We start from the raw sequence: 57,671 nt of genomic DNA on the forward strand, positions 1-57,671 counted from the left end.
GGCCGTCGAAGACTACGACGTTGATAGGTTGGGTGTGTAAGCGCTGTGAGGCGTTGAGCTAACCAATACTAATTGCCCGTGAGGCTTGACCATATAACACCCAAGCAATTTGCGTCGAAGAGACCAGATTGCGGTGTGTGAAGACGAAACGAACCGAAAGTTCGCGCTGCTCACAAGACACCTGTATCACATACCCGATTTGCTGAAGCGAGGCCAGATGGTCACGAGTCAGTACCCGAATTTCTTGACGACCATAGAGCGTTGGAACCACCTGATCCCATCCCGAACTCAGAAGTGAAACGATGCATCGCCGATGGTAGTGTGGGGTTTCCCCATGTGAGAGTAGGTCATCGTCAAGATTAAATTCCGAAGCCCCAATTGCGAAAGCAGTTGGGGTTTTGTTTTGCCCGCAGGAAAGTTTCAGGTCAGATCCAGCCGTCGCAAGAGCTGCCATTGGGAAAAATCGTTCTGAAGTGACCGGGTAGTTTTTGGTATGGTGCAGCTCGTTTTTTAACGGACTGATGTCATGCCCACGGATCGGCACTCATTTATGTCAAAGAGTCGCTGTAGAAATGCCTGAAGCCATCCCGATCAAGGACCACGAAAAAGAGACGCGTCTGGTCAACAAGCGGTTGATCGCCTGCGCCTTGTTCGTCTTCGCCATTAGCTGCGCCCTGGTGGTACGCCTTTACATCCTGCAAGTGGTGGAGTTCGACTACCACTCCACCATCTCAGAAAACAATCGTGTCCACGTCTTGCCCATCCCGCCGACACGCGGCCTGATCTACGACCGCAATGGTGTGCTGCTGGCCGACAACCGCCCCAGCTACAACCTGACGATCACCCGTGAACGCGCCACTGACGTCAATCGGGAGCTGGACGAGGTCATCAATCTGCTGCACCTGCCTGCCGAAGATCGCACGGTGTTCGACAAGGCCATGAAGCAGTCCCGCCATCCCTTCACGCCAGTAACACTGTTCTATGAGCTGACGGAAGAGCAGATCGCTGTGCTGGCGGTCAACGAATTCCGCCTGCCAGGACTCGACGTTGAACCGCAGTTCGTCCGCCATTATCCGCTCGGCGCCCATTTCGCCCATTCGATCGGTTACGTCGGCCGGATCAACGAAAAAGAATCCAAGGCCCTCGATTCGGTTGAATACCGCGGCACCCAGTCCATCGGTAAAACCGGTATTGAACGCTTCTATGAAGCTCAGCTGCACGGTCACGTTGGCTACGAGGAAGTGGAAACCAACGCCCAGGGGCGTGTGCTGCGGGTGCTCAAACACACTGATCCTGTGCCCGGCAAAAACATCGTTCTGAGCCTCGACGTCAAACTGCAGGAAGCCGCCGAAGCTGCTCTGGGCAATCGTCGTGGCTCCGTCGTCGCGCTCGACCCGTCCACGGGCGAAGTGCTCGCCATGGTCAGCAACCCGAGTTTCGACCCTAATCTGTTTGTCACGGGCATCAGTTCCAAGGAGTACTCGGCGCTGCGTGATTCCATCGACCGGCCGCTGTTCAACCGCGTCTTGCGCGGCTTGTACGCGCCGGGCTCAACAATCAAGCCAGAGGTGGCAATCGCCGGTCTCGATGCGGGTGTGGTGACCCCACAGACCCGCGTCTTCGACCCGGGTTACTATCAGCTCCCGGATTTCGATCACAAGTACCGTAACTGGAACCACAGCGGCGATGGCTGGGTAGACATGGACGCCGCGATCATGCGCTCCAACGACACCTACTTCTACGATCTGGCGCACAAGCTCGGCATTGATCGCCTGCACGATTACATGGCCATGTTCGGCCTCGGTGAGAAAGTCTCGCTGGACATGTTCGAAGAGTCGCCAGGCCTGATGCCATCCCAAGCCTGGAAGCGCGCCACTCGACGCCAGGCCTGGTTCCCCGGTGAAACCGTGATCCTTGGCATCGGCCAGGGCTATATGCAGGTCACGCCGCTGCAACTGGCCCAGGCCACTGCGCTGATCGCCAACAAGGGCGTATGGAACCGGCCGCACCTGGCCAAGACCGTCGATGGTGTCGCACCGGTCGACGAGCATCCCATGCCGAACATCCTGCTCAAGGATCCACGCGACTGGGAACAGGTCAACCACGGTATGCAAATGGTGATGCACGACGCCCGCGGTATCGCCCGTGCGGCCGCTGCAGGGGCGCAATACCGCATTGCCGGCAAGAGTGGTACTGCGCAGGTGGTGGCGATCAAACAGGGCGAGCGCTACAACCGCGAGAAGACCCTCGAACGCCATCGCGACAACGCCTTGTTCGTCGGCTTCGCCCCGGCCGAGCATCCGAAGATCGCGATCTCTGTCATGATCGAAAACGGTGAGGCCGGTGGTCGGGTTGCCGGCCCTGTCGTGCGGCAGATCATGGACGCCTGGCTACTTGATCAGAACGGCCATCTCAAGCCGCAGTACGCGGCGCCAACCAAGGCGCCGGGTGATCCGCACGTTTGACCGACAACGGCTGCGCGGGGCAATCAGACTTTTTCGTCGATTCTTTTGGCATTGATAGCGGCCTCGCGTGCGGCGACGATGGCGGCATCCGACGCCGGTGTCCCCAGTTCGCCTTTACGCCACAACTGATGAGAGAACAGGCCGTCGATGGCTTCAGCGCTCGGCGCTTTGCCCTTGGGTATAAACAGGGCCGCCAGATCAATGGTGTTGGCGAAGTTTTCTTTGGTCAGGTTGTACTTGCCCAAGTGGCTGCCTCCCCACCCGGCATCGGCCGCGACCAGTTCGATGGAGGTGTCGCGGTAGCTGTTCGCCGCGGTTTTGAGTGCGCCAGAGGCATTGAGCAGGGCGTTCAATTGCTCCATGTCTGAGGCGCTCAGCTCGCTATTGGAATTCAACGCCTTGAGGCTGCCATCGGTTTCAACGGTAAAGCCGAATTTCTTGTTGGCCAGATCCGGAAAAGTGTCACTCAACGCCGACTTGAAGTCCTCGAACGCCAGCTTCAGCGATTCGTGGGCATTTCTATGCTGTTCGGCGATTTTCGGGAAGTCTGCAGCCTGGGGGCGGCCAAGCCAGACGTCGATCGCTTCGAGGGTCGGGCTGACAGTCTGGGCGTCATCACTGGGATGATAAACCGCCGCCGGATTGAGGTTGACCGCCGTCTTCTGGAGGTCTTCGCTGAGCGACTTTATGTTCAGCGGTTGTGCGGATTTGGTCAGTTCAGCGGCTGAAGGCTGAATAAATGCAGAGTTTAAAGAGATCGCCATGTCGTCATTCCCTGATCGTTGGTTGTAAGTCATTTATCGGCGATCTGAGGCTGTGCTTAAGTCATGCGCTGGCAGTAGGCGTTTCAGGATGTGTCAGGAATCTAAGCTTGTCGTTGTCATCGCTGCAACGTGGTGGTCTTCACTCAATACTGGATTGAAAACCGCCACCAGCGAATCCATTACAACCTCAGGCCCCTGGTACCGGGCAACTCATATCCCCTTCCTCACACTTCAAATACTGCTTCAGCGCCTCGACCCGGACCTTGGTCACCGCCGTCAGGCAATTGCTGTAAACCCAGGGATAAACACTTCCGCCCGTTACACCCGACGATGAAAACTTGCACTCGGCATCGCGAAATCCGATCCACGCCCGCTGCGCGCTGACCAACAACTTCTTGCCCTCCGGGTTGTCCTTCAAGCGCCCGGTGATCTGCTGATACAGCGCATTCAATTCTTTGTCCGCTGCCTTGAAGTCCTGTCCGGCACACTGATTCATCGTCGCCTGATCGCTGGCATTGGCGCAGTCGACGGCGGCGTGGGCGAGGGGGGTGAACACCAGGGGCGACAGGGCCAGGAAAAAACGTGGGGACATAGGGGGGGCTCACTGTAGATGACGGGAATAACCGGCATTGTAGCGATCAGACTCAACTCCCGCTGTAACCGCGCAGGCGCATGCAGTCATTGGTCAGGTCGATCTGTTTCTCCGCCACCACAATTCCGTCACCCACTCCGGCGCCGACCGCCGCTTCCATGCTCTTGTCCGACGGCGTGCTGTTGTAACTGGCAGTCGCCGACTTGGCCTGATACTGGCACTCGGCTTTGTCGTGCTCCACTGTCGCCTGGGACGCGCCAGGCTTGCTCCAGTGGTCTACGGAACTGACGCAGGCTGACAGCGTCAGCAGTGATGCCCAGAGGGCGGCATAGTGCGGAGACTGCATGGTCTGCTCCAATGTCTGCCGGAATAACCGCTGAGTTTAGACGCAACGGTCAAAGGTCGAGCCCGGGCCGTTGACCGTTTGATACAACTTCAGGTTGGACATGTGGTCATACGAGCCTAGTGTTCAGAACAGGAGGTGACGTATGAAACCAGTACCCAATAGTTTCGAACGCAAAATCACTCTCAAGGCGCCACGGTCCCATGTCTGGCGTGCCTTGGTCGATGCCGAGGCGTTTGGCCAGTGGTTTGGGGTGGCGCTGGAGGGCAGGCGGTTCATTGCCGGCGAATGGACGCAAGGGCAAGCCACGTATCCGGGTTATGAACATGTGTTGTGGAATGTGCTGATCGAGCGGGTCGAACCGCAGCAGTTGTTCTCGTTCCGCTGGCATCCGTATGCCGTGAATCCGAAGATCGACTATTCCCAGGAGCCGACCACACTGGTCAGGTTCGAACTGGAAGACTTCGAGAACGGCACGTTGCTCAAGGTGTCAGAGTCCGGCTTCGCGCACATTCCCGATGTCCGCCAGAAAGAGGCCTATTACATGGACAGCCGTGGCTGGGAGGAGCAGTTGAGCCGGCTCGAACAGTTTCTTGCCGAGAGCGCCCGGGCACGTGAGCGTGACGGCGGCTGAGGTTTTCCAGCCCTGGTTGAAACGCTGGGTACTGGCGGTTTTTCGAAAATGACCAGCAGGCGCAAACGTCGCGGCCGCTGAAAGTCGCGCAGATAACCGCTGCCATGCTCGACGGCTGACAGGGCTAAGGGTTTTCGGAAGGGGGTCTATAGCGAATGTCTTACACGCACTGGTAGCTTTTACGACTATTGCCGATTGGATCCAGAGCGTAATCTACACCCATCAACTGAGACACAGGGAGTGTTTCAGGATCATGGATGATCGACCATTTGCAAGGATCGCTGCCGACAGGGAGTCGATAATGGTCTTGGGAAAAACCCGCTTCGGCGGGTTTTTTTTCGTCCATGGAAAAGTAAACCCCCTGTAAGAGTTGCCGAAGGCTGCAATCTTTTGATCTTGATCTTAAAACCAAATCTAAAGATCGCAGCCTTCGGCCGTTTCTACAGGGCGCGCGCGTTATGAGGCGATCAGTTGGCGCAGGACGTAATGCAGGATCCCGCCCGATTTAAAGTATTCAACCTCGTTCAAGGTATCGATCCGGCACAACACCTCGATCTTCTCCTGACGCCCGTCTTCACGGGTGATCACCAGCGGCAAATTCATCCGCGGTGTCAGCTCGACGCCGGTCAGGCCCTGAATCTCGAAGGTTTCCTTGCCAGTGAGATTGAGGCTCTTGCGGTTCTGATCGAGCTTGAACTGCAGCGGTAACACGCCCATGCCCACCAGGTTGGAACGATGGATGCGCTCGAAGCTTTCGGCGATTACCGCTTTGACGCCCAGCAGATTAGTGCCTTTGGCCGCCCAGTCGCGGCTGGAGCCGGTGCCGTATTCCTGACCGGCAATCACTACCAGTGGAGTGCCGTCGGCTTGATAACGCATGGCGGCGTCATAGATCGCCATCTTCTCGCCACTCGGGATGTAGAGGGTGTTGCCACCTTCTTCGCCGCCGAGCATTTCGTTGCGGATGCGGATGTTGGCGAAGGTGCCGCGCATCATCACTTCATGGTTGCCACGGCGTGAACCGTAGGAGTTGAAGTCCCGTGGTTCCACACCTTTTTCGCGCAGATAGCGCCCCGCCGGACTGTCAGCCTTGATGTTGCCGGCAGGGGAGATGTGGTCGGTGGTCACTGAATCGCCGAGCAATGCCAGCACCTTCGCCGCTTTGACATCGCTGATCTCCGGCAACGGCCCGCCAATATCGTCGAAAAATGGCGGATGCTGGATGTACGTCGAATCGTCCTGCCAGACATAGGTCGCCGCTTGCGGCACTTCGATTGCTTGCCACTGTTCATCACCGGCAAACACTTCGGCGTATTCCTTGTGGAACATTGCGGTGTTGACCTGATTTACCGCAGCGGCGATTTCCTGGCTGCTCGGCCAGATGTCACGCAGGTACACCGGATTGCCTTGCTGATCGTTGCCCAGTGGCTCGCTGCTGATGTCGGTGCGCACGCTGCCGGCCAGGGCGTAAGCGACCACCAGCGGCGGCGACGCCAGCCAGTTGGTCTTGACCAGCGGATGCACCCGGCCTTCGAAGTTGCGGTTGCCGGACAGCACCGACGCCACGGTGAGATCGGCTTTCTGGATAGCTTTCTCGATCGGCTCCGGCAGCGGTCCGGAGTTGCCGATGCACGTGGTGCAGCCGTAGCCGACCAGCGAGAACCCGAGTTGATCGAGGTATTGCGTCAGCCCGGCGGCCTTGTAGTAGTCGGTGACCACTTTCGAGCCGGGCGCCAGCGAACTCTTCACCCACGGCTTGCGCGTCAGGCCCTTCTCTACGGCTTTTTTCGCCAGCAGACCGGCCGCCATCATCACGCTCGGGTTGGAGGTGTTGGTGCAGGAGGTGATCGCGGCGATCACCACCGCGCCGTTCTTCAGGCGATAGGTGTGGCCTTCGTATTCGTACTCGGTTTCGCCGACCAGATCGGCGTTGCCCACGGCCACGCCACCACCACCTTCGCTTTCCAGGCGACCCTCTTCCTTGCTGGTGGGTTTGAATTGCAGGTCCATGAAATCACTGAAGGCTTGTGCGACATTCGGCAACGAGACCCGGTCCTGCGGGCGTTTCGGCCCGGCCAGGCTGGCTTCGACGCTGCCCATTTCCAGCGCCAGGCTGTCGGTGAACACCGGTTCCTGACCGGGCAGGCGCCACAGGCCCTGGGCCTTGGTGTAGGCCTCGACCAGTTTCACCACTTCAGGCGGACGACCCGACAGGCGCAGGTATTCCAGGGTCACATCATCGACCGGGAAGAAGCCACAGGTGGCGCCGTATTCCGGGGCCATGTTAGCGATGGTCGCGCGGTCGGCCAGCGGCAGGTCGGCGAGGCCGTCACCGTAGAACTCGACGAATTTGCCGACCACGCCTTTTTTGCGCAGCATCTGCGTGACGGTCAGCACCAGGTCGGTGGCGGTGATGCCTTCCTTGAGCTTGCCGGTGAGTTTGAAGCCGATGACTTCCGGAATCAGCATCGACACCGGCTGCCCGAGCATCGCCGCTTCCGCCTCGATGCCGCCGACGCCCCAGCCGAGCACGCCGAGGCCATTGATCATGGTGGTGTGGGAGTCGGTGCCGACCAGGGTGTCGGGGAATGCGTAGGTGCGCCCGTCCTCATCCTTGGTCCACACCGTGCGCCCGAGGTATTCGAGGTTGACCTGATGACAGATCCCGGTACCCGGCGGCACCACGCTGAAGTTGTCGAAGGCGCTTTGACCCCAGCGCAGGAACGCATAACGTTCGCCGTTACGCTGCATTTCGATGTCGACGTTCTGTTCAAACGCGCTGGCGCTGCCGAATTTGTCGACCATCACCGAGTGGTCGATCACCAGGTCCACCGGCGACAGCGGGTTGATCCGCTGCGGATCGCCGCCGGCCTTGGCCATCGCCGCACGCATCGCGGCGAGGTCGACTACGGCGGGTACGCCGGTAAAGTCTTGCATCAATACGCGGGCCGGGCGGTACTGGATCTCGCGGTCGGAGCGGCGCTCCTTGAGCCAGGCGGCAATCGCCTTGAGGTCGGCGCCGGTGACGGTTTTTTCATCTTCCCAGCGCAGCAGGTTTTCCAGCAGGACTTTCAGCGACATCGGCAACTGGTCGATATTGCCCAGGCTTTTCGCGGCATCCGGCAGACTGAAATAGTGGTAGGTCTTTTGGTCGATCTGCAGGGTTTTGAGGGTCTTCAGACTATCGAGGGACGGCATTACGATCACTCCTTTGAGTCCGCACGGCTACGGACGGAGGGGACGGGCAGAGCTATCAACGTAGCCCTGTTTTCAGTAGCTGGCTAATAACTGGACTCTATCAATAAGTCCAAGGTTCCGAACTCGGCTATCATGCGCCGGTTTTCGTGACAGGCTTTGCTTCATCGCAAGGCTTGAGCAGCGCGCAGGGGCCGAATGTCCGCCCTCTGCCCAGGAGTAAGAATGAACACCCTATTCATGCATTGCCGGCCAGGCTTCGAAGGCGAAGTCTGTTCGGAAATTTCCGACCTCGCCGCCCAGCTCAACGTGGCCGGTTACGCCAAGGCCAAAGCGGCCACTGCGTACGCCGAGTTCGTCTGCACCGAAGAAGACGGCGCCGAGCGCCTGATGCGCGGTCAGCGTTTTGCCGAGTTGATTTTCCCACGCCAGTGGGCGCGCGGACTTTTCATTGATCTGCCGGAAAACGACCGCATCAGCGTGATCCTCGCGCACATGGCCGATTTTCCGGTATTCGGCAGCCTGTGGCTGGAAGTCGTCGACACCAACGATGGCAAGGAGCTGTCGAACTTCTGCAAGAAATTCGAAGGTCCGCTGCGCAAGGCATTGACTGCTGCCGGCAAACTGGTGGAGGACGCCAGCAAGCCGCGTCTGTTGCTGACCTTCAAGAGTGGCCGCGAAGTGTTCCTCGGCATGGCTGATGCGGGTAACTCGGCGATGTGGCCAATGGGGATTCCGCGCCTGAAGTTTCCCCGAGAAGCGCCCAGCCGTTCGACGTTGAAACTGGAAGAGGCCTGGCACCACTTCATTCCGCGGGATCAGTGGGAAGATCGCTTGCACAGTGACATGACCGGTGTGGATCTCGGCGCCGCGCCGGGCGGCTGGACCTGGCAACTGGTCAACCGCGGCATGCTGGTGACCGCCATTGATAACGGTCCGATGGCCGAAAGCCTGATGGACACTGGCCTGGTTCAGCACCTGATGGCCGATGGTTTCACCTTCAAGCCCAAGCAACCGGTGGACTGGATGGTCTGCGACATTGTCGAGAAGCCGGCACGTAACGCGGCGATGCTCGAAGAATGGATTGGCGAGGGCCATTGCCGCGAGGCGGTGGTCAACCTGAAGCTGCCGATGAAGCAGCGTTATGCCGAAGTGAAACGTTTGCTCGAGCGCATCGCCGATGGTTTCAAGGCCCGTGGGATCAAGGTCGATATCGGCTGCAAGCAGCTGTATCACGACCGCGAAGAAGTGACGTGCCACCTGCGCCGTCACGACATCAAGAAAGCCAAATCCCGCTGAAATATGTAACTGGCCGTTATGGCGAGGGACTTGCTCCCGCTGGGCTGCGAAGCGGCCCTGAGTTCGGCATCCATGTTAGTTCCGGCGCACCGGGCAAAAAGGTTTTAAGACGGCTACGCCGCCGAACGGGAGCAAGCTCCCTCGCCACACGCTCGGCAATGCGCGACAATGCCGGCCAGTTTCAGGAGTGAATCATGAGTGAAATGATCGATACCCCGGTCGACGGCACCCTCGACGCCACCGGCCTCAATTGCCCGGAGCCGGTGATGATGCTGCACCAGCACATTCGCGATCTGGTGCCCGGCGGCCTGCTCAAGGTGATCGCCACCGATCCCTCGACCAAGCGCGACATTCCCAAGTTCTGCGTGTTTCTCGACCACGAGCTGGTCGAGCAGTACGAAGAGTCCGGTACCTATCTGTACTGGATCCGCAAGAAACACGCCTGAAACCAAGGCAGCGCACAAACAACTGTGGGAGCCAGCAGGCTGGCCCCCACAGTTTTTGTTCCGGTGTTAAGAGAAGGCTCAGCCCAGCGAACGACTGATCCGGATACGCTTGCGCGCACTGCGGGTCAGACGGATCGACAACATCAGTGCCGCACAGCTCAAACCGACGATCAAACCCTGCCACAAACCACTCGGGCCCCGTGGCGCGCCGAGCCAGTCGGTCAGGCCGAGGGCGTAACCCACCGGCAAACCGATACCCCAGTAGGCGAACAAGGTCAGGATCATCGTCACCCGCGTGTCCTGATAACCGCGCAGGGCGCCGGCGGCAGTGACCTGAATCGCGTCGGAAAACTGGAACAGCGCCGAGTACACGATCAGCATCGCCGCGATATGAATCACGGTCGGATCCGCGGTGTAGATCGCCGCAATCGGCTCGCGCAACAACAGCATCATGCTCGCCGACAGACAGGCGTACGCCAGCGCGGTGCCCATGCCGACGCCGGCGGCGAAACGTGCTTCCCGGGGCTCTTCACGACCGAGTGCCTGGCCGACGCGGACGGTCACCGCCATGCCGAGGGAATACGGAATCATGAACACCAGCGAGCTGACGTTCAGCGCAATCTGATGCCCGGCCACCACAGTGGCGCCGAGGCTGCCGATCAACAGCGCGATCACGGCGAAGATGCTCGACTCGGCAAACACCGCGATGCCGATCGGCAGACCGACCGCCAGCAGACGCTTGATCACTGCCCATTGTGGCCAGTCGAAGCGGCTGAAGATCTCGCTCGAACGATAGGCCGGGGCCCAGCGCTCGTAACCGGCCAGACCCAGCGCCATGACCCACATCACGATTGCCGTGGCCCAACCGCAGCCGACGCCGCCCATGGCCGGCACGCCGAAGTGGCCATAGATGAAGATGTAGTTCAGCGGAATGTTCAGTGCCAGACCGCACAGGCCCAGCACCATCGCCGGACGGGTGCGGCCGATACCGTCACTGGTGCAGCGCAGCACGTGATAGATCGCAACCGCTGGCAGACCGCTGGCGATACCGTGCAGGTACTGCATGCACGGGCCGATCAATTCCGGATCGACTTTCATCAGGTGCAACACCGGCTCGGCGGCGACCAGCATCGACGTCGCGATCAGGCCGACCACCAGCGCCAGCCACAATGCCTGACGGACGATCGGGCCGATTTCGCTGTGGGTGCCGGCGCCGAACCGTTGGGCAACCTTGGGGGTGGTGGCCAGCAGGGTGCCAGTCATCAGCAGAAACACCGGGACCCAGATCGAGTTGCCCAGTGCCACTGCCGCCAGATCCCGTGGTCCGACGCGGCCGGCCATGACTGCATCGACGAAGCCCATGGCCGTGGTCGCCAGCTGCGCGATGATGATCGGCAGCGCCAGGGCGAGCAGGGTCTTGAACTCCAGGCGGATACGCGCGGGGCGGGTGAGGGAGACAGCGACAGGTTGGTCAGTTACGGAATTCACAGGCGAAGCGTCCAAAGGTGTTGATGCGCAAGGCGCCGCATTCTACGCCGCTGACACCTTGGTCAGGAAAAATCCTCTGTTGCGGATTTGTAATCAACAGACCCGTCAACTATGGCGAGGGCGCCTGCTCCCGCTGGGGACGAAGCGCCCCCCGAGACTATCCAGCGCGGTAGCTCAGGGAAAACCCGAGGGCAGACTTTCCGCCCGCTGCGCAGTCTGGCGGGAGCAAGCGCCCTCGCCACGATGCAGTCTGCACTGGCCCAACGGTGGATCTGCACCTAAACTGCCGATCCGCCAAAGGAGCCCGCCATGCTGATTGTTGCCGACGAAAATATCCCGCTGCTCGATGCCTTTTTTGCCGGTTTCGGCGAGATCCGCCGGGTGCCAGGCCGTTCCATCGACCGTGCGACGGTCGAGCAGGCCGACGTGCTGCTGGTGCGCTCGGTCACCCAGGTCAACCGGGCGTTGCTGGAAGGTAGCCGGGTGCGTTTTGTGGGCACGTGCACCATCGGCACCGATCACCTGGACCTCGATTATTTCGCCGAAGCGGGGATTACCTGGTCCAGTGCGCCGGGTTGCAACGCTCGGGGGGTGGTCGATTACGTGCTCGGCACTCTGATGACGCTCGCCGAAATCGAAGGCGTCGATCTGACGCAACGCACCTATGGCGTGGTCGGTGCCGGCGAGGTCGGTGGTCGGCTGATCAAAGTGCTCAAAGGCCTGGGCTGGAACGTGAAAGTCTGCGATCCACCACGGCAGGCGGCCGAGGGTGGCGATTACGTCAGTCTGGAGCAGATCCTTGAGCAGTGCGACGTGATCAGTCTGCATACCCCGTTGACCCGCAGCGGTGACGGCGCGACCTGGCACCTGCTCGATCAGGCGCGATTGCATCAGCTTAAACCCGGAGCCTGGCTGATCAATGCTGCGCGCGGTCCGGTGGTCGATAACGCTGCGTTGCGTAAAGTGCTGCTGGAGCGTGAAGACCTGCAAGCGGCGCTCGATGTCTGGGAGGCCGAACCCGAGGTCGATGTCGCGCTGGCCGAACTCTGCGTACTGGCCACGCCGCACATTGCCGGTTACAGCCTTGATGGCAAACAGCGCGGGACGGCGCAGATCTATCAGGCCTACTGCAATTTCATTGGCCAACCGGCGAGCATCCAGCTCAGTGACTTGCTGCCGGCGCCGTGGCTGTCGCAAGTCACCCTGCACGCCGACAGCGATCCGGCCTGGGCGCTGGCGATGTTGTGCCGTGGCGTGTACGACCCGCGCCGGGATGATGCGGATTTCCGCCGCAGCCTTGTAGGCAATGTCGCTGAGCAGCGTGCGGCCTTTGATGTGTTGCGCAAGCAGTATCCGGTGCGACGCGAGATTGAGGGGCTGAAGGTGCGGATCGAGGGGGATTCGCCAGTGTTGCAGCAGATTGTGGCAGCGCTTGGGGCGGTGGCTGTCTAGCGATCAAATCGGCTCTATCGCTGGCAAGCCAGCTCCCCCAGGTTCTCTGTGTTACTCAAGACTTGAACTAGCCACTGGACTTGTGGGCGCGGCCCTGCCCGCGATGGTCGCACCACACTTGGCAATTTGCGGGCAGAAAAAACCCGGCCAGAAAGGGGCCGGGTCGGAAGACGCTGGCTATATCACTTTTGTTCGGCAGGCTTGACCAATCGCTTCTCCAGTTCGCGGCAGGCGTCCTGGATCATGTCTTCAGTGATCGGTACTTCACGCCCCTCCTTGTCAATGATGGAGCAACCAAGAGGTTGGCCGGGCTTGGTGCGGATCACTTGAATCTTGTCATCGCTGCTGTGTTGCAAGGACATGGCCTGTCTCCTCATCAGGTTGTGCGCGTAGATTAAAACCGCCACGTGACCAGGCTGTGACAACTCCCTGGGGACTGTCAAAAGCGGCATCTCCACTCAAACAGAAATGACCGCTCGTCTCAACCGGCACTTTAGACCGATAGCAACTATGGCCTAGTCTTTGGGGGCATATTTAACCTGACTCATTGTGATTTACAGAGTTCCACCCCATAGAAGGTTTAGGCTAGCCCCTTTCATCAACACGGATGTGTACCTGAATGACCCCGAAGCTTTCTTCCCGGCACCGTCGCGCCTTGCGCCTGACCAGCCGATTTCTGGCCCCCTACCGTTGGCAGGTCATCGGTGCGCTGCTGGCGTTGGTCGTCACCGCCGCTGTCACGTTGTCGATGGGGCAGGGGATCAAATTGCTGGTCGATCGGGGCTTCATGACCCAGTCGCCGCACCAGTTGAACCAGAGCATCGGCATTTTCATGTTGATGGTACTGGGCCTGGCAGTCGGCACGTTCGCGCGGTTTTACTGGGTGTCGTGGATTGGCGAGCGCTGTGTGGCGGATATCCGGCGTGAAGTGTTCAACCACCTGGTCTATCTGCACCCCGGCTTTTATGAGAACAACCGCAGTTCGGAGATCCAGTCACGCCTGACTGCCGACACCACACTGCTGCTATCGGTGATCGGCTCCTCGCTGTCGATGTTCCTGCGTAACCTGCTGATGGTTATCGGCGGCGTCGTGTTGCTGTTCGTGACCAATGCAAAGCTCACCAGCATCGTGGTGATTGCCTTGCCGTTCGTGGTCGCACCGATCCTGATTTTCGGCCGGCGTGTACGCAATCTCTCGCGGCTGAGCCAGGACCGCGTCGCCGATATCGGCAGCTACGTTTCCGAAACCCTCGGCCAAATCAAGACCGTGCAGGCCTACAACCATCAGGTGCAGGATGAGCAGCGTTTCGCGACAACCGTCGAGGACGCGTTCGACACCGCGCGTAAACGCATCTTTCAGCGTTCATGGATGATCACCGTGGTGATCGTGCTGGTGCTGGGCGCGGTGGCGGTGATGTTGTGGGTGGGCGGCATGGACGTGATTGCCGGGCGTATCACCGGTGGCGAACTGGCGGCGTTCGTCTTCTACAGCCTGATCGTCGGCAGTGCGATCGGCACCTTGAGCGAAGTCATCGGTGAACTGCAACGTGCCGCGGGTGCTGCCGAGCGCATCGCCGAACTGTTGAGTTCGCAGAACATCATCCAGCCCCCGACCACGGGACTGGTGACCTTGCCGGAACGAGTCAAGGGCGAACTGCAATTGCAGGATGTGCGTTTTTCCTACCCGTCGCGTCCGGAAAGCTACGCCGTCAACGGCTTGAATCTGACCATTCGCGCTGGCGAGACCCTGGCGCTAGTCGGGCCGTCCGGCGCCGGCAAGTCCACGGTTTACGATTTGCTGTTGCGCTTCTACGACCCGATTGAAGGGCGGATCCTGATCGACGGCGTGCCGCTGACCAGCCTTGACCCATTGGACCTGCGCCGCAATTTCGCCCTGGTCTCGCAATCGCCTGCGCTGTTTTTCGGCAGCGTCGAAGACAACATCCGTTACGGTTGCCCGGGCGCGACGCTGGAACAGGTCAAGGAAGCGGCGAAAATCGCCCACGCCCATGATTTCATCGAAAAGATGTCGCAAGGTTATCAGACGCATCTGGGCGACGCTGGCCTCGGCCTCTCTGGCGGCCAGCGTCAGCGTCTGGCGATCGCTCGGGCGTTGCTGGTCGATGCGCCGATCCTGCTGCTGGACGAAGCCACCAGCGCCCTCGATGCGCAAAGCGAACACCTGATTCAGGAAGCGCTGCCAAGCCTGATGCACAACCGCACCACGCTGGTGATCGCGCATCGTCTGGCTACCGTGAAAAACGCTGACCGGATCGCGGTGATGGACCAGGGAAAACTGGTGGCAATCGGCACCCATCAGGAGCTGATCGTCAGTAATCCGCTGTACGCGCGGTTGGCCGCGTTGCAGTTCAACGACGGCCACGCGATCGCCGTGTAGACCTTGTCGCAGGCGGCGATCTTTTGATCTTGCTGCAAAAAAATGCCCGCATCCAAGTGCGGGCATTTTTTTGCAGCAAAAGATCGCCGCCTGCGGCAGCGTCTACAGATCATTGGTCATCGAAATACCGCTCATGCCAATCCACCAGCGGCTGCGGCGAGTTGAGCTTCTGGCCGTAGATCACCGAATAAGACAGCACGTTCTGCACATACTGGCGGGTTTCGTCGAACGGGATGCTTTCCACCCAGACGTCGAAGCTCAGGTGGTCGGCGCCGCGCAGCCATTGGCGAACGCGGCCCGGGCCTGCGTTGTAGGCGGCGGAGGCGAGGACGCGGTTGCCGTTGAACTGGCTGTGCACCTGGCTCAGGTAAGCGGCGCCGAGCTGGATGTTCTTGTCCGGGTCGAGCACTTGCTGCGGCGAGGCCAGCGGGATGCTGAACTTGCGCGCGGTTTCCTTGGCGGTGCCGGGCATCAGTTGCATCAGGCCGCTGGCGCCGACGCCGGAGCGGGCGTCGTCCATGAACGCGCTTTCCTGACGGGTGATGGCGAACACCCAACTGGAATGCAGGCCGCGCACCTTGGCTTCGCGCACGAGGGTGTCACGGTGCGCCATCGGGAAACGGATATCGAGATCATCCCAGTATTGCGCCTGACTGATGGTGCGGATTGCCGGGAAGTACCATTTCAGGTCGTAGGCCAGTTTGGCCTGGGCGACCATTTCGTCGCGGTTGAAATGGCGGCTGACGTGGTACCACTCACGGCGACCGTCGACGATCTGCCCGCGGGCATGGAATTCCAGGGCGCGTCGCACGCCGGGGGTGTTACGCACTTTGTTGATGGTCGCCTGGCTCAGTACCAGCGGCTTGTTCATCACCGAGTACGGCAGTTGCGAGCGGTCGGCGGCGAGGAAGCCGTAGAAGTCGCGTTCCTTGGCCAGATGCTTGTACAGCGTCTGCGCTTCCGGGTTCCGTGGCTGCGCCAGTTCCAGACTGCGGGCCTGCCAATAGCGCCAGCGGTTGGTGGTGGCCAGATCCTGCGGCAGACGGCGGGTCAACTGATAGGCGTCGTCCCAGCGGGCCAGACGCAGCAGCAGGCGCAGGCGCCATTCGGAAACGGTGTTGTCGCGCAGTTCCGGGTCGTACTTGGTCATCACGTCCAGCGCCCGGCTGTCGAAACGCCGGGCCAGCGTCAGGCCGATTTCCCGGGCGATCGCGACTTTCTCGTCACGGGAGAAGTGCATGCTGCTGGCGTAACCATCGAGCAGGGCCATGGCCTTGTCCGGATCCTGACGGGCGAGGCGACGCAGGCCGAGGCTGACCACGTCGGACATCGGCTCGTCGGCCGGGGTGAAGCGCGACGGCTGGTTGAGCAGTTCGGGCTTCTGCGCGACATCCACCAACAAGCGACCGCGCGGGGCGAGGGTGGTCAGGCCGTTGACCAGACTGTTGGCCAACGGATAGTTACGCGCCTGGGCAGCCAGTTTGGTGCGCTCCCAGCGTTTCTGTTCGGTCAGTTGGCCATCGGCGGCCCAGATCCCGAACAGCCCGTCACAGGCCGCCGGTTGCGATTTGCCGGTCAGCCACAGTTTGTCGGCGTTGGCGTAACCTTCGGCCTTGTGGCCACTGCTGATCTGGTACTGCGCGTTGAGGCAGTCCAGTTCGGTAAAGTTCAGTTTAGGGTCGTAATACCTGGTGAAGGTCGCCCAGTCGCCGCGGTCGGCCAGCCAGCGCAACCAGCGCAGTTTCATCCAGTTGGCCTGCGGCAGGTCGCCGTGCTCGGCGAGGAATTTTTCGATCTCGGCGTTGCTCGCGGTCTTCAGACGCGCGGTCAACTCGTCGTAAGCCAGATACGGTTCCAGCGGATAATCGGCCAGGGCCTGGCTGTAACGGAAGTATGGGCCGGTATCGCCCTTGGCCAGGGCGCGCTTGGCTTCATCGTAATACTGGCGTTGGGTGGACAGGTCCACCGCCTGGGCGGATTGAGCGGCAGCGGCGGTAAGTAGCAAACAGGACAAGACACTGAAAAGGCGACTGCGCATGAGACATCCGGGCAGAGAAATCATGACAAGCACCGGCCGCGGCCAGCACTGAATTGTTTGTAGCTTAGCCTTTTGCCAGCAACGGGCGAAAGCTTTGCGACCCATGCAGCACAAGTTCGCAACAAATGTTGTGCAGAGTGCTTCGACAGACAAATTGCCGGCCTGTTGAAGTCCTAAGTCAGGTAGAATGCGCGCCCGGTTTTTGGAGAAGCTCATGACCCTGCTCAAATTCAGCGATGTGTCCCTTGCATTCGGCGCGATGCCGTTGTTGGACAAGGTGTCCTGGCAGATCGCCCGTGGTGAGCGGGTGTGCATCATCGGCCGCAACGGCACTGGCAAGTCCAGCATGATGAAACTGGTCAAGGGCGACCAGAAGCCCGATGACGGCTCGGTGTGGCGTGCCCCCGGTCTGAAAATCGGTGAATTACCACAAGAATTGCCGGTGGCCGACGAGCGGACCGTGTTCGACGTGGTTGCCGAAGGCCTCGATGGCGTTGGTGCCTTGCTCGCCGAATACCATCACCTGAGCCAGAACATCGTCACCGATGCCGATCTGGACAAGCTGATGCACGTCCAGCACGACCTCGAAGCTCGTGACGGCTGGCGCTTGCAGACCTTGGTCGACAGCACCCTGAGCCGCCTGCAACTGCCGGCCGACAAGACCCTCGCCGAATTGTCCGGCGGCTGGCGTCGTCGCGTGCTGCTGGCGCAGGCGCTGGTGTCCGAGCCGGATCTGCTGTTGCTCGACGAACCCACCAACCACCTGGACATCGGTGCAATTGCCTGGCTCGAAGAAGCCCTGAAGGATTTCCAGGGCGCCGTGCTGTTCATCACGCACGACCGTTCTTTCCTGCAAAACCTCGCCACACGCATCCTCGAGCTGGACCGCGGCGGCCTGATCGACTGGAACGGCGACTACGCCAGCTTCCTGGTGCATAAAGAAGCCGCGCTGGCTGCTGAAGAAACCGCCAACGCGCTGTTCGACAAGCGTCTGGCCCAGGAAGAAGTGTGGATCCGTCAAGGCATCAAGGCCCGTCGTACCCGTAACGAAGGCCGTGTCCGCGCCCTGAAAGCCCTGCGTGTTGAGCGCAGCGAGCGTCGTGAGCGCACCGGCAAGGCGAACATTCAGCTGGAAACCGCCGACAAGTCCGGCAAGCAAGTGATGGTGTTGGAAAATGTCAGCTTCCATCACCCGGACGGCCCGTTCCTGATCAAGGACTTCTCGATGGTCCTGCAGCGCGGCGACCGTATCGGTCTGCTCGGCGCCAACGGTACCGGCAAGACCACCTTGCTCAAGCTGATGCTAAACGGCCTGCAACCGACCAGCGGCACAGTGGAAGAGGGCACCCGGATCGACGTGGCCTACTTCGACCAGTTGCGCCATCAGCTGGATCTGGAAAAGACCGTGATCGACAACGTCGCCGAAGGTCGCGATTTTATCGACATCGACGGTCAGAGCCGCCACGTGCTGAGCTATCTCGGCGACTTCCTGTTCAGCCCGCAGCGTGCGCGCACGCCGGTGAAGGCACTGTCCGGTGGCGAGCGTGCGCGTTTGCTGTTGGCGAAGCTGTTCAGCAAGCCGGCGAACCTGCTGGTCCTCGACGAACCGACCAACGACCTCGATGTGGAAACCCTCGAGCTGCTCGAAGAAGTGCTGTTGACCTTCAACGGCACTGTGCTGATGGTCAGTCACGACCGGGCATTCCTCGACAACGTGGTCACCAGTACCCTGGTTTTCGAAGGTGAAGGCAAGGTGCGTGAATACGTCGGTGGCTATCAGGACTGGATCCGTCAGGGCGGCTCGCCGCGCCTGCTGGGCGTGACCGAGAGCAAATCGGGCAAGGCTGACCTGAATTCGGCGGTGGTTACCGCTGAGCCTGCTGTGGTTGCTGAGCCTGCCGCTGTCGCGCCGGCAGCCAAGAAGAAATTGAGCTACAAGCTGCAGCGCGAGCTGGAAGCGTTGCCGGGTGACATCGACGCCAAGGAACAGCAGATCGCTGCGGTCGAGGCTGAAATGGCTGAAGCCGGTTTCTATCAGCGCCCGCCGACCGAGACGGCCAAGGTAATTGCTTCGCTGGAGCAGTTGCAGGCTGAGCTGGATGCACTGGTGGAGCGTTGGGCCGAGCTGGATGCCTGACTGATCCGGTGACAAAAAAGCCCGGCCTCATTTGCGTGAGGCCGGGCTTTTCACATGCGGATCGAGATTCAATAGGAGCGGGCCTGGTGTTTCAGCGTTTGACCAGGTGCACCGCCAGTACATCGCAAGGCGCGCCGTGCAGTACGTCATTGGCCGTGGAGCCAAGCAACAGCGCCAGGCCGTGACGGCCATGGCTGCCGACGACGATCAGGTCGCAATGGTTTTCCTTGGCGAAATGATGGATTTCCTGGCGTGGCTGACCATAGGTCAGGTGGCAATTGGCGCCCTCAAGCTCTGCGTATTTGGTTTTCAGACGCTCGAGACGCTCCTTGGCCTGATCGAACTGCTGTTGTTGCAGTTGTGACAGATCCATCGGCACGTCGCCGCCGAACGCCATCGCCATTGGTTCGACGATATGTACCAGCGACAGCTTGGCGCCGTTGCTCGCCGACAGCTCTCGGGCGCGGTGAATCACAGGGTCGCACTCTTCGGTCAGATCTACGGCGACCAGGATATGGGAGTAGGGCATGAGGTGCTCCTCGTGAGGTTTCAATATTGTTAAGTATGGCTGGTTTCAAGCGCATTGGTTCCAAAGTGACACAATGCGCTCACCAAGAATTGGGAATAGAGATATGACGGTCTGGTTAGTGGTGTCAATCCTGCTGGTGGTATTAAGTCCGCTGGCCTGGTTGCGCCCTTCGCGTGTTCAAAGCGGTCGCATGGCCCTGCGCATGGAGGCGCGCCGCATTGGTCTGGCCATGCAACTGGCGCCTCAGGAATGGCCGCACTGGCTGGGGCAGGAGCCGCCCAATCCGTGCGCGCAATACCATCGGCCGCGCCGTGGCAATCAACCGGCATGCTGGGCTTACTGGCAGAAAGCGCCGGGGGTGTGGGTCAATCAGTGGCAGGAAGTCTGCGAAGACCGGGCGCTGCTTAATCATTTCGAAAAGTTGCCGGGCAACGTTTTCAAAGTCGAGGCCGACAAGCAGATGATCGCCTTGTATTGGGGCGAGAAGGGCGAAGCCACGGTCTTGCAGGATATCGACGCGACTCTGAAAGCGCTGGCGTGATGCGCAGAATTTTCGCACTGCAACGGTGTGAAGCGTCCGGCAGACGAGCAATAAAAAGCCCGACATGATTCGTCGGGCGGGGTTGGCCAGGCAGGCCGGAAATTCTTTTCGAGGCTGAATCGGGCAATCTCTGATCAGCACATCTCACTGTAGTCCAGCCAGCGTAGCCTTTTAAACAGGGATCGGTGTGAATTAGGGCGACTTTTCTAACTATTGATTCTATGAATGGCTTCACATGCAGGCGTGTGTTGCACGTCTGCGTGGTACGGAAATGACCGCAAAGTCGCATTTGAACCCGTATTTTGGGCGATTGACAATTGTCGGAAATTCCGTGAAGGTGACGTACCCAAATCAAACGGGCGTATGAATTGAGCGTTTGTCTTACAGACTGCTCCTACAGAATCCCGACTATCGCGTTGGCGGGTGTGCCGGGTGGATTGGCGTTAGCATCGACGAAAAAGCGTCCTGCCGAGCCATTCGCCTGCGTCCGACGTGTACTGTTCAGCTTCCATATCGTGGAGATCAGTTGATGATTTACGAAGGTAAAGCCATCACGGTTAAAGCTCTTGAAAGTGGCATCGTCGAATTGAAATTCGACCTCAAGGGTGAGTCCGTCAACAAGTTCAACCGTCTAACCCTGAACGAACTGCGTCAGGCCGTAGACACCATCAAGGCAGATGCTTCGATCAAGGGCGTGATCGTCAGCAGTGGCAAGGACGTGTTCATCGTCGGCGCCGACATCACCGAATTTGTCGACAACTTCAAGCTGCCGGATGCCGAGCTGGTTGCTGGCAATCTCGAAGCCAACAAGATCTTCAGCGATTTCGAAGACCTCAACGTTCCTACCGTAGCGGCCATCAACGGCATCGCGCTGGGCGGCGGTCTGGAAATGTGCCTGGCGGCTGACTATCGCGTCATGTCGACCAAAGCCAAGATTGGTCTGCCGGAAGTCAAACTGGGCATCTACCCAGGCTTCGGCGGCACTGTGCGTCTGCCGCGTCTGATCGGTGTCGACAATGCCATCGAGTGGATTGCCGCCGGCAAGGAAAACCGCCCTGAAGACGCCCTGAAAGTCAGCGCCGTTGACGCCGTGGTTGCTCCAGAGAAGCTGCAGGAAGCTGCCCTTGAACTGATCAAGCGCGCCATTTCCGGCGAGTTCGACTTCAAGGCCAAGCGTCAGCCGAAACTTGAAAAACTCAAGTTGAACGCCATCGAACAAATGATGGCTTTCGAAACCGCCAAAGGTTTCGTCGCCGGTCAAGCTGGCCCGAACTACCCGGCGCCGGTCGAAGCGATCAAGACCATCCAGAAAGCCGCGAACTTCGGTCGTGACAAGGCGCTGGAAGTCGAAGCCGCCGGTTTCGTCAAACTGGCCAAGACCTCTGCCGCGCAGAGCTTGATCGGTCTGTTCCTGAACGATCAGGAACTGAAGAAAAAGGCCAAGGCCTACGACGAAATCGCCAAAGACGTGAAGCAGGCTGCCGTACTCGGCGCCGGCATCATGGGTGGCGGTATCGCCTATCAGTCGGCCTCCAAAGGCACGCCGATCCTGATGAAGGACATCAACGAGCACGGTATCGAGCAGGGTCTGGCCGAAGCCGCCAAACTGCTGGTTGGCCGCGTTGATAAAGGTCGCATGACCGCTGCGAAAATGGCTGAAGTGCTCAACGGCATTCGCCCGACCCTGTCCTACGGCGACTTCGGTCACGTCGATCTGGTGGTTGAAGCGGTCGTCGAGAACCCGAAGGTCAAGCAAGCTGTACTGGCCGAAGTTGAAGCTCAGGTCAAAGAGGACACCATCCTCGCGTCCAACACCTCGACCATTTCCATAAGCCTGCTGGCCAAGGCCCTCAAGCGTCCGGAAAACTTCGTCGGCATGCACTTCTTCAACCCGGTGCACATGATGCCGCTGGTGGAAGTGATCCGTGGCGAGAAGTCCAGCGAACTGGCCGTTGCCACCACCGTTGCCTACGCCAAGAAAATGGGCAAGAACCCGATCGTGGTCAATGACTGCCCGGGCTTCCTGGTCAACCGCGTACTGTTCCCGTACTTCGGCGGCTTCGCCAAGCTGGTCAGCGCCGGTGTCGACTTCGTCCGCATCGACAAGGTCATGGAAAAATTCGGCTGGCCGATGGGCCCGGCATACCTGATGGACGTGGTCGGCATCGACACCGGTCACCACGGTCGTGACGTGATGGCTGAAGGTTTCCCGGACCGCATGAAGGATGACCGTCGTTCGGCCATCGACGTGCTGTACGAAGCCAAGCGCCTGGGTCAGAAGAACGGCAAGGGCTTCTACGCCTACGAAGCCGACAAGAAAGGCAAGCAGAAGAAGGTTGCCGATCCATCGGTGCTGGAAGTGCTCAAGCCGATCGTTTACGAGCAGCGCGAAGTCACTGACGAAGACATCATCAACTGGATGATGATCCCGCTGTGCCTGGAAACCGTGCGTTGCCTGGAAGACGGCATCGTTGAAACTGCCGCCGAAGCCGACATGGGTCTGGTCTACGGTATCGGTTTCCCTCCATTCCGTGGCGGTGCGCTGCGCTACATCGATTCGATCGGTGTTGCCGAGTTCGTTGCCCTGGCTGACCAGTACGCTGATTTGGGCGCGCTGTACCACCCAACCGCGAAGCTGCGCGAAATGGCCAAAAACGGCCAGAGCTTCTTCGGTTAAGCGCCCCCAACTAGAGTGAGAGTGAACTTATGAGCTTGAATCCTAGAGACGTCGTGATTGTCGACTTCGGTCGTACTCCGATGGGCCGCTCCAAGGGCGGCATGCACCGCAACACCCGCGCCGAAGACATGTCGGCGCACCTGATCAGCAAGCTGCTGGAACGCAACGCCAAGGTCGATCCTGCTGAAGTCGAGGACGTGATCTGGGGCTGTGTGAACCAGACTCTGGAGCAGGGCTGGAACATCGCGCGCATGGCGTCGCTGATGACCCAGATCCCGCACACCTCGGCCGGCCAGACCGTCAGCCGTCTGTGCGGTTCGTCGATGAGTGCCCTGCACACTGCCGCGCAAGCGATCATGACCGGCAACGGTGACGTGTTCGTGGTTGGCGGCGTCGAGCATATGGGCCACGTCAGCATGATGCACGGTGTCGATCCGAACCCGCACATGTCCCTGTACGCGGCGAAAGCCTCGGGCATGATGGGCCTGACCGCTGAAATGCTCGGCAAAATGCACGGCATCACTCGCGAACAGCAAGACGCTTTCGGCGTGCGCTCCCACCAGTTGGCCCACAAGGCAACTGTGGAAGGCAAGTTCAAAGACGAAATCATCCCGATGCAGGGCTATGACGAGAACGGTTTCCTGAAACTGTTCGACTACGACGAAACCATTCGTCCGGAAACCACCCTGGAAAGTCTGGCGGCCCTCAAGCCGGCCTTCAATCCAAAGGGCGGCACCGTGACTGCGGGTACTTCGTCGCAGATCACCGATGGTGCTTCGTGCATGATCGTGATGTCGGCGCAGCGTGCGCAGGACCTGGGCATTCAGCCGATGGCGGTGATCCGTTCGATGGCAGTGGCGGGTGTGGATCCGGCGATCATGGGCTATGGTCCAGTTCCGGCCACACAAAAAGCCCTGAAGCGTGCGGGCCTTGGCATCAACGATATCGACTTCTTCGAGCTCAACGAAGCTTTCGCTGCACAGGCCCTGCCAGTGCTGAAAGATCTGAAAGTACTCGACAAGATGAACGAGAAGGTTAACCTGCACGGCGGCGCGATCGCCCTGGGTCACCCGTTCGGTTGCTCCGGTGCGCGTATTTCCGGCACCTTGCTGAACGTGATGAAGCAGAATAGCGGCACCTTCGGGGTGGCCACTATGTGCATTGGTCTCGGCCAAGGCATCTCCACCGTCTTCGAACGCGTTTAAGCGTCTCGTCGATGGAAGCCGGGGCCAAGTGCCCCGGTTTTTGTTTTTGCGGATTTATTTTGTTTTTATTTTGAAAAAATTTGAGTGAGGGCCGAAGCATGCCGATACAACCTGGGCTCTACCAACATTACAAAGGTCCGCAGTACCGCGTATTCAGTGTTGCGCGGCATTCCGAGACCGAGGAAGAAGTGGTCTTTTACCAAGCCCTGTATGGCGATTACGGCTTTTGGGTGCGCCCTTTGAGCATGTTCGTCGAGTCGGTCGAGGTTGACGGCGAGCAGGTGCCACGCTTTGCTTTGGTGCAAGCCGAACCGAGCCTTTTTACCAAGGCATGAGGCGAGTGCGCACAGAACCCTGTGCTTGACCTCACCTTGTATCAACTATATATAGCGGTGCCGCGTCAGGCGCCAACCGCCTTTCACTTCTAGAATTCAGGAATTTTCTGATCCATGGGCAAATCGCTGGTCATTGTGGAATCCCCGGCTAAGGCCAAGACCATCAACAAGTATCTGGGTAACCAATACGTGGTGAAGTCGAGTATCGGCCATATCCGAGACCTGCCCACCAGCGGTTCGGCTAGCGCCAGCAAAGAGCCAGCCGCCAAGCGTGGCAAGGCCGCTGCAGGCGAAGGTCCTGTGCTCACGCCGAAAGAGAAGGCGCGCAAGCAGTTGGTCTCACGTATGGGTGTCGATCCCGATCATGGCTGGAAAGCCAAGTACGAGATCCTCCCGGGCAAGGAAAAGGTCATCGAAGAGCTGCGCCGGCTCGCCAAGGATGCTGACACCATCTATCTCGCAACCGACTTGGATCGCGAGGGGGAAGCCATTGCCTGGCACCTGCGCGAAGCCATCGGTGGTGACGACAGCCGCTACAAGCGCGTGGTGTTCAACGAAATCACCAAGAAGGCGATTCAGGAGGCCTTCTCCGAGCCCGGCGAGCTGGACATCGACCGTGTGAATGCCCAGCAGGCGCGTCGTTTCCTCGACCGCGTCGTGGGCTACATGGTCTCGCCGCTGCTGTGGGCCAAGATTGCCCGTGGCCTGTCCGCCGGTCGCGTGCAATCGGTTGCCGTGAAGCTGGTGGTCGAGCGCGAGCGCGAAATCCGTGCGTTCAACCCGGAAGAATACTGGGAAGTGCACGCCGACCTTGGCACTGCCAAGGGCTCGACCGTGCGTTTCGAAGTGGCGCGTGAAAAGGGTGAAGCCTTCAAGCCGCTGAATGAAGCACAGGCCACGGCTGCACTGGAGAAACTCAAGTCCTCCAGCTACAGCATCGTCAAGCGCGAAGACAAACCGACCAGCAGCAAGCCGTCGGCACCGTTCATCACGTCCACCCTGCAACAGGCCGCAAGCAACCGCCTGGGCTTTGGTGTGAAGAAAACCATGATGATGGCCCAGCGTCTGTACGAAGCTGGCTACATCACTTATATGCGTACCGACTCGACCAACCTGTCGGCCGATGCCGTGGCGATGGCGCGCACTTACATCGAAGATGAGTTCGGCAAGAAGTACCTGCCGGAAACGCCGAACGTCTACAGCAGCAAGGAAGGCGCACAAGAGGCTCACGAAGCGATTCGTCCGTCCGACGCCAACACCACGCCGAGCAAGCTGGCTGGTATGGAGCGTGATGCTGAGCGTCTGTATGAGCTGATCTGGCGCCAGTTCCTCGCTTGTCAGATGCTGCCGGCGCAATACCTGTCGACCACCGTCAGTGTGGCGGCGGGTGACTTCGAGCTGCGTGCCAAGGGCCGCATCCTCAAGTTCGACGGTTACACCCGAGTTCTGCCGCAGATCGCCAAGCCTGGCGATGACGATGTTCTGCCGGACATGGCGCAAGGCGACGTGATGAAGCTGATCAAGCTCGATCCGTCCCAGCACTTCACCAAGCCGCCGGCGCGTTACTCCGAAGCCAGTCTGGTCAAGGAAATGGAAAAACGCGGCATCGGTCGTCCTTCGACCTACGCAGCGATCATTTCGACCATTCAGGACCGCGGCTATGTGACCCTGCACAACCGTCGTTTCTATTCGGAAAAGATGGGCGACATCGTCACTGAGCGTCTGTCCGAGAGCTTCTCCAACCTCATGGACTACGGCTTCACTGCCGGCATGGAAGAGAACCTCGATGACGTGGCCCAGGGCGAGCGTGACTGGAAAAACGTGTTGGACGAGTTCTATGGCGATTTCAAGAAGAAGCTCGAGGTAGCCGAGAATCCGGACAATGGCATGCGTGCCAACCAGCCGGTCATGACCGACATTCCGTGCACCACGTGCGGCCGTCCGATGCAGATCCGTACCGCCTCGACCGGTGTGTTCCTCGGTTGCTCAGGCTACAGCCTGCCACCGAAGGAGCGCTGCAAGGCCACCGTCAACCTGGTGCCGGGCGACGAAATTGCTGCGGACGACGAAGGTGAGTCGGAATCGCTGGTGCTGCGTGGCAAGCATCGCTGCCCGATCTGCAGCACGGCGATGGATGCCTACCTGCTCGACGAGAAACGCAAACTGCACATCTGCGGTAACAACCCGGATTGCGCGGGCTACGAGATCGAAGAGGGTAACTACCGCATCAAGGGCTACGAAGGTCCGAGCCTGGAATGCGACAAGTGTGGCAGCGAGATGCAACTCAAGACCGGCCGTTTCGGCAAGTTCTTCGGTTGCACCAACCCGACCTGCAAGAACACCCGCAAACTGCTCAAGAGCGGTGATGCGGCGCCGCCGAAGATGGATCCGGTGAAGATGCCTGAGCTGAAATGCGAAAAGGTCAACGACACCTACATCCTGCGTGACGGTGCTTCCGGTCTGTTCCTCGCGGCCAGTCAGTTCCCGAAAAACCGTGAGACCCGTGCTCCGCTGGTGATTGAAATTCTGCCGCACAAGGACGAAATCGATCCGAAGTACCACTTCCTGTGTGAAGCTCCGCAGAAGGACCCTGACGGCCTGCCAGCGGTGATCCGCTACAGCCGCAAGACCAAGGAGCAATACGTGCAGACCGAAGTCGACGGCAAGCCTACCGGCTGGAAAGCGTTCTACGACGGTGGCAAGTGGACCGTTGAAGACAAGCGCACGAAAGCCAAGGCTGAGTAAGCGCCGGTCCGATACACAAAAGGCCGCATGATGACCTTCGGGTTTCATGTGGCCTTTTTGTTTTGTGCTTGCGGTCGGCTCCGCTGATCCATGACACTGTCAGGTCTGTGTGACGTAATTATTTCGCTGTGGAGACTGCCGGCATGGCGCACGAACTCTATACCCGCACCAATCAGAAGATCTATTTTGCCGGCTTGTCGCTGGAAGCGCTGGCGCGCGCCGAAGAGGGGCGAGCAATGAACGCGTTGGCGTTGATTCAAGCGGGACGTGAATCCGCGTTGTTCCACCTCTATGGCGCGCTGTTGGGTTTATGCCATGAGATTGCCGGGTTCTATCGTTTGCCCCAGGCCAGCGCGCCTCGAGCCGAGGTTTTGCTGACCCGCGAAGTGCTGGAAACGATTGCGATCCCCGAATTGGCCGAGATGATTGAGCTGGCAGGTAATCCGGAAACCTGGCTGGCGAAACTGTTGGCGGCGCATTCGGCGCTGTTCCAGCCACCACGGGTGCCGCACAAGCCCAAGGGCGATGTGACGCAGCCGTTGATTCAGGCCGTTAATCTGGATGAAGAGGAGGCGCCGCAGGAACTGACTCGCGAAGAGCTGGAGAGCTGGCGGCAGAATCTCAAAGGCTTGGCCATTCGTTTTCGCGAAGGATTGAACGAGTGTTGAGGTCGATTGACACGGTGGCAATATGAAACATGCTGCTGGTCAAGATCCCGAGCGAAGCCTGAATGATGTCTATATAATCCCTGCCTTTCGTGGAGAACAGACCTATATGCCAACGTCCTTTCTAGAAATTGTCGAGTTACCAGACGGCCGAATCGAACTGCGCAGGGCTGAGGACGAGGGTTCTCTGGTGACGCTGGATTTCTCCGAGGATGCCAAGACGTTCCTGCAGGGGCAGCATGTCGAGATCGCCAAGGCGATGTTGAGTGTTGGCGTGCAGATGGCGGGTCGGATGATCGAAGGTGAGTTTGATAAAGATGAGGGGCCACGGGTTCTTCATTGATCCCTGCCTGTTTTTGTCGGTACCGCTTCAGATCGGCTTCTCTGTCCCTGGAGAAGCCCTGCGCTCCAAACAGCGCGCGTTGTCAGTGAGTCAACCCAATCGGATGTTCAGGCTTTGAGCGTCGCCCGTGCGTGCAGCGCTGATCAGTTGTTGCCGCGATTGGGCATTCAGCGGGTTGAGCCAGGTCACCACCGTATGACTGCGCGCCAGGCGCAGTGCTTCGCAGGCCAGTTGCTGGGCGCTCTGAGTGCCCCGCGGTTGCAGCAGTAGAATCCGTTCACGATTCAGGCCCGCATCCCGAAGCCATGCCTGGGTCAGGCTGGCCGGTGGTGCAATCAGCGTCAGCCAGCGTGCGGCCTGGTCCTCGCTGAGTTCGCGCAGGATCGGGGCGAGCAGGTTCAGGCAGTTCCCGGCCGCACCGCGCAGTGACAGCTCACTGAATACTTCGGGTTCGGCATTCCAGGGGCGCTCGACCACTTCTTTCAGGATCGGCGCCATCGGTTGCGCCAGAAACGCTTCGAATAAAGGCAGTTGTGTTTGCTGAGGTGTGTGTGGGAACTGCATAAAGCCTCCTTTAGCGGCGGATTACGCCGACACTCAAGCCTTCGATCACCAGTTCCTGATCTTTCAGGTCAACTTCGATAGGAGCGAACTCAGGGTTTTCGGCGATCAGCCAGACCTTGCTGCCTTCACGCTTGAAGCGTTTGACGGTCACTTCATCACCGATTCGCGCCACGACAACCTGGCCGTTACGGGCTTCGCGGGTGGTATGAACCGCCAGCAGGTCACCGTCGAAAATACCGATGTCCTTCATGCTCATGCCGTGAACGCGCAGCAGGTAGTCGGCGCGTGGATGGAAGAAGGCAGGGTTGATGTTGCAGGATTCTTCGATGTGCTGCTGGGCGAGAATCGGTGCGCCGGCAGCGACCCGGCCAATGATCGGCAGGGTGGAGTCGTCGGCCTTGGCTTCGAAGCCCGGGATGCGAATGCCGCGGGAAGCGCCAGGCGTCATCTCGATGGCGCCCTTGCGGGCCAGTGCCTTCAGGTGTTCTTCTGCCGCGTTGGGCGACTTGAAGCCCAGCTCCTGAGCGATTTCCGCACGGGTTGGCGGGTAGCCGTTGTCTTCGAGGCAGCGTTTGATAAAGGCCAGAATCTCGGCTTGGCGTGGCGTCAGCTTTAGCATATTGATCGCTCTGTCTTTTTATACAGTGACTGGGATTATATACAGTGAAGCGGTCTTGGCAATGCCCGTTTTTTTACCGGCCGCCAGACGGTCGGCAAGGGTGTTTATTAATGCGATGGGCTTGTGTGGTTAAATAGCTGACCGACCATTCCCAAAACGAACCGGCAGGCTTGACAAGGCACAGGCTGAAACGTATGTTTCAAACAAGTGTTTGTCAGGCGGAGTAGCCATGGCCCAGTCGGAAACCGTTGAACGCATTCTTGATGCTGCCGAGCAGTTGTTCGCGGAGAAAGGTTTCGCTGAAACCTCATTGCGTTTGATCACCAGCAAGGCAGGCGTCAACCTGGCAGCGGTGAACTATCACTTCGGTTCGAAAAAAGCGTTGATCCAGGCGGTGTTCTCGCGTTTTCTCGGGCCGTTCTGCATCAGCCTCGATAAAGAACTGGAGCGGCGTCAGGCCAAGCCTGAAAACAAGCCGACCCTCGAAGAGCTGCTGGAAATCCTTGTCGAACAGGCTCTGGTGGTTCAGCCACGCAGCGGCAACGACCTGTCGATCTTCATGCGTTTGCTGGGTCTTGCGTTCAGCCAGAGCCAGGGTCACCTGCGGCGTTACCTTGAAGACATGTACGGCAAGGTGTTCCGTCGTTACATGCTGCTGGTCAATGAGGCCGCACCACGCATTCCACCGATCGAACTGTTCTGGCGCGTGCACTTCATGCTCGGCGCCGCAGCGTTCAGCATGTCCGGTATCAAGGCGCTGCGTGCAATTGCCGAGACTGATTTCGGCGTCAACACCTCCATCGAACAGGTCATGCGCCTGATGGTGCCGTTCCTGGCGGCCGGCATGCGCGCCGAAACCGGTGTCACCGATGCGGCGATGGCCACCGCACAACTGCGTCCGCGCAGCAAATCGACGCCGGTCGCCGCCAAGGTTTGACCGCGCACGGGTGGGCGCAGCAGCTTGTATCCGCTAAGCTAGCCGCCCATGCCGACTCTCGTTCTGAACCCGATTCTGATGAAAGCCGCTGACCTGCCGGGCACTGCCCACGGCAGCGATTTCATGCGGATCGGGTTTTTCGTTTTCAAGGAATCTCTATGACTGCTGGCCTGCAAGGCTCGTTGATGGTGGACGTCGCCGGTACCTGGCTGACGGCCGAAGATCGCCAATTGTTGCGCCAGCCCGAAGTGGGTGGCCTGATCATTTTTGCCCGCAACATCGAGCATCCACGGCAGGTGCGTGAGCTGAGTGCGGCCATTCGCGCCATTCGCCCGGATCTGTTGCTGGCGGTGGACCAGGAGGGCGGTCGCGTGCAGCGCCTGCGTCAGGGCTTTGTGCGTCTGCCGGCCATGCGCGCCATCGCTGACAATCCGAATGCCGAATACCTCGCCGAGCAATGCGGCTGGATCATGGCCACCGAAGTGCTGGCGGTCGGCCTCGACCTGAGCTTCGCCCCGGTGCTGGATCTGGATTATCAGCGCAGTGCGGTGGTGGGTACCCGTTCGTTCGAAGGTGATCCGGAGCGCGCAGCACTGCTCGCCGGGGCGTTCATTCGCGGTATGAACAGTGCCGGCATGGCCGCCACTGGCAAGCACTTTCCCGGTCATGGTTGGGCCGAAGCCGACTCACACGTTGCGATCCCGAACGACGAGCGCAGCCTCGACGAGATCCGCGCCCATGACCTCGTACCGTTCGCCCGACTCAGCCAACAACTGGCCGCTGTCATGCCGGCCCACGTCATTTATCCGCAAGTGGATTCGCAGCCTGCCGGTTTCTCCCGGCGCTGGTTGCAGGACATCCTGCGTGGCGAGTTGCAGTTTGACGGTGTGATCTTCAGTGACGATCTGTCGATGGCCGGTGCCCATGTGGTGGGCGATGCTGCCAGCCGTATCGAAGCGGCCCTGAGTGCCGGCTGCGACATGGGCCTGGTGTGCAACGACCGTGCAGCGGCCGAACTGGCCCTGAGTGCCGCGCAACGGTTGAAGGTCAAGCCTTCTGCCCGCATCGCGCGCATGCGTGGCCAGGCGTTCGCCAGCACCGATTACCGCCAGGATCCGCGCTGGCTCACCGCCATCGGCGCGCTCAAAGACGCTCAACTGATTGATTAAGGACGTTTCGCTATGACGGTATACGCGATCATCGGTGGCACCGGCCTGACCCAGCTCGAAGGCTTGAGCATTCGTCAGTCGCTGGCCGTGGACACGCCTTATGGCGCGCCTTCGGCCGAGGTGCAGGTCGGTGAGTATGCCGGCAAGGAGGTGCTGTTCCTCGCCCGTCACGGCCACCCGCATCGCTTCCCGCCACACAAGGTCAACTACCGCGCCAACCTGTGGGCGTTGAAGCAGGCCGGGGCTGAAGCGATCATCGCGGTGAATGCCGTAGGCGGGATTCACCCGGCGATGCGTACCGGGCATTTCTGCGTGCCGCATCAGATCGTTGACTACACCAGCGGCCGTGAACACACGTTTTTCGCCGACGATCTCGAACATGTCACCCACATTGACTTCAGCTTCCCCTACAGCGAACCGCTGCGTCAGCAGTTGATTGCCGCAGTGGCCGCCGAGGGTTGCGAATACAGCGATCAAGGTGTGTATGCCTGCACCCAGGGCCCGCGTCTGGAGACTGTGGCCGAAATCGTGCGTCTGGAGCGTGATGGCTGCGACATCGTTGGCATGACCGGCATGCCGGAAGCGGCGCTGGCGCGTGAACTCGAACTGGATTACGCATGTCTGGCGCTGGTGGTCAATCCGGCGGCGGGCAAGTCCACCGCGGTGATCACCATGGCCGAGATCGAACAGGCGTTGCAGGGCGGCATGGGCAAGGTGAAATCAGTGCTGGCACGGGTATTGGCTGGGTGAAAGGCTGACAGCGCCATGACGATGATCATCAGTCAGCTTCACTCGCTGCCGTGGACTGAGGCCTTCAACCGTAATGCTTTGGCCAAAGCCCGCGTTTACGCCATCGAGGACCGGATAAAAATCCATTTGGTCGATGACGAGATGATTGAGGCGGCCTGCGCGGGCTCTGAAAGTCACGTTTATCAACAGGTCATCTATCTGGTTAAAGATGAGCAGGAGCGATTCGGCCTGCGATGCTTTTGCTCCTGCCCGGTGGAAATCAACTGTAAGCACAGCGCAGCGGTGCTCTTTCACTTGCAGGATCGCGGGGCTGAAGAGACTGACCGTGATGCCCCGGTTCAGTTGAATAGAGCACTGGAGCACTGGCTTTCCACTATTCCTGTGGCGACCCAGTCTTTTGAAGAGGCCTCGCAAGCGGCCAGTACGCGACTGTTTTACAAACTCAAGGCCACGCCGGCTTCGGGCAAATGGCTGGTCGAAATATTCAAGGTCTACCAGCTCAAGAGTGGCGAGCTGCGCGACGTTAAGCCGTTGTTTTCGCTATCAGACATGCTGATGCGCCAGCCCGGTTATCTGAACGAACTGGACCTGCGGATTGCCAGGCTGTTGGTGGCCACGCACTCCCATCATGCCTATTACAGCGGCTATCCGCTGGACGGTCGCAGTGGCGCCGAATTGCTCGAAATGTTGTTGAACACGCGGCGCCTGTATCTGGATTTTGAAACATTGCAGCCGCTGACTTCGGGCGCGAGCAGAAGCGCGCAGTTTGCCTGGGCCGAACAAGCCAATGGCAGTTTTCGCCCGCAGTGGAGCAGTGATGAAGCGTCAGTGGAAACAGTGCTCGCGCTGGAACCTCTTTATTACCTGGATCGAGAGCGGCAACAAATCGGCCCGCTATGCAGCGAGTTCGATGAAAAGCTCGCCTGTCATCTAGCATTGGCGCCGGAGATTCCGGCACGTCAGGCCATGCAGTTCAGCCATCGAATGAGTGTGGCTACTCAGGTCGCCCCACCGCACAAGTTGACGGAGCGGATCATCGACGATGTTTTGCCCAAGGCTCATCTGACCCTCGCCAGCGGCAAGCGATACACTCGCTGGCAGTACGAGCCGGAGCACCGAGCCGCTTTGCTGTTCACCTACGGCGGTCTTCCCGTACAGGATCGCAACCCGGAGGTGGTGGTTCTTTCGGGCGTTGAAACCCAGCGGATTCAGCGTCAGCCCGTCGCCGAAAAAGCCCTGCGTCAGCAATTGCAGAAACACGGTTTCAAAAAGGCTACACGCAAAAGCAGCGTTGATCATCCGGGTGAGCGGTTTGATCTGCCCGATGATTCAGCCTGGCTCACATTTGCTCAGAATGGCATTCCCGCGCTGCGTGAAGCAGGCTGGCAGATTGACGTCAGCCATAACTTTCATTTCAACGTGGAGAAAGTCGAGCACTGGTACGCCGAGGTTGAGGAAGAGTCGGGGCGGCAGTGGTTTGATCTGCAGTTAGGGATTGTCGTCAACGGTGAGCGCCACAGCCTGCTGCCGATTTTTCTGCACCTGTTACGCGCCCAGCCGATGCTTCTCGATCCAGCCAACCTCGCTCAGCGCGGTGATGATGAGTTGCTGTTGGTCGAGTTGGGGGCCGGGCGCTTCAGCGCTAACATCAGTGGCAAAGTCGCCCTGCCTTTTGGTCGGGTCAAACCGTTGCTGGCGACACTCAGCGAGTTGTATCTGGGCAATCATCATGGCGATAAGTTGCGCTTGAGTGCTCCCGATGCAGCACGCCTGAGTTTGCTGGAAGGTGTATCGCTGGAATGGCAGGGCGGCGAACGGTTGCGCAATTTTGCACGGCGCCTGCGTGAATCCACTTACACGCAAGTCGTAGCACCGGTCGGTCTCAATGCGCAGATGCGACCCTATCAGCTCGAAGGCTTGAGCTGGATGCAAACCCTGCGTGAGCTGGAGGTTGGCGGTATCCTCGGCGATGACATGGGGCTGGGTAAAACGCTGCAAACCCTGGCGCACCTGTTGACGGAAAAGCAGGCGGGGCGGCTTGATCGTCCTGCGCTGGCGGTAATGCCCACCAGTCTGATCCCTAACTGGCTGGACGAGGCGTTGCGTTTTACGCCGCAGTTGAGGGTGCTGGCGCTACATGGCGTGGGGCGGAAAAAAGACTTCACCAGTTTTGCCGAATACGATCTGGTGCTGACCACTTACGCCTTGCTGCCGAGGGACCTTGAGGTTCTGCAGCCGCAGTTGTGGAGCGTGCTGATTCTCGATGAGGCGCAGAACATCAAGAATCCGGTCAGTAAGGCTGCTCAAGCCGCACGTGATTTGCAAGCCCGGCAGCGCTTGTGTTTGAGCGGCACCCCAATGGAAAACCACTTGGGCGAGTTGTGGTCGCAGTTCCACTTCTTGATGCCCGGTTGGCTGGGTGACAGTAAAGCGTTCAATCGTGATTACCGTACACCGATTGAAAAACACGGCAACGCCGAGCGCATGCAGCATCTGACGGCGCGAATAAAGCCGTTCTTGCTGCGACGCAAAAAGGACCAGGTGGCGACCGAGTTGCCACCGAAAACCGAAATTGTGCATTGGGTCGATCTCAGCGACGGTCAACGCGACGTGTATGAAACGGTTCGCGTGGCGATGGACAAAAAAGTCCGCGACGAAATTGCCCGCAGTGGTGTGGCGCGCAGTCAGATCATCATTCTTGATGCCTTGCTCAAGCTGCGTCAGGTCTGTTGCGACTTGCGCTTGATCAATATGCCGCTGACTGCGAAGGCGCTGCGTTCGGGGAGTGGCAAGCTGCTCAGTTTGATGGAGATGCTTGAAGAGCTGATTGGCGAGGGTCGCAGGATCCTGCTGTTCTCCCAGTTCACGTCGATGCTGGCTTTGATCGAGCAAGAGTTGCAGCAACGTGAAGTCAGCTATTCGCTGCTGACCGGTGAAACCGCAGATCGGCGCACGCCAGTGAAAGACTTCCAGAGCGGCAAGGTGTCGCTGTTTCTGATCAGTCTGAAGGCCGGGGGCACAGGTTTGAACCTGACTGCGGCAGACACGGTGATCCACTTCGACCCTTGGTGGAACCCGGCAGTGGAGAATCAGGCCACCGATCGCGCGTATCGAATCGGGCAAAACAACCCGGTATTCGTTTACAAGCTGATTGCGCGGGGCACGGTAGAGGAAAAAATCCAGGCACTGCAGCAGGAAAAGGCTGCGCTGGCCGGGGCGGTGCTGGAAGGTGGCACGACAGGTGGGTTCAAGCTGGAGCAGACTGACATTGAGGCGCTGTTTGCGCCGCTGCCGGTTTCCACGGGTTGATGATTTACGCCTGGGCTTGATATCTGAGAGCCCCATCGCTGGCAAGCCAGCTCCCACAGGTTTTTGTGCTGTTCACAAAATAGTGTTCAACCCAGATTGCTGTGGGACCTGGCTTGCCAGCGCTGGCAATTTGTCTGAAAAGCGCATCTCAGCGCTTGTCGAGCTTATCCGGCAACGGCGCAAACAGCGCTTCAATATCATCACTCTGCAGTTTCCAGTCCCCGGCCTTGCGTCCATCCAGCACGCCCGCTGCCAAGTCGGATTTTTCCTTCTGCAGGTGCTGAATTTTCTCTTCCACCGTGCCTCGGGCAATCATCTTGTAGACGAACACCGGTTTCTCCTGGCCGATCCGATACGCACGGTCAGTGGCCTGATTCTCGGTCGCCGGGTTCCACCATGGGTCGTAGTGAATCACTGTATCCGCTTCGGTCAGGTTCAATCCCACGCCGCCGGCCTTCAGGCTGATCAGAAAGATCTGACGATTGCCGCTCTGGAACTCCTTCACCGGTGTGCGTCGGTCCCGGGTCTGACCGGTCAGCAGCGCATAGGCGATCTTGCGTTTTTTCAATTCCTCTTCGATCAATGACAGCATCGAGGTGAATTGTGAAAACAGCAGTATCCGCCGACCTTCCTCAAACAGCTCCTCGAGCATTTCCATCAGGCTGTCGAGCTTGCCCGACGTGCTGCCGCGAGCGGGCAGGGTGGCGTCGTTGACCAGGCGCAGGTCGCAGCAGACCTGACGCAATTTCAGCAGTGCTTCCAGAATGATGATCTGACTGCGCGCCACGCCTTTGCGCGTGATTTCATCGCGGACCTTCTTGTCCATCGCCAGACGCATGGTTTCGTACACATCGCGCTGCGCTTCGTTGAGGTCGACCCAATGGATGATCTCGGTTTTCGGTGGCAACTCGGTGGCCACCTGTTCTTTGGTGCGGCGCAGCAGAAACGGTTTTATCCGGCCGTTGAGGTGCTGAAGCCTGACTTCGCTGCCGCGTTTTTCAATCGGCACGCGGTAGTCGGCGTTGAAGCTTTTGATGTCGCCAAGCCAGCCGGGCAGCAGGAAGTGGAACAGCGACCATAGCTCTCCCAGATGGTTTTCCAGCGGCGTACCGCTGAGGCACAGACGCTGCCGCGCATTCAACTCTCGCGCCGCTTGGGCGGCTTTGCTGTTCGGGTTCTTGATGTACTGCGCTTCATCCAGCACCAACACATGCAGGGGTTGCCTGGCCAGGCGCTCGACATCCTTGGGCAGCAATGCGTAGGTGGTGAGGATCAAGTCGAAGTCAGCGAGGTGGTCAAAGTGCTTTTTGCGGCCGGCACCGTACAGCGCCACCACTTTCAGTTGCGGGGTGAAGTGCGCCGCTTCATCGAGCCAGTTGGGAATCAGGCTGGTGGGCATGACCACCATGCACGGCCGGTCAAGGCGTCCGGCGTTTTTCTCGCTGAGAATATGCGCCAGCGTTTGCAGGGTTTTGCCCAGTCCCATGTCGTCCGCAAGAATTCCGCCAACTTGCAGCTGTCGCAGCGATTGCATCCAGCTCAAGCCTTCGAGCTGGTACGGCCGCAACGTCGCGTTCAGCCCCTGCGGCGCATCGGCGCTGAAATCGCGAATGTCGCGCAGGCGCTGAGCAAACGTACGGATCTGCTCACCGCCCTCCCACAGCAGCGGAATGCCTTCCAGCGAATTGAGACGCGTGGCATCGGCCTTGCTCAGGCGCAGGGTGGTTTCCCCCGGCTCCTGGAGATAAAACTCGCCGAGGGTCGTCAGCACCGGTTTCAGTCGGCCCAGCGGCAGCGCCACCTGCAATGGCCCGTGCTCGCTGTTGCGCTGCGGAATATTCACCAGAATCAGTTCGTCATCGCGCCGGCGCGCCAGGCGTTCCGGGTTGAGGATTTCCGTGTGCGAGCGCATCAGGTTGAGCAGGATCGGCAGCAGGCTCAAGCGTTCACCGTTGACGATGATGCCCAGTTCCAGATCGAACCAGTCGCGTTCCGGTGCCTGTTCGACGGTGGCGTACCAGTCATCCACGGCCGTCAGGTCGAAGCCGAACTCTTCGTCGATCTGCAATTCCCAGCCCTGCGTGCGCAGCTTCGGCAGATCATTGAGGGTGAAGGTCAGCCAGGCACTGTCGTTGACCATCTCATACAGCTCGCCGGCGCTTTCCGGCAGGGCTTTGCTCTGGCGGGTGGCAATACGGAAGCCGAGGATTCGTAACTGTTCGCGGTAGGACTGTTCGACGTCCGGGTGGCGTTTTATCCGTAATGTCTGGCTTTCCTGACGTATCAGGATGTCGCTGTTTTTCTGCCCGCTGACGTATTCGTCGAGATAGCTGAACGACAGCGCCGCGCGGTGCTGAATGTAGCGCTGCATCTTGCCATTGCGCGGTTCGAAAGCGCTGAATTCGACACTGGCCAGCCACAGGCGCGGGACCGGCTGAACGTTATCCACCAGCACTTGCGGCGGGGCTTTCGGGCTGCGGTTTTCCAGCACGGCCTGGAGTTTTTCCAACAGTTCGGCGTCTTTGGCGGCAGCCGGGTATTCGAGGGTTTCCTGCACTTGCAGCAGCACCGCTGCGCAATGTTTGCAGTTGCTGCGAACCGGGCAGGTGCACGCGGCCTCCACCAGCAGCAAGGTGCCTTTGGCCGACTCGCGCAGCGTAATGGTCTGACGGTAGACATTGCCGCCAGAGCCTTCGCAACTGGCGGTGATGGTCGCATCGCCGACCTGGGCGATACGGACCCGGTTCTCCAGGGCGTAGCGACGGCCACGCTCCAGGCTCTGTTCCTTGAATCGGCTGACCCAGGAGGGTGCCAACGGTTTACTCAGGGGCGGGGGCATAAGGACTTCGATCAGTCCGGAATGGCTTCAGGCGCTTCCCGCGGCGCCGGCGCCGTCAGGGAAGTGATCTTGATCAGCAGGGCCAGGTGGCCGTTGTCGAGATAGTTGAGTTGGCCGTTCTTGGTGTGGCTGTCCTGCTTCAGGCGTTCGCTGGCGGTGACCATGCCGTTGGCGTCGATCTGGTTGACCCAGAAGTCGGCATTCACATCGGTGAAGCGTCCCAGTTTCATTTCCAGCGTGCCCTCGATCGGGAACTGGCCGAACTGTTCCTTGCCGTCGCTGACGGCCACCTTGGTCGGCGTCTCGCCGAGGGTCTGTTGCCAGGCCTTGTGCAGCAGCACACTGTAATCGCCGCTGGCAGTGAGTTTGTTGGCCACTTCATTCAGCGCGGGTGTGCGCTGGCTGTCGTCGCCCAGACGCTGGGCGCCGGCGGCCCAGTCTTCCGGGGCGGCGCGGCTGACGATCGCCGGCACCGCGTTCTGGCGGACCAGAATCATCTCGACCATATAGGTGTCATCGGCAAACGCCGTGGGTGCGACCAGAGTCAGCAGCAAGGTCAGCGAACGAAACAGGCGCATTGGGCGTCCTTCAAGCAGTTTTCGGGATGAGGCGCTCGAACAGCGCCTCTACAGTATTAAAGCGCTCTTCCGCGCGCTCCATCGGCACCTGGAACTTGAACATCGTGGCGCCTTCGAATTTGTAGCGTTTTGGCTGGCTCTGGATCAGTTTGATCAACGTCATCGGGTCGACCGGCGTCTGCGCGGCGAACTCGATACGTCCGCCCTGCGGCCCGCCATCGACCTTTTTGATGCCCAACTGTTCGGCCTGCAATTTCAAGGCAGTGATGCGCACCAGGTTCTTGGTCGGCTCCGGCAGCAGGCCGAAGCGGTCGATCATCTCGACCTGCAGATCCTTCAGGCCCTCTTCGTCGGTGGCCGAGGCAATGCGTTTGTACAGAATCAGGCGTGCATGCACATCCGGCAGGTAGTCTTCCGGAATCAGTGCCGGCACCCGCAGGTTGACCTCCGGGCCACCGCCGAGCGGTTGATCGAGGTTCGGCTGCTCGCCCTTGCGGATCGACTTCACCGCACGCTCCAGCATCTCCATATACAGCGTGAAGCCCACGGCCTGGATCTGGCCGCTCTGGCCATCGCCGAGCAATTCACCGGCGCCACGGATTTCCAGGTCGTTAGTGGCCAGCACGAAACCGGCGCCAAGGTCCTGGGTATTGGCAATCGCCTCCAGACGCTTTTCCGCATCCGCGGTAATTTGCTGGCGCGGCGGGGTCAGCAGGTAAGCGTACGCCTGGTGGTGACTGCGACCGACGCGACCGCGCAACTGGTGCAGTTGCGCCAGGCCGAATTTGTCGGCGCGCTCGATGATGATGGTGTTGGCGCTCGGCACGTCGATGCCGGTCTCGATGATGGTCGAGGCGATCAGCACGTTGAAGCGCTTGTGATAGAAGTCGCTCATCACCTGTTCGAGTTCGCGTTCGCGCATCTGCCCGTGACCGATGCCGATCCGTGCTTCTGGCACCAGTTCGGCGAGATCTGCCGCGCATTTTTCAATGGTCTTCACGTCGTTGTGCAGGTAGTAAACCTGTCCGCCGCGCAGCAGTTCACGCAGCAGGGCTTCTTTGACCGTGCTCTTGTTCTGCTCCATGACGAAGGTGCGCACCGACAGGCGTCGTGCCGGCGGCGTGGCGATGATCGACAGGTCGCGCATGCCCGACACCGCCATGTTCAGCGTGCGCGGAATCGGTGTGGCGGTCAGGGTGAGGATGTCGACTTCGCTGCGCAGGGCCTTGAGCTGTTCTTTCTGGCGCACGCCGAAACGGTGCTCTTCGTCGATGATCACCAGCCCGAGGTTTTTGATCTTGACGTCGTCCTGCAGCAATTTGTGCGTGCCGATGACGATGTCGATCTTGCCTTCGGCCAGATCGGCGACGGCGGCGTTCACTTCCTTGGCCGATTTGAAGCGGCTCATCACTTCCACGGTCACCGGCCAGTCGGCGAAGCGGTCGCGGAAGCTGTTGTAATGTTGCTGGGCGAGCAGGGTGGTCGGCACCAGAATCGCCACCTGCCGACCACCATGCACGGCGATGAACGCGGCGCGCATGGCCACTTCGGTCTTGCCGAAACCGACATCGCCGCAGACCAGTCGATCCATCGGTTTTGGTGCGAGCATGTCTTCGCGCACGGCCTCGATGGTGGATTGCTGATCCGGGGTTTCTTCGAACGGGAAGCCGGCGCTGAACGTCGCGTAATCGGCTTTCGGGTCGGCGAACGCATAACCTTCGCGAGCGGCACGGCGGGCGTAGATGTCGAGCAGTTCGGCGGCGACGTCGCGCACCTGCTCAGCCGCCTTGCGCTTGGCTTTCTGCCAGGTTTCGGAGCCGAGGCGATGCAGCGGAGCCAGGGAGTCGTCACTGCCGGTGTAACGCGCGATCAGGTGCAGGTTGGCCACCGGCACGTAGAGCTTGGCGTTCTCGGCGTATTCGAGGGTGAGGAATTCCGCGGCCTGATTGTCGATTTCCAGAATCGTCAGGCCCAGATAGCGCCCGACACCGTGATCGATGTGCACCACCGGCGCGCCTTCGCGCAGCTCGGTGAGGTTTTTGATCACTGCATCGTTGGCGACATCGCTGCGCTTCTCGCGGCGGCGCCGCTGCATGACCCGCTGACCGAACAGCGGGCTTTCCGCGACCAGCGCCAGCGCCGGGTCGTCGAGCATCAGACCTTCGTCAAGCGGGGCAATGGTGATCGCCAGGCGGTCTTTGCCCGCGACGAAGTCCGGCCAGCTGTCGACGGTTTTCGGCCGCAGCTTGAGGCGTTCCAGCAGCTCCAGCAGCACTTCGCGCCGGCCCGCGGATTCGGCGGTGAACAGCACGCGCCCAGGGAATTCGTCGAGGAATGCCGAAAGCGCGGCCAGCGGTTGCGTGGCCTTGGCTTCGATCGCCAGATTTGGCAGGGATTGCGCCGGGAAGCGCTCACGGCCGACGCCGGTGTCCACATCCTGTTGACTGGCCACCACGCGCGGCCAGTTCTTCAGGCGGGCGAAGCAGTCTTCCACCGGCAGGAACAGCTCTGCCGGTGGCAATAAAGGACGCGATGGATCGACGCGGCGCTCTTCATAGCGATTGCGCACGTCGTTCCAGAAATTTTCCGCCGCTTGCTCGATGCCCGGCAGCGAGAACACCTGAGTGTCCTGGGGCAGGTAATCGAACAGGGTCGAGGTTTCGTCAAAGAAAAGCGGCAGGTAGTACTCGATACCGGCCGGAGTAATCCCGCTGCTCAGGTCCTGGAAGATTGGGCAGCGACGGAAGTCGACATCGAAGCGTTCGCGGAAACGCGCCTTGAAGCGGGTGACCGCATCTTTCTGCAGCGGAAACTCACGGGCCGGCAGCAGCTTGACTGAATCGACCTTGTCGATGGAACGCTGGTTTTCCGGATCGAAGGTCCGCAGGGTTTCGATTTCGTCGTCGAACAGGTCGATGCGGTAGGGTAGCTTGCTGCCCATCGGGAACAGGTCGATCAGCGCGCCGCGCACGGTGAACTCGCCGTGCTCGTAGACCGTGTCGACGTAGCGATAGCCGCTGGCTTCGAGCCGCGCGCGCATCTGCTCGACATCGAGTTTCTGCCCGACATCCAGCACCAGGCTGCTGCCGAGCAGGAATTTGGTCGGCGCCAGTCGATGCAGGGCGGTGGTGATCGGTACCACCAGCACGCCATGCGCCAGTTCCGGCAGTCTATAAAGGCTGGCGATACGCTGGGAAATGATGTCCTGGTGCGGCGAGAACAGGTCGTAGGGCAGGGTTTCCCAGTCGGGAAAATGCAGAACGGGCAAATCCGGGGCGAAGAAACTCAGCTCCTGTTCCAGCCGTTCGGCACTCTGGCTGTCGGCGGTCAGTAGCAGGGTGAAGCGCTTGGCAGCGCTGGCAGCCTCGGCAATCGCGAGACTCAGGGCAGCACCGGGCAGATTGCCCCAGTGCTGTTTACCTGCCGCAGCAGGGAGAAGCGGTAGACGCAGAACAGGCACGGAAGGTTGAGCTCCAGGCGTTGCGACAAAGTCGGTAATTGTAGCGGCGTCGGGTGCCGCCTGTCAGTTGCAGACTACGTCTATCTTCGTTGTTTGCGCGAAATGTAGTGGTAACCATAAAAACGAGCACTTTTTTCAGGGTTATGTAGTGCCGAAATCGGATGGTGTTACGGAGGGTTACAGACATCGTCTAACAGTAGTCGAAAAATTGACTGCGCTGGAGGCCCCGGTTTTACTGGGCTCGCGGAGGGTGTGATTTTTTTGGAGGAAATTTTGTTACCGATTGCGCGACAAGCGCGCATTGCTGAAAGAGGTTGTCGGCGGCATAATGTAGCCCCTTTTTTCTGCCCCTACATGTGGAAGGTTACCGTGACTCAGAAGCCCGACCAGTGTCTTGGTGAATGGATCGACCGTGAAGCACTCGCAGAAGCGATGATTCCGCTTATCGGTCAGCTCTACCGCAATAACAACGTGGTGAGCTCGATCTATGGCCGCAGCCTGATCAACCAGTCTGTCATCGCGATTCTCAAAGCTCACCGCTTTGCGCGCCACCGCTCTTCCGACGACAGCGAACTCTCCGTCCACGAAACATTCCCACTGCTCAAAGCCATGAGCGAGCTCAAGCTCGGCGCGGCTTCGGTAGACCTGGGCAAGTTGGCGTTCAAATTCCGCAGCGAAGGCAATGGCCGCAGCGCCGAGCAGTTCGTGCGTGAAGAACTGGCTGACGTGGTTGGCCAGCAAAACGCTTCGGCCCGCAAAGGCACTGACGTTGTGCTGTACGGCTTCGGTCGTATCGGCCGTCTGCTGGCGCGCATCCTGATCGAGAAAACCGGTGGTGGCGACGGTCTGCGTCTGCGTGCCATCGTCGTGCGCAAAGGCGCCGACAACGACCTGACCAAACGCGCCAGCCTGCTGCGTCGCGATTCGGTGCACGGTCCGTTCAACGGCACCATCGTCATCGACGAAGAAAACAACACCATCACCGCCAACGGTAACCTGATCCAGGTGATCTACGCGAAGAACCCGACCGAGGTGGATTACACCCAGTACGGGATCAAAGACGCGCTGCTGGTGGACAACACCGGTGTATGGCGTGACGCCGATGGCCTGGGTCAGCACCTGCAATGCCCGGGTGTCGCTCGCGTTGTTCTGACCGCGCCAGGCAAAGGCAAGCTGAAGAACATCGTTCACGGTATCAACCACAACGAAATCACCGCTGACGACAAGATCGTGTCCGCCGCTTCCTGCACCACCAACGCCATCGTGCCGGTGCTGAAGGCTGTGAATGACAAGTTCGGCATCATCAACGGTCACGTCGAAACCGTTCACTCGTACACCAACGACCAGAACCTGATCGACAACTTCCACAAGGGCGATCGTCGTGGCCGTTCCGCCGCGCTGAACATGGTGATCACCGAGACCGGTGCTGCCACCGCTGCTGCCAAGGCCCTGCCTGAGCTGGCCGGCAAGCTGACCGGTAACGCGATCCGCGTTCCGACGCCAAACGTGTCGATGGCCATTCTCAACCTGAACCTTGAGAAAGCCGCCACCCGTGAAGAGATGAACGAGTACCTGCGCTACATGGCGCTGCACTCCGATCTGCACAAGCAAATCGACTTCGTCAACTCGCAGGAAGTGGTGTCCACCGACTTCGTGGGTTCGCGTCACGCCGGTGTGGTCGACGCTGAAGCGACCATCGTTCAGGACAACCGCGTTGTACTGTACGTCTGGTACGACAACGAGTTCGGCTACAGCTGCCAGGTGGTTCGCGTGATGGAAGACATGGCCGGTGTAAACCCGCCAGCGTTCCCGCGCTAAGCACTCGTTGCAAATGAAAACGCCCCGACTTAGGTCGGGGCGTTTTTGTTTGTGTGGCTGGATCAATCTCTATTGCCTGTGCCGGCCTCATCGCTGGCAAGCCAGCTCCCACAGGTTCTTGGGAGGTTGCACAATTGTGTTCACGCCCGAAGTCCCTGTGGGAGCTGGCTTGCCAGCGATAGCGTCTTATCTGGCGCCGCCGACGATCGAGGCCTGCGCAGTACGCAGCTCATGCCGGTTACCGCGGAACAACACCAGCGTCGCAATCAAGCCCAGCACTGCAGCACCACTGAGCCAGATCCCCGGCGCTGCCTTGTTGTCCAGCACATGAATCAGGTAAGTACACGCCGCCGGGGTAAACCCGCCGAACGTCGCGGTTGCCAGGCTGTAAGCCAGTGAGAAGCCGGTCGTACGCACTTCAACCGGCATGATCTCGGTCAGCGCCACCACCATCGCGCCGTTGTACGAACCGTAGAGGAACGACAGCCACAACTCGACAATCAGCAAATGGCTGAAGCTCGGGTTCGCCACCAGCCACGACAGCGCCGGGTAGGCGGTCAGGATCGCCAGAATGGTCGCCGCCAGCAGCAGGGGTTTACGGCCGATCTTGTCAGACACCGCGCCCATCACCGGCAGCCAGAAGAAGTTCGATAGACCAATACACACCGTCACCAGTAACGCATCGAAATCCGACAGATGCAGTTCAGCCTTGCCGAAGGTCGGGGTGTAGGCGGTGATCAGGTAGAACGAAACGGTGGTCATCACCACCAGCGCCATGCCGGCGATGACGATGCCAAAGTTTTGACCGATCGAGCGGACAATTTCCCGCAGGGTTGGGCGATGTTTCCTGGCTTGGAACTCTGGCGTTTCCTCCAGCGAGCGGCGAATGACAAAGATCACCGGCACAATCATGCAGCCGATCAGGAACGGCACGCGCCAGCCCCAGTCACCCATTTGTTCCGGGCTCAGCCAGTGGTTGAGGCCGACGCCGAGCAGGCCGGCGAAAACCACCGCCGCTTGCTGACTCGCAGACTGCCAGCTGACGAAGAAGCCCTTGCGGCCTGGTGTGGCGATCTCTGCCAGATAGACAGATACGCCGCCCAGTTCTACGCCAGCGGAAAAGCCTTGCAGCAACCGACCGAACAGTACGAGCAGCGGTGCGGCGACGCCGAGGGTGGCGTAGCCCGGCACGCAGGCAATCAGCACCGTACCGGCAGCCATCAACGCCAGCGTGATGATCAGCCCTTGGCGACGGCCATGACGGTCAATGTAGGCGCCGAGGAAAATCGCCCCGAGCGGACGCATCAAGAAGCCGGCCCCAAAAGTGGCCAGTGAAAGCATCAGCGAAGCGAAGGCGCTGTCGGTGGGGAAGAAGGTCTTGGCAATGGCTGTGGCGTAAAAGCCATAGACCATGAAGTCGAACATTTCGAGGAAGTTGCCGCTGACAACGCGAAAAATCGCTTTGCCTTTGCCCGTGGTGGAGGACATGTTCAGGTACTCGCTATTGGATTTTGTATAAAGATGTTGCAGATCCTTTAATTCATAATGGCCGTCGCGGTTTTACGGAGAGATGAATAATTGTTCACTAGACGGTTGCTTGGGCTTGTGATTCTGGCTGGCTTATTGGCAGGCTGCGGCAATGGCGATTCCATGGAAAGCCTTGGTGGGGCGACCATGGGCAGCACGTATTCAATCAAGTATGTGCGCCGCGCCGGCTTGCCCGAACCGAAGCAAGTTCGCGGTGAAGTGGAGGGGATCCTCGGCGAAGTCGATCGGCAGCTATCGACCTATCGCAACGATTCGGACATCGAGCGCTTCAACGCTTTACCCGCCAATAGCTGTCAGAAAATGCCTGCAGCGGTACTCGAATTGGTCCGCACGGGCGAACAACTGTCAGCGCAAAGCGAAGGCTCCTACGACCTGACTGTCGAACCGCTGATGAATCTCTGGGGGTTCGGCCCGCAGGGGCGCGAAGAGAAAGTCCCTGGCGCCGCCGCACTCGCCGAGGTGATGTCGCGCGTCGGTTATCAGCACTTGCGCATCAATGGCGAGCAGTTGTGCAAGGACGCCGCCGTCGAAGTCGATTTCAACAGCATCGCCGCCGGGTATGCCGTCGACACCATTGCCGCCAGACTCGAAGCCATGGGTATCCATGACTATCTCGCTGAAGCCACGGGCGAGCTGAAGGCCAAGGGCAAAAAACTCGACGGCTCGGCATGGCGCATCGCGCTGGAGGAGCCGCGTGACGATCAACAGGTGGCCGAGCGCATCATTAATGTCGATGGCTACGGTGTGTCCACGTCCGGGGATTACCGTAACTATTTCCTGCAGGACGGTCGGCGTTATTCCCACACTCTCGATGCGCGCAGCGGGGCGCCGGTCCTACACAATCTGGCGTCAGTCACGGTGATTCATCCTTCAGCGTTGATGGCCGATGGACTATCGACGCTGTTGCTGATTCTCGGGCCGGAAAGGGCGTGGGACTATGCCGAAAAACATGGGATTGCTGCATTCTTCGTGATTCGTGCCGATACAGGTTTCGTCATCCGCACCAGCCGGGCGTTCGAGCGGCTCAATGGCGCAAAAGTTGACTGAAAACAGTACGAAGGCTGGCGTTGTAGTGCAGGCAAAAGTAGCCTACGACGCGACCAAGGGTTAATGTGCGCGGCGTTGACGCTTCTATAGACTGTGTCCGGGTTCTTCATTGGCCCCCAATTGTTCCTTCGCGCCGCGATTCGGCGTGATTTAGCCGTCGGTGCTGCTGGCATCGCGGCCTGTTCTGAGGAGTACGCATGGCTGTCTACAACTACGACGTGGTGGTGTTGGGTTCCGGCCCGGCGGGAGAAGGCGCGGCAATGAACGCCGCCAAAGCAGGGCGCAAGGTCGCGATGGTCGACAGCCGTCGCCAGGTCGGCGGTAACTGCACCCACCTCGGTACCATCCCGTCCAAGGCCCTGCGTCACTCGGTGCGGCAGATCATGCAGTTCAACACTAACCCGATGTTCCGGGCGATCGGCGAGCCGCGCTGGTTCTCCTTCCCGGACGTGTTGAAAAGCGCCGAGAAAGTCATTTCCAAACAAGTCGCTTCGCGTACCGGCTACTACGCCCGTAACCGCGTCGACGTGTTCTTCGGCACCGGCAGCTTCGCCGACGAGCAAACCATCGAAGTGGTCTGCGCCAACGGCGTGGTCGAGAAACTGGTGGCCAAGCACATCATCATCGCCACCGGTTCGCGCCCGTATCGCCCGGCGGACATCGATTTCCACCACCCGCGCATCTACGATAGCGACACCATCCTCAGCCTCGGCCACACCCCGCGCAAACTGATCGTTTACGGCGCCGGCGTGATCGGTTGCGAATACGCCTCGATCTTCAGTGGCCTGGGGGTATTGGTTGAGCTGGTGGACAACCGCGGTCAGTTGCTGAGCTTCCTCGACTCGGAAATCTCCCAGGCGCTGAGCTACCACTTCAGCAACAACAACATCACCGTGCGCCACAACGAAGATTACGATCGCGTTGAAGGCGTCGATAACGGCGTGATCCTGCACCTCAAATCCGGCAAGAAGATCAAGGCCGACGCCTTGCTCTGGTGCAACGGTCGTACCGGTAATACTGACCAGCTCGGTCTGGAAAACATCGGCGTCAAGGTCAACAGCCGTGGCCAGATCGAAGTCGACGAGGCCTACCGCACCTGCGTGCCGAACATCTACGGTGCCGGCGATGTGATCGGCTGGCCGAGCCTGGCCAGTGCCGCCCACGACCAGGGTCGTTCGGCAGCCGGCAGCATTGTCGATAACGGCAGCTGGCGCTTTGTGAATGACGTGCCGACCGGTATCTACACCATTCCGGAGATCAGCTCGATCGGCAAGAACGAGCAGGAACTGACCCAGGCCAAGGTGCCGTACGAAGTCGGCAAGGCGTTCTTCAAGAGCATGGCGCGTGCACAGATCGCCGGCGAGCCGCAAGGCATGCTGAAGATCCTGTTCCACCGTGAAACCCTGGAAGTACTGGGCGTGCACTGCTTCGGTTATCAGGCTTCGGAGATCGTGCACATCGGTCAGGCAATCATGAGCCAGCCGGGTGAGTTGAATACGCTGAAGTACTTCGTCAACACCACGTTCAACTACCCGACCATGGCCGAAGCCTATCGGGTAGCGGCGTACGACGGCCTCAACCGGCTTTTTTGACGGGCTCCGGCCGGTGGCCTGAGCCGGCCGGGGAGACCGATTTCAGCAATTCTCGAGGGTGGCAGTGGCCAAACCGGGAAAGTCTGTAATCAGGCTGTCAACGCCGAAGTCGGCGAGTCTGCGCATCAGCGCAGGCTCGTTGACGGTCCACACCGACACATGCAGCCCCTGACGCTGCGCCTTCTGCAGGCGTTCCGGCGTACACAGCGTCCAGTTCAGCGCCAGAATCTCACAGCCATAGTTGGCCGCGACCTTCAACGGGTCGAGCCAGGCGTATTCGGCTACCAGTCCGCGTGACACGTCCGGCACCAGGTCCAGTGCCGCTTTCAGCACTTCTCGCGAACTCGAAGTAATGGTCACCTTGTCGAGCAAGCCATGGCGCTGGGCCATTTCGCGAATCGCCAGCACGGTGGTTGCAGCGCGGGTGCGCGACGCACTTTTGACTTCCAGTTGCCAGTGCTCGAAATCACACTGCTCAAACAATTCTTCCAGCGTTGGAATCGGGCACGGCTTGATCCAGCCCGGGCCGCCCTTGCGCGCGTCGTAGGTCACAAGTTCCGCGGCGGTGTGCTCGACGACCTTGCCACGGCGGTCGGTGGTGCGCTTGAGGGTCGGGTCGTGGATGACCATCAACTCGCCGTCCTTGGACAGGTGCAGGTCCAGTTCGCAACGGCGCACGCCGTGTTTGAGACATTCCTGAAAACTGGTCAGGGTATTTTCCGGTGCTTCGCCCTTGGCGCCGCGGTGGCCGTAGATGAGGGTCACGGTGCTTCCTTAAATTAAATGCCAGATTCGTTCTGTTCGCGGGCCAGGCGTCGTTCCTGGGCCTGCTTCTGCAAGATATAGCGCGCGAGCAACTGGCGCTGGGCGTCGGTCAAGTGTTCGAACTCGGTGCCGACGTCGTAGCCGTCGCCCTTGCGATCGCAATGGGTGACGCGGGCGCGCAGCAACAGGCCGAGCGCCTGCGGCATCAGCACCAGTTTCACCGACAGGTGCGCGCCAGTGGCAAGCGCGGTCGGGTGCTGAAAGTCGATCCCGCCTTCGGAGATGATCACCGGTTGCGGCTCGCCGATGTGGCCGAGCACGGTCAGGGCGACCACCTGGCTGAGCAGGTCGATGCGCTTGTTCTGGGATTTGAGGAACGCGGCGATGGCCCGGTCGCGCTCGCTGATCTGGCGCAACAGGTGTTGCGACTCGAATTCACTCAGGTGCAGTTCACTGAGCAGGTTGAAGAGCGGGGAAGCATCCTGCAACACTTCCTGGCCTGCGGCTTCGGGAGCGGACAGGGGCTGAATTTCCAGTGCGATCGTGTCCTCGATACGGTAGTATTCGCGGCGATCTTCTTCATCTAATGTCGACATGGCGAACCCATGGTAGCGGCGGTGGTCTGAGTGTAAAGCTGGTTATCGACCCCCGCCACAAGGACGTTCCTTTTCCCTCCGAACAAGCCCCGACATGTTCAGACCTCTCTTCGTATTTATCGGCACGCGTTATACCCGTGCAAAGCGTCGCAATCATTTTGTGTCATTCATTTCCCTGACTTCGATGATCGGGCTCGCCCTTGGCGTGGTCGTGATGATCGTGGTGCTATCGGTGATGAACGGCTTCGATCATGAGATGCGCACCCGTGTGCTGGGCATGGTGCCTCACGCGACCATCGAATCCACCGAGCCGATCAACGATTGGCAAGGCCTGGCCGCCAAGGTCAAGCAGAACCCGCAGGTGACGGCCGTTGCGCCATTCACCCAGATGCAGGGCCTGCTGACCAATAACGGTCAGGTGTCCAAGGTGTTGCTCAACGCCATCGACCCTGCGCTCGAGCGCAATGTGTCGATCATCGACAACTTCATGCAGCAGGGCAAACTCGACGATCTGACGCCGGGCAGCTTCGGCATTGTGATCGGTGACAAGGCCGCGACCAAGCTCGGGGTGGGCATCGGTGACAAGATCACCTTCGTCGCACCGGAGGTCAGTCTGACCCCGGCGGGGATGTTCCCGCGCATGAAGCGCTTCACTGTTGTGGGCATTTTCCATGTCGGCGCTGGTGAGCTCGACGGTTACCTCGGCGTGACCAACCTGCAGGATCTGGCGAAGATGCACCGCTGGAAACCTGATCAGGTGCAGGGCATCCGCCTGAAGTTCGACGACCTGTTCCAGGCGCCGCGTGTGGCGTGGAACATCGCCCAGCAACTCGGTGAAGACCATTATTACGCCCGCGACTGGACCCGTACCCACGGCAATCTGTATCAGGCCATCCGCATGGAAAAAGCCATGATCGGCCTGTTGTTGCTGCTGATCGTCGCCGTGGCTGCGTTCAACATCATTTCCACGCTGGTGATGGTGGTCAACGACAAGAAGGGCGACATCGCCATTCTGCGCACATTGGGCGCCACGCCGGGCACGATCATGCGCACGTTCATGGTGCAGGGCACGGTGATCGGCGTGGTCGGCACGGCGATCGGTGCCGTGGTGGGGATTTTCGCCGCGCTCAACGTCAGCGCGGCGATTTCGGCCCTCGAAGGGCTGATCGGCCATAAATTCCTGAATGCCGACGTGTATTTCATTGATTACCTGCCGTCGCAGGTGCAGAGCCAGGACGTGGTCATGGTCTGTGCCGCTGCGTTGGTCCTGAGTTTCCTCGCCACCCTGTATCCCGCCTGGCGTGCCGCGCGCACCCAGCCGGCGGAGGCGTTACGTTATGAGTGAGTCGGGCATGAGTGAACAAGCAATCCTGAGCTGTCGCAACCTGGGCAAATCCTACGAGGAAGGCCCGGAATCGGTGGAAGTGCTGGCCGGTCTGCAACTGGAGTTGCACCCGGGCGAGCGTGTGGCGATCGTCGGCAAATCCGGTTCGGGCAAAAGTACTTTGCTCAACCTGCTCGGCGGCCTCGATACGCCGACCCAGGGCAGCGTCTGGCTCGACGGCGAAGAGTTGTCGGCCCTGAGCGAGAAGAAGCGTGGCCTGCTGCGTAACCGTGCCCTCGGGTTCGTGTACCAGTTCCACCACTTGCTGCCGGAATTCACGGCGCTGGAGAACGTCTGCATGCCGCTGCTGATCGGCAAGACCGCGATCCCTGAGGCGCGCCAGCGCGCCACGGCCTTGCTGGAGCGAGTCGGCCTCGGGCACCGTCTGGAGCACAAACCGGCCGAGTTGTCCGGTGGCGAGCGTCAGCGTGTGGCCATTGCCCGTGCCCTGGTGAACAACCCGGGTCTGGTGATGCTCGACGAGCCCACCGGCAACCTCGACTCCCACACCGCCGAAGGCATTCAGGACCTGATGCTGGAGCTGAGCACGTCGATGCGCACGGCGTTCCTGGTGGTGACTCACGACATGAACCTGGCTCGTCAGATGGATCGCGTCCTGCAGTTGCAGGAAGGCTGCCTGACGCCTATCTGACCGGCTGAAACCCGGTGCCTGTAAATGCGCCGGGTCTTTTATTTTTATACGGTGCCCCAGCGAATGTTCAGACCGTTATCGATCTTTATCGGCACGCGCTATACCCGCGCCAAGCGCCGCAATCGCTTTGTTTCGTTCATTTCGATGACCTCGATGATCGGCCTCGCCCTCGGCGTGCTGGCGATGATCGTGGTGTTGTCGGTGATGAACGGCTTCCAGCGCGAAATGAGCTCGCGCATCCTCGGCATGGTGCCCCACGCGACCATCGTCGGCGTCAAGCCGATTGATGACTGGCAGCCGGTGGCCGCCGCCGCGATGAAAAATCCCGAAGTCACCGCCGCCGTACCGTTCACCGAGATGGAAGGCATGCTGTCCTACAAGGGCTTGATGCAGCCGATCCAGATCAGCGGCATCGACCCGGCCCAGGAAGGCAAGGTGTCGATTGTGGCGCAGCACATCGTGCAGGGGCGTCTCGATGCCCTGAAGCCGGGCGAGTTTGGCGTGGTGATCGGTGAAATCACCGCGCGGCGCTTTCGCCTCAACGTTGGCGACAAGTTGACCCTGATCGTGCCGGAAGTCAGCACCGCACCGGGCGGCATCACCCCGCGCATGCAACGGCTGAATGTGGTCGGTGTGTTCAAGGTCGGCGCTGAGCTGGATGGCTCCATGGGCCTGATCCACATGGCCGATGCGGCAACCATGCAGCACTGGGAACCGAATCAGGTGCAAAGCGTGCGGCTGGCGGTCAAAGACCTGTACGCCGCACCGAAAGTGTCTTCGGACATCGCCACAGGCCTTGGCGCCGAGTTCAAGGCTGACGACTGGACCCACACCCAGGGCAGCCTGTTCAGCGCCATGAAAATGGAAAAAACCATGATCGGCCTGCTGTTGCTGATGATCGTCGCCGTGGCGGCGTTCAACATCATCGCGACGTTGATCATGGTGGTGAACGACAAAGGCGCGGACATCGCGATCCTGCGCACCATTGGCGCCACGCCCCGGCAGATCATGGCGATCTTCATGGTGCAGGGCACGGTGATTGGCATCGTCGGCACCCTCATTGGCGGCGTACTGGGGGTGATCGCCGCGCTGAATGTCAGTGAGATGGTCGGCTGGGTCGAGCGGGTAACCGGGCAGCATATCTTCAGCTCCGACGTGTATTTCGTCAGCAATCTGCCGTCGGAATTGCAGGGTGGGGATGTGCTGTTGATCTGTTCGGCGGGCTTTATTCTGAGCTTCCTGGCGACGCTGTATCCGGCGTGGCGGGCGGCGAAGATCGAGCCGGCTCATGCCTTGAGATATTCGTAAGCGCTGAAATCGTCATCGCGGGCAAGCCCGCTCCCACAGTGCTTCGCGTCGTTCACATAATTGTGATTCAACTCAATACCTGTGGGAGCGGGCTTGCCCGCGATGGGGCCGGACCTGCCGGCCTCATTTCCCCTTGGGCAACTCGATCACAAACCGCGTCCATCCCGCTTCTGATTCGCAATGAATCTCCCCACCATGGGCCCGGACGATAGATTGCGTAATCGCCAGCCCCAACCCCGCATGCTCGCTGCTTCCTTCCTGCCGCGCCGGATCTGCGCGATAAAAGCGGTCGAACAACCGCGGCAACAGTTCGGCTGAAATCCCGTCACCACTGTTCTCGACCGACACCTGCACGGCGTGCGGCTGATCGACAATGGACAGGTGCACGCTGCCCGCCGCCGGGGTAAAGCGCAGCGCGTTATCCAGCAAATTCGACAAGGCCCGACGCAGCATGCTGCGATCACCTTTTATCTGCGCGTTACCCTCGCGACTCAGCGTCACCCCGGCGTCCTCGGCCAGTGGCGCGAAAAACTCCAGCAACACGTCGCTCTCGTCCGCCAGTTCCAGCGCCTCACGCTTGGGCATCAATAAACCGTGATCCGCCTTGGCCAGGTACAACATGTCGTTGACCAGTTGCGCCATCCATTGCAGTTCTTCGAGGTTGCTGTGCAGAGCTTCGCGGTAATCCTCGATCGGCCGTGGGCGGGTGAGGGTGACCTGGGTGTGAGTCAGCAGATTCGACAGCGGCGTGCGCAGTTCATGGGCGATGTCGGCCGAGAATGCCGACAGCCGTTGAAACGAGTCGTCGAGGCGTCCGAGCATGGCGTTGAAGCTGTGGGCCATTTCCGCAAGCTCGGGCGGCATTTGTCCTTCCGGCAGGCGGGCATTCAGCGATTGGGCGGAAATCCCGCGGGCCACCGCGCTCATGCGCCGCAAAGGGCGCAAGCCGCTGCGTGCCGCCCAGGCGCCGAGCAGCGCGGTGGCCAGTGCCGAGAGGCCGACGGTCAGCCAGATCAGATGCTGCATGCGTTGCAGGAAGTGTTGGTGGTGGGTGATGTCCAGCAACAGTGTCAGTTGCGGCGAATCGCTTTTATCCGGGTAGAGCGGGGCGTTGAGCACGCGGTAATCGGTGCCATCCTGACGGAGGGTTGCCAGCCCGGGTTGTTGCGGCAACTCCTTGGGGATGTGCGTCGAGCTGTCGTACCAGCGTTGGCCGTCGCTGCCGGTGATGCGCAGTGACAGATCGGCCTGCCGGCTCATTTCATCCGCCAGCCGCGCTTCGCCGGTGCCCGGTTGGACAGCCTGCAAGGCGCGGCGCAGGCCGATCAGTTTGCCGTCCAGTTGTTGCTGATCGAGTTCGATAAAGTGCGCCTCGCTGGCGCGGTTGAACAACACCCCGGCGAACAGCGAGACCACGGCGGTACACGCGGCAAACAACAGGGCCAGACGCGAACTCAAGGACAAGCGGCGCATCAGGCACCACGCTCTTCAAGCACGTAACCCATGCCGCGCACGGTGTGGATCAGTTTGTTCGGGAACTCATCGTCGATCTTCAGGCGCAACCGGCGGATCGCCACTTCGATGACATTGGTGTCGCTGTCGAAATTCATGTCCCAGACCTGCGAAGCGATCAGCGACTTCGGCAGCACTTCACCCTGGCGGCGCAAGAGCATTTCCAGCAGGGCGAATTCCTTGGCGGTCAGGTCGATGCGCTGGCCACTGCGCTCGACCCGGCGGCGGATCAGGTCCAGGCGCAGGTCGGCCAGTTGCAGGCTGGTTTCCTGTGGCGTGGCGCTGCCGCGGCGCAACAGGCTGCGTACCCGGGCCAGCAGTTCGGAGAAGGCGAAAGGCTTGACCAGATAATCGTCAGCGCCGAGTTCAAGGCCGTGCACCCGGTCTTCCACGGCGTCCCTGGCCGTCAGAAACAGGACCGGAGTATCCAGTCCGGCGCTGCGCACCGCTTGCAGAATCTGCCAGCCACTGCGACCGGGCAGCATCACGTCGAGGATCAACAGCGCATAATCACCACTCAACGCCAGGTGCTGGCCGCTGTTGCCGTCGGCCACCAGTTCCGTGTTGAAACCGGCCTCGGTCAGGCCCTGGCGCAGGTATTGGCCGGTTTTCGCTTGGTCTTCGACGATCAACAGTTTCATGGGCGGCTCGGGGTGATAGACACGAAGGCTTTATACCGTGCGCAACGGCAGCACGCGCCAACCTGACAAAGTTGTAATCTGCCTGTCAGGTAGATGCCAGCGCAGGCCGGCTAAAGTTTCCCACAGGCTGAACCTTATCTTGTTGGAGTACGACCATGTTTTTGCGCAAATCCCTGGCGCTGAGCGCCTGTTTGTTGGCGTTGAGCGCGCCGGTGTGGGCCGCGCCAGCGCACACCTATGACTTCGGTCAACCGGCACCGGCCGCCAAGGCCACCCGCAGCATCGAGGTGGTGATGGGCGATATGTCGTTCGATCCCAAGGCGATTCAGGTCAAGGCCGGTGAGACCGTTCGTTTTGTGCTAGTGAATAAAGGCCAGTTACTGCATGAATTCAACCTGGGTGACGCGGCGATGCACGCCAGGCACCAGCAGGAAATGCTGCAGATGCAGCAAAGCGGCATGCTTACGCCGACCGGCATGAAGCACATGTCCCACGATATGGCGGGCATGGATCACGCCGCGATGAGCCACGGCATGAAGCACGACGACCCGAACAGTGTGCTGGTCGAACCGGGTACAACCGCGGAACTGACCTGGACCTTCAGCAAGGCCACCAGCCTGGAATTTGCCTGCAATATTCCCGGTCATTACCAGGCCGGCATGGTCGGCAAACTGACGGTCAGTCAGTAAGCACTCAAAGGCGGGCGCAAAGGCTGGTAGAATCCGCTGATTCTTCAGTCAGGTTTCCGCCATGCATCCCGCAGCCGAACATTCGCCGCTGGGCAAATCCAGCGAATACATCGCCACGTACACGCCGTCCCTGTTGTTCCCGATCCCGCGCACCGCGAAGTGGGCCGAACTGGGCCTGACCGCCGACACCCTGCCGTATGAAGGTGTGGATTTCTGGAACTGCTTCGAACTGTCGTGGCTGCTGCCGTCGGGCAAACCGGTGGTGGCGATCGGTGAGTTCAGCATTCCGGCCGATTCGCCGAACATCATCGAGTCGAAGTCGTTCAAGCTGTATCTGAACTCGCTGAACCAGACGCCGTTCGCCGACATCGCCGCGCTCGAAGCGACACTGGTCAAGGATCTGTCGGCGGCTGCCGGCAAACCGGTAGGCGTGCGGGTGCGCAGTCTGAAGGAGGTCGAAGCGGAAGGTGTCGTGGCGTTGCCCGGCGTGTGCATCGACGACCTCGATATCAGCGTCAGCAACTATGAGCATCCGCGTCCGGAACTGCTGCGTTGCGATGATTCGCGGGTTGTCGAAGAAAGCGTGCACAGCCATCTGCTCAAATCCAACTGCCCGGTCACCAGCCAGCCGGACTGGGGCAGCGTGGTGGTGCAATATCGCGGTGCGGCACTGGATCACGCCAGTCTGCTGGAGTACATCGTCAGCTTCCGCCAGCATTCGGACTTCCACGAACAGTGCGTGGAGCGGATTTTCCTCGACCTGCAGCGCCTGCTGAAGCCGGAGAAACTCACGGTATTTGCACGTTACGTGCGTCGCGGCGGTCTGGATATCAATCCGTATCGCAGTACTGAATCTGTACAACTGCCGAACCACCGTCTGGTCCGTCAATAAACAACCTCTGTAGGCTCACTCCTGCATGGGAAAACGTTTCAAATCACGAAAATGAAAAAGCCCTGCCGGTGATGGCAGGGCTTTTTTGCATTGCAGTGGGAGGGTGATCAGATCCCCATGCTGCCCAGCGCATTGACGATATTGCGCAGGGTGCCGGCAATAGTCGGGTGTTCCACTTCAAAGCGTTCCACCGCCAGGTTCACGCCATCGGCGATGCTGGCGTCCTGCGTGGCGCTCTCCAGTTTGATTTCCGATTCGATCTGCGCCATCAGTGCATGCAGATCTTCACGCTCTGCTTCGGACAGCGGTGGATTCTGCTCCAGTTGCTCGCGCAGGGTATCGAGTTGTTTCTGCAGTTCTTGAGCGGGCATGACGTGGTTCCTTTTATCTAGAGGCACTGGCATTGACCGCAGCCGCGCGCCAAAGGTCTATGGCTGACCTTTAGATTAATCCACTCGCGTCGAACCTGCATGATCCCGATCAGGGCTTTTCACCTTTGAGGCGACGCAGGCGGATGTCTGCCAGGCAGGTGTCGAGCTCACCCAGATGATCAATCACCGAATGCACCCCGAGGCTGAACAGTTGCACGGTCGCTTTGCCGCGCCGTTGTTCGCGTTCTTTCTGCGTCAGCGCCTGCCATTCGCTCGGCGCCAGGCCGCACAGTGAGCCGCAGGAGGCCAGGCCAATCGTCCACAATCCGGCATTCAGGCC

46 protein-coding genes and 2 rRNA genes (1 of these 48 running past the window's edge) are annotated in these 57,671 nt (G+C 59.9%); 28 read left to right on the forward strand and 20 right to left on the reverse strand.

All coding sequences use genetic code 11. The annotated features are described in order from the left end of the window. The 3 genes from PseuLF5_RS16565 to mrdA form a co-directional block, all read left to right on the forward strand. Window positions 1–93 (forward strand): 23S ribosomal RNA (locus PseuLF5_RS16565); the annotation flags it as partial. 150 nt (window positions 94–243) lie between these two features. Further along, a 5S ribosomal RNA gene (gene rrf / locus PseuLF5_RS16570) occupies window positions 244–359 on the forward strand. Between the two features lie 213 nt (window positions 360–572). Beyond that, complete coding sequence (gene mrdA / locus PseuLF5_RS16575; RefSeq protein WP_340134050.1) at window positions 573–2,465, forward strand: penicillin-binding protein 2; 1,893 nt, start codon at window positions 573–575, stop codon at window positions 2,463–2,465. 23 nt (window positions 2,466–2,488) lie between these two features. On the opposite strand, the gene PseuLF5_RS16580 is transcribed toward mrdA, so the two are convergent. The 3 genes from PseuLF5_RS16580 to PseuLF5_RS16590 all read right to left on the reverse strand — a co-directional run bounded on the left by PseuLF5_RS16580 (window position 2,489) and on the right by PseuLF5_RS16590 (window position 4,167). After that, complete coding sequence (locus tag PseuLF5_RS16580) at window positions 2,489–3,229, reverse strand: hypothetical protein (RefSeq protein ID WP_222832395.1); 741 nt, start codon at window positions 3,227–3,229, stop codon at window positions 2,489–2,491. A 187-nt stretch (window positions 3,230–3,416) separates the two neighbouring features. Further along, window positions 3,417–3,821 (reverse strand): lysozyme inhibitor LprI family protein, encoded by a 405-nt coding sequence (locus PseuLF5_RS16585; protein ID WP_128614676.1) that lies wholly within the window; start codon window positions 3,819–3,821, stop codon window positions 3,417–3,419. Between the two features lie 52 nt (window positions 3,822–3,873). Further along, the gene (locus PseuLF5_RS16590) at window positions 3,874–4,167 is read right to left on the reverse strand and encodes a hypothetical protein (RefSeq protein WP_128614675.1); all 294 of its coding nucleotides are present in this window, start codon (window positions 4,165–4,167) and stop codon (window positions 3,874–3,876) included. Between the two features lie 142 nt (window positions 4,168–4,309). On the opposite strand from PseuLF5_RS16590, the gene PseuLF5_RS16595 reads away from it, so the two are divergent. After that, the gene (locus PseuLF5_RS16595) at window positions 4,310–4,798 is read left to right on the forward strand and encodes an SRPBCC family protein (protein WP_340134051.1); all 489 of its coding nucleotides are present in this window, start codon (window positions 4,310–4,312) and stop codon (window positions 4,796–4,798) included. Window positions 4,799–5,254: 456 nt separating this feature from the next. Here PseuLF5_RS16595 and acnA read toward each other — a convergent pair whose 3' ends face one another. Further along, a complete protein-coding gene (gene acnA, locus PseuLF5_RS16600; RefSeq protein ID WP_340134052.1) occupies window positions 5,255–7,996 on the reverse strand; it encodes an aconitate hydratase AcnA in 2,742 nt (913 codons plus the stop codon). Between the two features lie 222 nt (window positions 7,997–8,218). On the opposite strand from acnA, the gene rlmM reads away from it, so the two are divergent. Then, complete coding sequence (gene rlmM / locus PseuLF5_RS16605) at window positions 8,219–9,292, forward strand: 23S rRNA (cytidine(2498)-2'-O)-methyltransferase RlmM (RefSeq protein ID WP_123461907.1); 1,074 nt, start codon at window positions 8,219–8,221, stop codon at window positions 9,290–9,292. Window positions 9,293–9,486: 194 nt separating this feature from the next. Beyond that, a complete protein-coding gene (gene tusA, locus PseuLF5_RS16610; RefSeq protein WP_340134054.1) occupies window positions 9,487–9,738 on the forward strand; it encodes a sulfurtransferase TusA in 252 nt (83 codons plus the stop codon). A gap of 78 nt (window positions 9,739–9,816) precedes the next feature. On the opposite strand, the gene PseuLF5_RS16615 is transcribed toward tusA, so the two are convergent. Next, complete coding sequence (locus PseuLF5_RS16615) at window positions 9,817–11,226, reverse strand: MATE family efflux transporter (protein ID WP_123461911.1); 1,410 nt, start codon at window positions 11,224–11,226, stop codon at window positions 9,817–9,819. Between the two features lie 309 nt (window positions 11,227–11,535). Between PseuLF5_RS16615 and pdxB the strand changes: the two genes are divergently transcribed. Continuing rightward, window positions 11,536–12,678, forward strand: a complete 1,143-nt coding sequence (pdxB, locus tag PseuLF5_RS16620) for a 4-phosphoerythronate dehydrogenase PdxB (RefSeq protein ID WP_340134057.1) — start codon at window positions 11,536–11,538, stop codon at window positions 12,676–12,678. 182 nt (window positions 12,679–12,860) lie between these two features. On the opposite strand, the gene PseuLF5_RS16625 is transcribed toward pdxB, so the two are convergent. After that, entirely contained in the window at window positions 12,861–13,040 is a 180-nt protein-coding gene (locus PseuLF5_RS16625; RefSeq protein ID WP_123461915.1) for a PA1571 family protein, read from the reverse strand. Window positions 13,041–13,297: 257 nt separating this feature from the next. Between PseuLF5_RS16625 and PseuLF5_RS16630 the strand changes: the two genes are divergently transcribed. After that, window positions 13,298–15,076: an ABC transporter transmembrane domain-containing protein gene (locus PseuLF5_RS16630; RefSeq protein ID WP_340134059.1), complete on the forward strand. Its 1,779-nt coding sequence runs from the start codon at window positions 13,298–13,300 to the stop codon at window positions 15,074–15,076. Window positions 15,077–15,185: 109 nt separating this feature from the next. On the opposite strand, the gene PseuLF5_RS16635 is transcribed toward PseuLF5_RS16630, so the two are convergent. Beyond that, complete coding sequence (locus PseuLF5_RS16635) at window positions 15,186–17,114, reverse strand: transglycosylase SLT domain-containing protein (RefSeq protein ID WP_340134061.1); 1,929 nt, start codon at window positions 17,112–17,114, stop codon at window positions 15,186–15,188. 214 nt (window positions 17,115–17,328) lie between these two features. Here PseuLF5_RS16635 and PseuLF5_RS16640 point away from each other — a divergent pair, with 214 nt between their 5' ends. Then, on the forward strand, window positions 17,329–19,251 hold the full coding sequence (locus PseuLF5_RS16640; protein ID WP_123461920.1) for an ATP-binding cassette domain-containing protein: 1,923 nt from the start codon (window positions 17,329–17,331) through the stop codon (window positions 19,249–19,251). Window positions 19,252–19,342: 91 nt separating this feature from the next. On the opposite strand, the gene PseuLF5_RS16645 is transcribed toward PseuLF5_RS16640, so the two are convergent. Next, the gene (locus tag PseuLF5_RS16645; RefSeq protein ID WP_123461922.1) at window positions 19,343–19,780 is read right to left on the reverse strand and encodes a universal stress protein; all 438 of its coding nucleotides are present in this window, start codon (window positions 19,778–19,780) and stop codon (window positions 19,343–19,345) included. A gap of 103 nt (window positions 19,781–19,883) precedes the next feature. On the opposite strand from PseuLF5_RS16645, the gene PseuLF5_RS16650 reads away from it, so the two are divergent. The 7 genes from PseuLF5_RS16650 to PseuLF5_RS16680 all read left to right on the forward strand — a co-directional run bounded on the left by PseuLF5_RS16650 (window position 19,884) and on the right by PseuLF5_RS16680 (window position 28,291). Then, window positions 19,884–20,321, forward strand: a complete 438-nt coding sequence (locus PseuLF5_RS16650; protein ID WP_123461924.1) for a hypothetical protein — start codon at window positions 19,884–19,886, stop codon at window positions 20,319–20,321. A 529-nt stretch (window positions 20,322–20,850) separates the two neighbouring features. Further along, complete coding sequence (gene fadB / locus PseuLF5_RS16655) at window positions 20,851–22,998, forward strand: fatty acid oxidation complex subunit alpha FadB (protein WP_123451295.1); 2,148 nt, start codon at window positions 20,851–20,853, stop codon at window positions 22,996–22,998. A gap of 29 nt (window positions 22,999–23,027) precedes the next feature. After that, window positions 23,028–24,203, forward strand: a complete 1,176-nt coding sequence (fadA, locus tag PseuLF5_RS16660; protein WP_007910465.1) for an acetyl-CoA C-acyltransferase FadA — start codon at window positions 23,028–23,030, stop codon at window positions 24,201–24,203. Between the two features lie 98 nt (window positions 24,204–24,301). Beyond that, entirely contained in the window at window positions 24,302–24,538 is a 237-nt protein-coding gene (locus PseuLF5_RS16665) for a DUF1653 domain-containing protein (protein WP_123461926.1), read from the forward strand. Between the two features lie 114 nt (window positions 24,539–24,652). Continuing rightward, window positions 24,653–27,283 carry a type I DNA topoisomerase gene (gene topA / locus PseuLF5_RS16670; protein WP_123461928.1) on the forward strand — a complete coding sequence of 877 codons (2,631 nt, stop codon included), beginning with the start codon at window positions 24,653–24,655 and terminating at the stop codon, window positions 27,281–27,283. Window positions 27,284–27,426: 143 nt separating this feature from the next. Next, window positions 27,427–27,951: a DUF6586 family protein gene (locus PseuLF5_RS16675; RefSeq protein ID WP_123461929.1), complete on the forward strand. Its 525-nt coding sequence runs from the start codon at window positions 27,427–27,429 to the stop codon at window positions 27,949–27,951. 106 nt (window positions 27,952–28,057) lie between these two features. Continuing rightward, window positions 28,058–28,291, forward strand: coding sequence for a hypothetical protein (locus PseuLF5_RS16680; RefSeq protein WP_064392830.1), 234 nt, complete (start codon window positions 28,058–28,060; stop codon window positions 28,289–28,291). Window positions 28,292–28,381: 90 nt separating this feature from the next. Here the strand turns inward: PseuLF5_RS16680 and sulA are convergent, their stop codons facing one another. Then, window positions 28,382–28,855 carry an SOS-induced cell division inhibitor SulA gene (sulA, locus tag PseuLF5_RS16685; protein WP_340134063.1) on the reverse strand — a complete coding sequence of 158 codons (474 nt, stop codon included), beginning with the start codon at window positions 28,853–28,855 and terminating at the stop codon, window positions 28,382–28,384. A gap of 10 nt (window positions 28,856–28,865) precedes the next feature. Beyond that, complete coding sequence (gene lexA / locus PseuLF5_RS16690) at window positions 28,866–29,474, reverse strand: transcriptional repressor LexA (RefSeq protein ID WP_003226590.1); 609 nt, start codon at window positions 29,472–29,474, stop codon at window positions 28,866–28,868. Between the two features lie 229 nt (window positions 29,475–29,703). Between lexA and PseuLF5_RS16695 the strand changes: the two genes are divergently transcribed. The 4 genes from PseuLF5_RS16695 to PseuLF5_RS16710 all read left to right on the forward strand — a co-directional run bounded on the left by PseuLF5_RS16695 (window position 29,704) and on the right by PseuLF5_RS16710 (window position 35,639). Beyond that, complete coding sequence (locus PseuLF5_RS16695) at window positions 29,704–30,411, forward strand: TetR/AcrR family transcriptional regulator (protein ID WP_007910473.1); 708 nt, start codon at window positions 29,704–29,706, stop codon at window positions 30,409–30,411. Window positions 30,412–30,581: 170 nt separating this feature from the next. Further along, entirely contained in the window at window positions 30,582–31,580 is a 999-nt protein-coding gene (gene nagZ, locus PseuLF5_RS16700; protein WP_177490500.1) for a beta-N-acetylhexosaminidase, read from the forward strand. A gap of 12 nt (window positions 31,581–31,592) precedes the next feature. Next, a complete protein-coding gene (locus tag PseuLF5_RS16705) occupies window positions 31,593–32,330 on the forward strand; it encodes an S-methyl-5'-thioinosine phosphorylase (protein ID WP_123461935.1) in 738 nt (245 codons plus the stop codon). A 15-nt stretch (window positions 32,331–32,345) separates the two neighbouring features. Further along, on the forward strand, window positions 32,346–35,639 hold the full coding sequence (locus tag PseuLF5_RS16710) for a DEAD/DEAH box helicase (RefSeq protein ID WP_340134064.1): 3,294 nt from the start codon (window positions 32,346–32,348) through the stop codon (window positions 35,637–35,639). A 148-nt stretch (window positions 35,640–35,787) separates the two neighbouring features. On the opposite strand, the gene PseuLF5_RS16715 is transcribed toward PseuLF5_RS16710, so the two are convergent. From PseuLF5_RS16715 to mfd, 3 genes are read right to left on the reverse strand one after another with little or no spacing between them, the layout of a single operon-like run. Then, on the reverse strand, window positions 35,788–38,478 hold the full coding sequence (locus PseuLF5_RS16715; protein ID WP_340134066.1) for a DEAD/DEAH box helicase: 2,691 nt from the start codon (window positions 38,476–38,478) through the stop codon (window positions 35,788–35,790). An 11-nt stretch (window positions 38,479–38,489) separates the two neighbouring features. After that, window positions 38,490–39,056, reverse strand: coding sequence for a CsiV family protein (locus PseuLF5_RS16720; RefSeq protein WP_123461941.1), 567 nt, complete (start codon window positions 39,054–39,056; stop codon window positions 38,490–38,492). A gap of 10 nt (window positions 39,057–39,066) precedes the next feature. Continuing rightward, on the reverse strand, window positions 39,067–42,516 hold the full coding sequence (gene mfd / locus PseuLF5_RS16725; RefSeq protein WP_123461943.1) for a transcription-repair coupling factor: 3,450 nt from the start codon (window positions 42,514–42,516) through the stop codon (window positions 39,067–39,069). Window positions 42,517–42,870: 354 nt separating this feature from the next. On the opposite strand from mfd, the gene PseuLF5_RS16730 reads away from it, so the two are divergent. After that, on the forward strand, window positions 42,871–44,334 hold the full coding sequence (locus tag PseuLF5_RS16730) for a glyceraldehyde-3-phosphate dehydrogenase (RefSeq protein ID WP_123461946.1): 1,464 nt from the start codon (window positions 42,871–42,873) through the stop codon (window positions 44,332–44,334). Between the two features lie 186 nt (window positions 44,335–44,520). On the opposite strand, the gene PseuLF5_RS16735 is transcribed toward PseuLF5_RS16730, so the two are convergent. Beyond that, window positions 44,521–45,822, reverse strand: coding sequence for an MFS transporter (locus PseuLF5_RS16735; RefSeq protein ID WP_322373730.1), 1,302 nt, complete (start codon window positions 45,820–45,822; stop codon window positions 44,521–44,523). A 162-nt stretch (window positions 45,823–45,984) separates the two neighbouring features. Between PseuLF5_RS16735 and PseuLF5_RS16740 the strand changes: the two genes are divergently transcribed. Further along, window positions 45,985–46,929 carry an FAD:protein FMN transferase gene (locus PseuLF5_RS16740; protein ID WP_225931031.1) on the forward strand — a complete coding sequence of 315 codons (945 nt, stop codon included), beginning with the start codon at window positions 45,985–45,987 and terminating at the stop codon, window positions 46,927–46,929. A gap of 197 nt (window positions 46,930–47,126) precedes the next feature. Continuing rightward, window positions 47,127–48,521 carry a Si-specific NAD(P)(+) transhydrogenase gene (gene sthA / locus PseuLF5_RS16745; RefSeq protein WP_064117858.1) on the forward strand — a complete coding sequence of 465 codons (1,395 nt, stop codon included), beginning with the start codon at window positions 47,127–47,129 and terminating at the stop codon, window positions 48,519–48,521. A gap of 42 nt (window positions 48,522–48,563) precedes the next feature. Here sthA and PseuLF5_RS16750 read toward each other — a convergent pair whose 3' ends face one another. Both PseuLF5_RS16750 and PseuLF5_RS16755 read right to left on the reverse strand, forming a co-directional pair. Then, entirely contained in the window at window positions 48,564–49,286 is a 723-nt protein-coding gene (locus PseuLF5_RS16750; RefSeq protein ID WP_123461950.1) for a glycerophosphodiester phosphodiesterase, read from the reverse strand. A gap of 14 nt (window positions 49,287–49,300) precedes the next feature. Further along, on the reverse strand, window positions 49,301–49,882 hold the full coding sequence (locus PseuLF5_RS16755) for a PilZ domain-containing protein (RefSeq protein ID WP_128614502.1): 582 nt from the start codon (window positions 49,880–49,882) through the stop codon (window positions 49,301–49,303). 94 nt (window positions 49,883–49,976) lie between these two features. Here PseuLF5_RS16755 and PseuLF5_RS16760 point away from each other — a divergent pair, with 94 nt between their 5' ends. From PseuLF5_RS16760 to PseuLF5_RS16770, 3 genes are all read left to right on the forward strand, one after another. Next, entirely contained in the window at window positions 49,977–51,227 is a 1,251-nt protein-coding gene (locus PseuLF5_RS16760; protein ID WP_123461954.1) for a lipoprotein-releasing ABC transporter permease subunit, read from the forward strand. After that, entirely contained in the window at window positions 51,220–51,918 is a 699-nt protein-coding gene (gene lolD, locus PseuLF5_RS16765) for a lipoprotein-releasing ABC transporter ATP-binding protein LolD (RefSeq protein ID WP_123461955.1), read from the forward strand. The genes PseuLF5_RS16760 and lolD overlap by 8 nt, the downstream gene beginning before the upstream one ends. Window positions 51,919–51,981: 63 nt before the next feature. Then, entirely contained in the window at window positions 51,982–53,226 is a 1,245-nt protein-coding gene (locus PseuLF5_RS16770) for a lipoprotein-releasing ABC transporter permease subunit (protein WP_123461957.1), read from the forward strand. A gap of 123 nt (window positions 53,227–53,349) precedes the next feature. Here the strand turns inward: PseuLF5_RS16770 and PseuLF5_RS16775 are convergent, their stop codons facing one another. Both PseuLF5_RS16775 and PseuLF5_RS16780 read right to left on the reverse strand, forming a co-directional pair. Then, complete coding sequence (locus tag PseuLF5_RS16775) at window positions 53,350–54,699, reverse strand: heavy metal sensor histidine kinase (RefSeq protein ID WP_322373720.1); 1,350 nt, start codon at window positions 54,697–54,699, stop codon at window positions 53,350–53,352. Next, entirely contained in the window at window positions 54,699–55,379 is a 681-nt protein-coding gene (locus tag PseuLF5_RS16780) for a heavy metal response regulator transcription factor (RefSeq protein ID WP_128614505.1), read from the reverse strand. Before PseuLF5_RS16780 ends, PseuLF5_RS16775 begins: the two co-directional genes overlap by 1 nt. Window positions 55,380–55,534: 155 nt before the next feature. Between PseuLF5_RS16780 and copI the strand changes: the two genes are divergently transcribed. Then, window positions 55,535–56,068 (forward strand): copper-resistant cuproprotein CopI, encoded by a 534-nt coding sequence (gene copI / locus PseuLF5_RS16785; protein WP_340134071.1) that lies wholly within the window; start codon window positions 55,535–55,537, stop codon window positions 56,066–56,068. Between the two features lie 61 nt (window positions 56,069–56,129). Further along, a complete protein-coding gene (gene queF / locus PseuLF5_RS16790) occupies window positions 56,130–56,960 on the forward strand; it encodes an NADPH-dependent 7-cyano-7-deazaguanine reductase QueF (protein ID WP_123461965.1) in 831 nt (276 codons plus the stop codon). A gap of 107 nt (window positions 56,961–57,067) precedes the next feature. On the opposite strand, the gene PseuLF5_RS16795 is transcribed toward queF, so the two are convergent. Both PseuLF5_RS16795 and PseuLF5_RS16800 read right to left on the reverse strand, forming a co-directional pair. Continuing rightward, window positions 57,068–57,331 (reverse strand): DUF4404 family protein, encoded by a 264-nt coding sequence (locus PseuLF5_RS16795; protein ID WP_222832410.1) that lies wholly within the window; start codon window positions 57,329–57,331, stop codon window positions 57,068–57,070. 109 nt (window positions 57,332–57,440) lie between these two features. Next, window positions 57,441–57,671, reverse strand: the final stretch of a protein-coding gene (locus PseuLF5_RS16800) for an HAD family phosphatase (protein WP_186748630.1). 390 nt of this gene lie beyond the right edge of the window; only the last 231 of its 621 coding nucleotides appear in the window; the start codon falls outside the window, past its right edge — the gene reads right to left on this strand; the stop codon is at window positions 57,441–57,443.

The organism is Pseudomonas sp. LF-5 (genome assembly GCF_037626295.1).
In the GTDB taxonomy this organism is placed as follows: domain Bacteria; phylum Pseudomonadota; class Gammaproteobacteria; order Pseudomonadales; family Pseudomonadaceae; genus Aquipseudomonas; species Aquipseudomonas monsensis.

Bases quoted from the DNA above. Each gene is read 5' to 3' on its own strand.
- PseuLF5_RS16695 (WP_007910473.1), top strand. From the start codon at position 29,704: ATGGCCCAGTCGGAAACCGTTGAACGCATTCTTGATGCTGCCGAGCAG.
- PseuLF5_RS16625 (WP_123461915.1), bottom strand. From the start codon at position 13,040: ATGTCCTTGCAACACAGCAGCGATGACAAGATTCAAGTGATCCGCACC.
- tusA (WP_340134054.1), top strand. From the start codon at position 9,487: ATGAGTGAAATGATCGATACCCCGGTCGACGGCACCCTCGACGCCACC.
- acnA (WP_340134052.1), bottom strand. From the start codon at position 7,996: ATGCCGTCCCTCGATAGTCTGAAGACCCTCAAAACCCTGCAGATCGAC.
- PseuLF5_RS16795 (WP_222832410.1), bottom strand. From the start codon at position 57,331: ATGCCCGCTCAAGAACTGCAGAAACAACTCGATACCCTGCGCGAGCAA.
- PseuLF5_RS16780 (WP_128614505.1), bottom strand. From the start codon at position 55,379: ATGAAACTGTTGATCGTCGAAGACCAAGCGAAAACCGGCCAATACCTG.
- PseuLF5_RS16730 (WP_123461946.1), top strand. From the start codon at position 42,871: ATGTGGAAGGTTACCGTGACTCAGAAGCCCGACCAGTGTCTTGGTGAA.
- PseuLF5_RS16635 (WP_340134061.1), bottom strand. From the start codon at position 17,114: ATGCGCAGTCGCCTTTTCAGTGTCTTGTCCTGTTTGCTACTTACCGCC.
- rlmM (WP_123461907.1), top strand. From the start codon at position 8,219: ATGAACACCCTATTCATGCATTGCCGGCCAGGCTTCGAAGGCGAAGTC.
- sulA (WP_340134063.1), bottom strand. From the start codon at position 28,855: ATGCAGTTCCCACACACACCTCAGCAAACACAACTGCCTTTATTCGAA.
- PseuLF5_RS16645 (WP_123461922.1), bottom strand. From the start codon at position 19,780: ATGCCCTACTCCCATATCCTGGTCGCCGTAGATCTGACCGAAGAGTGC.
- PseuLF5_RS16720 (WP_123461941.1), bottom strand. From the start codon at position 39,056: ATGCGCCTGTTTCGTTCGCTGACCTTGCTGCTGACTCTGGTCGCACCC.
- PseuLF5_RS16775 (WP_322373720.1), bottom strand. From the start codon at position 54,699: ATGCGCCGCTTGTCCTTGAGTTCGCGTCTGGCCCTGTTGTTTGCCGCG.
- PseuLF5_RS16715 (WP_340134066.1), bottom strand. From the start codon at position 38,478: ATGCCCCCGCCCCTGAGTAAACCGTTGGCACCCTCCTGGGTCAGCCGA.
- PseuLF5_RS16585 (WP_128614676.1), bottom strand. From the start codon at position 3,821: ATGTCCCCACGTTTTTTCCTGGCCCTGTCGCCCCTGGTGTTCACCCCC.
- PseuLF5_RS16590 (WP_128614675.1), bottom strand. From the start codon at position 4,167: ATGCAGTCTCCGCACTATGCCGCCCTCTGGGCATCACTGCTGACGCTG.
- PseuLF5_RS16640 (WP_123461920.1), top strand. From the start codon at position 17,329: ATGACCCTGCTCAAATTCAGCGATGTGTCCCTTGCATTCGGCGCGATG.
- topA (WP_123461928.1), top strand. From the start codon at position 24,653: ATGGGCAAATCGCTGGTCATTGTGGAATCCCCGGCTAAGGCCAAGACC.
- PseuLF5_RS16665 (WP_123461926.1), top strand. From the start codon at position 24,302: ATGCCGATACAACCTGGGCTCTACCAACATTACAAAGGTCCGCAGTAC.
- PseuLF5_RS16675 (WP_123461929.1), top strand. From the start codon at position 27,427: ATGGCGCACGAACTCTATACCCGCACCAATCAGAAGATCTATTTTGCC.
- fadB (WP_123451295.1), top strand. From the start codon at position 20,851: ATGATTTACGAAGGTAAAGCCATCACGGTTAAAGCTCTTGAAAGTGGC.
- PseuLF5_RS16755 (WP_128614502.1), bottom strand. From the start codon at position 49,882: ATGTCGACATTAGATGAAGAAGATCGCCGCGAATACTACCGTATCGAG.
- mrdA (WP_340134050.1), top strand. From the start codon at position 573: ATGCCTGAAGCCATCCCGATCAAGGACCACGAAAAAGAGACGCGTCTG.
- fadA (WP_007910465.1), top strand. From the start codon at position 23,028: ATGAGCTTGAATCCTAGAGACGTCGTGATTGTCGACTTCGGTCGTACT.
- pdxB (WP_340134057.1), top strand. From the start codon at position 11,536: ATGCTGATTGTTGCCGACGAAAATATCCCGCTGCTCGATGCCTTTTTT.
- PseuLF5_RS16580 (WP_222832395.1), bottom strand. From the start codon at position 3,229: ATGGCGATCTCTTTAAACTCTGCATTTATTCAGCCTTCAGCCGCTGAA.
- PseuLF5_RS16650 (WP_123461924.1), top strand. From the start codon at position 19,884: ATGACGGTCTGGTTAGTGGTGTCAATCCTGCTGGTGGTATTAAGTCCG.
- PseuLF5_RS16680 (WP_064392830.1), top strand. From the start codon at position 28,058: ATGCCAACGTCCTTTCTAGAAATTGTCGAGTTACCAGACGGCCGAATC.
- PseuLF5_RS16705 (WP_123461935.1), top strand. From the start codon at position 31,593: ATGACGGTATACGCGATCATCGGTGGCACCGGCCTGACCCAGCTCGAA.
- PseuLF5_RS16740 (WP_225931031.1), top strand. From the start codon at position 45,985: ATGGAAAGCCTTGGTGGGGCGACCATGGGCAGCACGTATTCAATCAAG.
- copI (WP_340134071.1), top strand. From the start codon at position 55,535: ATGTTTTTGCGCAAATCCCTGGCGCTGAGCGCCTGTTTGTTGGCGTTG.
- PseuLF5_RS16735 (WP_322373730.1), bottom strand. From the start codon at position 45,822: ATGTCCTCCACCACGGGCAAAGGCAAAGCGATTTTTCGCGTTGTCAGC.
- queF (WP_123461965.1), top strand. From the start codon at position 56,130: ATGCATCCCGCAGCCGAACATTCGCCGCTGGGCAAATCCAGCGAATAC.
- PseuLF5_RS16760 (WP_123461954.1), top strand. From the start codon at position 49,977: ATGTTCAGACCTCTCTTCGTATTTATCGGCACGCGTTATACCCGTGCA.
- PseuLF5_RS16630 (WP_340134059.1), top strand. From the start codon at position 13,298: ATGACCCCGAAGCTTTCTTCCCGGCACCGTCGCGCCTTGCGCCTGACC.
- PseuLF5_RS16770 (WP_123461957.1), top strand. From the start codon at position 51,982: ATGTTCAGACCGTTATCGATCTTTATCGGCACGCGCTATACCCGCGCC.
- PseuLF5_RS16710 (WP_340134064.1), top strand. From the start codon at position 32,346: ATGACGATGATCATCAGTCAGCTTCACTCGCTGCCGTGGACTGAGGCC.
- lexA (WP_003226590.1), bottom strand. From the start codon at position 29,474: ATGCTAAAGCTGACGCCACGCCAAGCCGAGATTCTGGCCTTTATCAAA.
- PseuLF5_RS16595 (WP_340134051.1), top strand. From the start codon at position 4,310: ATGAAACCAGTACCCAATAGTTTCGAACGCAAAATCACTCTCAAGGCG.
- sthA (WP_064117858.1), top strand. From the start codon at position 47,127: ATGGCTGTCTACAACTACGACGTGGTGGTGTTGGGTTCCGGCCCGGCG.
- lolD (WP_123461955.1), top strand. From the start codon at position 51,220: ATGAGTGAGTCGGGCATGAGTGAACAAGCAATCCTGAGCTGTCGCAAC.